Source organism: Rhodococcus (subgen. Prescottella) equi, assembly GCF_003013675.1.
In the GTDB taxonomy this organism is placed as follows: domain Bacteria; phylum Actinomycetota; class Actinomycetes; order Mycobacteriales; family Mycobacteriaceae; genus Prescottella; species Prescottella equi.
Genome location: NZ_CP027793.1, coordinates 3,027,424 through 3,085,094 on the forward strand (window position 1 = coordinate 3,027,424; position 57,671 = coordinate 3,085,094).

Sequence of the window (57,671 nt, forward strand, 5' to 3'; positions counted from 1 at the left end):
ATGCGCGCGGGTACGAAGGCCGACGCGAGCAGCAGATCCCACGGACCACCGGGTAGACGCAGACGCACCGCGACACCGAGGATGTCGGGCAGTAAACCGGGGAGACCTATCCCGCGCGACAGGCGAGCATGGAGCGGCACCGGTTCGCCGGTCGGGAGCGGCCACCGCCCCCGACCGGCATCCCCGGTGTCGAACTCGGCGATACCCTCGAACAACACACCGTGCGGATGGAAGATCCGCGCACCGCGGACCGCCGAACCCACCTCGAACGGCACGGACACCGCCTTGCGCAACCCATCCATACGGACCGGATTACCCCGTGGCCGCAGTTTCGAATCGCACGCCGGCACCTTCCGTCGAGGCAGCTAGCGCTGCCAGACCCTGTGGGATCGCATCAGTTCGACTACCTGGTCGGTCACCTGCCGCAGGTCGTCGCCCACGTGCACGCCCGGCTTCTCGCGCGCGCCGGACGCCAGGCCTTCCGCGCCGTTCGAGTCGGCACCCACAGCCTTGCCGTGGCGGAAGGCCTCGTCGAGCAACCGGACCACCCGCGCGTCCCTTTCGGTGGTCAGGGACAGGACGGCATCGAACTCGATCGAGCGGGCCGTGTCGTACGTTCGGGACACCGTGACAGCGCTGTCCCCGAGCGTCAGTCGTCCCCCGTGCGGAGCGGTGACCAACGGGACCACTCCGTGGCCGGAAAGCACATCGAGAACCGCCTCGACGGAATCCGCGGCGGATCCCTCGTCCACGAGGACCGCCACGTTTCGGCCCTCGACCGGCCACTCGCCACCGATCTGGGACAGGGCCGCGCTCGGGCTCGACGGCAGATCCGGTTCGCTGTCGGCGACCTCGGGAACCGGCAGGCCCAGCGACCCAGCGACCCGCTCGCACAGGGTCTTGTCGACGCGTGCGAGCACCTCGAGGGCACGTTCCTTGATGGGCTGTTCGAAGCACTTCCCGAGCTCGAACGAGTAGGCATCGGCGAGATGACGCTGCTCCACCTCGGACAGGCTCGTGTAGAACAGTCGCGGCTGGCTGAAGTGGTCGTCGAACGAGCTCGGCTTGGTCCGCTGCTTGGTCGTCGCCTCGATCGGCACCGGCACGTCCACGAAACCCGTGCCCGGCGCGGCGGTGAACGGGCACCCACCGTCGAGGCTGTTCGGCTTGTAGGGCGCGACCCCGTCGTGGACGGCCGTCTGGTGCATGCCGTCCCGCAGCATGTCGTTGACCGGCGCGTGCGGGCGATTGATCGGGAGCTGCCCGAAGTTGGGTCCACCGAGTCGGCTGATCTGGGTGTCGAGGTAGGAGAAGAGGCGGCCCTGCAGCAGGGGGTCGTCGGTGACGTCGATGCCCGGCACCAGGTGGCCGGGATGGAAGGCCACCTGCTCGGTCTCGGCGAAGTAGTTGGTGGGGTTGGCGTTGAGCGTCATGACACCGATCGGCTGCACCGGCGCCAACTCCTCGGGCACGAACTTGGTGGGATCGAGCAGGTCGATACCCTCGAATTCCTGTTCCGGGGTGTCCGGGAAGACCTGGACGCCCAGCGTCCACTCCGGGTAGGCACCGCTCTCGATCGCGTCGGCCAGGTCCCGGCGGTGGAAATCCGGATCGACGCCGGCCGCGATCTGCGCCTCCTCCCACACGAGGGAGTGCACACCGAGTCGCGGCTTCCAATGGAACTTCACCAGGCTGGTCTTGCCGTCCGCATCGACCATCCGGAAGGTGTGGACGCCGAAGCCCTCCATCATCCGGTACGAACGTGGGATTCCACGATCCGACATGTTCCACATCGTGTGTGCGGTGGCCTCAGTGTGGAGGGTGACGAAATCCCAGAATGTGTCGTGCGCACTCTGCGCCTGGGGAATCTCCCTGTCCGGGTGCGGTTTACCGGCATGGATGATGTCCGGGAACTTGATCGCATCCTGGATGAAGAAGACCGGGATGTTGTTGCCGACGAGGTCGAACGTGCCGTCTTCGGTGTAGAACTTGGTCGCGAATCCACGGGTGTCGCGGACGGTGTCCGCCGACCCCCGAGAACCCAGCACGGTGGAGAACCGCACGAAGACCGGTGTCTCGACGTCCTTCCGCAGGAACGCTGCGGACGTGATGTTCTCCGCCGCTCCGTTCGCCCGGAAGACGCCGTGCGCTGCGGCACCGCGCGCGTGCACCACTCGCTCCGGGATGCGCTCGTGATCGAAATGGGTGATCTTCTCGCGGAAATGATGGTCCTGCAGCAGAATCGGCCCCCGCGGCCCCGCCTTGAGGGAGTGATCGGTGTCGGTCAGCCGGGCACCCTGCGCGGTCGTCAGCGTTTCACCCTGTTGCCGCCGATCGCCGTCGGCGGCGCCGGTCGGCGAGATCCGGTCCGGTCCCGACTGGTCGTCCTTCGTGAGCCGGGGAACCGGCCCGCTCGTCGGCTCGGCCTTCTCGGGGGTGAGTGCGCTCGGCGCACCGGGAACATCGAATTCGTTGATGGACAACGACATCATTCCTTCCTGTTCGTCGGATGTGATCGAAATTCGGGTCACTCATGGAGGGCCGGCAGGACCGGCACCCACGGGCGCGGCGTTCGGCCGGCTCCAGGCCTTCGACTGCTCGTCGAAGCGGATGAGACCTCGCGACTCGAAAGCGTCGAGCCATCCCCGCATCGGCCACCAGCCCCAGCGGCGCTCGAAGATTGCGGCGTTGCGGAGGATGTCGTCCAGATGCTCGACGGGAGGGTCGGAGACGCGGTGGTGGAGGTGGAATGCGTCCGCTCCCCCGACCCAGGCGAGCCCCACCCCGGCTGCCGCAGCAACCTGGGCGAAGTCGGTGTCCTCTCCGCCATACCCCGTGTAGTCCTCGCAGAAACCACCGAGGCGTTGCCACACCCGCGGGCGAACGGCGAACGAGAGCGACCAGAACAGCTCGTACCGGTCGTCGACCAGGACGGTCCCGTCCGGTGGCGCCGGGCGTGCCGGATGCGGGGCTACCGGTGGTACGCCCGCCCCGGGATGCTCCCGGATTCGGGTCGACGCCTCGGCATCGAGATAGGTCACGGGCCCGCACAGCACCGTGTCCCGATGCTGTGCCGTCGCGGCGCCCCGCTCGTAACGATCGAGCATCCGCGGGTGTGGGACGCAGTCCACGTCCAGGAACACCAGCAGATCCGCCCCTCGGTCGATGGCTGCCTCCGCTCCGAGGTTGCGTGCCCGCGCCAGTGGAAGCTCGTCGGTCGAGGCCGGGATCCACACGCTGCGAGTGGCGTCGGAATGCTCGGCGACGATGTCGGTGACGGCCCGGTCGCCCATCGCGACGACGACGTGGTCGTACGCGGCCACGGTCGATCCGCGCAGCCGACGCAATTGCGTGCGCAAGTGGTCGTGTCGGCCCGACACCACGGTCACCACAGAGGTCCTCATCCGGCTCCACCTCCGTCCAGGACGCGTTCGACGGCAGCCGCGGCACGGTCCACGGCTCCGCGGGTGTTCCACCGTTCCCAATCCGCCCCCCCGCCCTGTCGAGCTCGCTCGATCAGGCCGGGCCACTCGGCCGGTGACGGCCAGGACGGTTGTACGACCGCCAAGCGCGCGGCGTGCAGCACGCCGGCCGTCGTGACCTGTTCGGCGAAGGGGCGCTCCTGCGGGATCACGATCGACGCGGCACCGGCGGCGGCGACGTCCGCGACGGCGTTCTGTCCGGCATGCGTGATTACCACCGAACTCGCACACAGATCCGGCCAGGGATCGTCCTTCCATTCCCCCGGGCCGCCGAGCGTGACCCACTCGACGCCCGGTACGGCGGTGTTCCACTGTTCGAGGCGTTGCCGGGTCAGCGACGTTCCGCCCGCGCCACTGAGCACCGTGACCCGGACGGTGCCGGAGTCGCCCGTGACGGCCCGGGCACGTTCCCCGAAACGGCTGAGGCCACCCACATAGGTCGTCTTGGCGGCGTGTCGCTCCAGCCAGGCCGGTGCATACAGCTCGCGCGGCCACGCGGCGATGATGTGGTCCGCCACGTCGTACGCAACCCGGTGCACCGCGTCGTCGCGCTCGCCCGGCATCGCGATCACGACCGTGGGAACACCCATCAGGCGCACGAACGTGGCGACCTCGACCGATACGTCGACAATCATCGCCCGAGGGCGCGCGGTGCGAATCCAGTCGGCGAGCGTCGCCATCCGCGACCGGAGTCCCGGGTCCTGCAGCGGCGCCCAGTGCAGTGCACCGCCGGCGGTGGGATTTCGCGGTGCGGTCGAGGCGTCGTCCCGGTCGAGATGAACGACCTCGCGAAACGGGTGCGGGTGTTCGAGGGCGAGCGAAGTGAGCGCGACGACCGGTGTATCGAGCCGACCGGCGAGAGTCCGTGCACGGGTCAGGTGCCCGCGACCGTGGTGGTGCACGTAGTACCCGATCATGCGACCGACACCCCTTGCAATCGACGGGCCGCGCTGCGGCTGACGGCCGATCGGTAGCACCGCTCGTATGCGGAGACCATCGCCGTTTCCGAGCATGCCGCGAGCGCCCGGGCGCGCACCCGGGCCCGTGGGAGCATCGCCGCGTCGTCGATGGCAGAAGCCATTGCTCCGATGTCCCCGGGAGGGACCAGTCGCCCGCTTTCCCGGTCGACGATCTCGGGAATTCCGCCGCGCGCGAACGCGACGACGGGCGTCCCGCACGACAGAGATTCGGCTACCACCAGCCCGTACGGCTCGTCCCAGTCCGGAGTCACGAGCGACACGGCGCAATCGCCCACGAGCCGGGCCAGTTCGGCACACGGCAGATGCCCGAGATAGTCGACGACGCCGGCCCGCAGACGGGGTTCGACCGCGGTGCGAAAGTAGGCCGGATCGCTCACCGGCCCCGCGATCCGCAGCGATATGCCCGCTCGCTCGGCAGCGTCGATCGCCAGGTGGGTGCCCTTCTCCTCGGTGATGCGGCCGAACCATACGGCGCCGTCGCCGCCCCCTCCGAGCGGCCACGCATCGGTGTCGACTCCGTTCGGAACGACTCGGATCGGGGTTTTCACAACGGATTCCCAGGCCGCGGCGGTATGCCCGCTCACCGCAACGAAATCCACGCCGACGCCGCCGGTGAGCGCGGTGGCCGACTCCAGCCACGGCGTCGGCGGGGTATGCAGGGTACTGACCATCGGAACCGTGAGCGTCGGTGCCATTGCCAGCGGCAGATAGTGCAGGCTGTGGTTGTGCACGACGTCGAAGCGATCGGCACCGTGTTCCGCGAGTTCCAGCATGAGCCCGAGGTAGGCGTGATGGTCCGCGAGGAACTCCGGATGCGGCATCGACGGATCACCGCTGGCGAGGCGACTCGGCCGGAACGACCTGACCCTCAGGTTTCCGCTCGCGACGTCGGCGTCGGAACCGTCCGCGGCGAACAGGGTTACCTGGTGGCCGACGCGCTCCAACGCTCGCGCCAGGTGCCACACGTGCGATTCGAGGCCCCCGGCGAACGGCTGACGGATGGGGTGGCGAGACGACGCGATGATTGCAATCCGTAGGGTCGCCGTCATCCCAGCGCCCGCTCGTAGATTGCTCGGTGTGCGCGAGCGAGGAAGCGTCGCTCCGACATCCGCTCCTCCCAGGTGGCGCGCGGTGACGTCCACCGTTTCCGGTACGCGCGCTGCACACACTCCTCCAGTGAAGCCGTATCGAAGCGTTCTTCGTCGAATGTGTACGTCTCACAAGGGTTCTGCTGATGATAGAAGCCGCAGGATGGTGCGATCACCTGCGTGCCCAGGTCGTGGCAGGCCTCCAGCCATCCGGAGTGGGTGCCGAACCGATACGGCAGTACGGACACCGACAGAGACGACAGATAGGAGAAGAGCTGCTCGTCCGAGTAGTAGGGGTGCACGTCGACGGTGACTCGTTCACGATCGCCGTACTTGAGGAGCAGTTCTCCCGTTTCGGGCGCGTACCAGTGGTTGTCGGGATCGAAGACCTCGTCGTGGAGGTCGACTCTCAGTTCGGCGCCGGGAAGGTCCGAGACTGCCCGCGTGAGCGCCTCGACGACCGGAAGGACGTCCATGTTGGCGCGGAAACTCTTGGCGTGCAGGCCCACCGTGAACGTCTCGGCGGCGGAGGCACCGCGGTGTGCGAACCATTCCTTCTCGACTACGTGCGGATGTGGCAGGACCGTCGCCGAGCGCTGCCATCGGTCCTCGATCACCCGAGCCGCTCCGGGCGTCAAGGTGATCAGTTCATCGGCCAGGGGGATCAACACGTCGAGTTGCTCGTCGTGCATCGACGGGTCCGGATGGTGGGGGTTGCGCAGATCGTGCACGGTGTAGACGAGGGGCTTTCCCTGATCAAGCAGTTCGCTCACGATGTCCTGCAACGTCTTCGGATTCACCGCGTCGAAGCCGAAGTGGATGTGGAAGAGGTCGAAGTTCGACGCGTTCGTACGAATCCACACGGGGTCGAGCATGAGAGGAGGCCACCAACCGCCGGGGACCCTCCGGCCGTCCTCCGGCACCGGGTCGGGCAGTCGGGTCACCTCGTCGTCGAACTCCGGCGACCCCAGATGTCGCACGTAGACATGGGAAGCCGGGACGGAAGCGACACGAATCGGCCTCATCGAGCTCCTCGGGATTCAGGGCACGGCATCACCTGTCGGGTGACACCGTGGACATATTGGTATGGGCAGTGCTTCGGACCGGACGAGTCAGCGGCTCGGCGGGCGCTGAGCGATCACACGCGCCCACCATCCGTCGAGCGGGCTCGGGTCCGGGTATCGGACGACATCGGGACCCGCGAACACCTCCCGGCGATCTGCTCCCAGAAAGTTCTTGTCGGCATTCCTCATGGCACTCATCCCTTCACCTCGGATGCAACGGGCCCGTACCCGAACGTCGGACGAAGATCCGGCAGGTGGGCTGCTGCTTCCGAACCCGTCCACAGGACGCCGTCCGGACACACAGAGAATCTATACCCCCCACACCAAATTTTCTCTGGAAGGTCCACATTGCCTGGCCGAAGCATCGCCACAGCACGTCCGACGGGAATACCGCCCTCCATGATCCACTGCCCCGACATATCCACGCCTCACCATCACCATGCATATGCCGGGAAGCGTGTTGTACCAGCGTCCAGGTGCACCGATGACGCACCGGCAGCATCGGCGATGACCCGCGCCAGACTGGCGACTCGTCCGACACGCCGGACCCGCGTCTTCGAACCGCGCTGCAAATCTCACGCAACAGGTATAGATTTTGTCCTACAGCCGACCGATCAATCCTCAACCGACGGGGGTTCGGATGAGCATCCCGATACCCCCCGCACGCCCGACCTGCCCCTCACCGAGAACAGGATGTGCGATGAGCGACTTCCTCACCGATTACGACGACTCCCGCGAGGCCTGCGACGAGCAGGTTCGCCGCTGCATAGAAGAACTCCGCGACCATTGCGCGTCCGGAGAGACCGACCCCGAGGAACTCCATCGCTGCGTGGACCGACTGTGCGTCGCCGCTCTTCCCATGGCTTACCGCGTCGCCGGCCGGTACCGCAACCGAGGGGTTCCGACAGCCGAGCTCCGCCAGGTGGCGGCCCTCGCCCTGGTCGGAGCGGCCCGCCGGTTCGACCCGAGCAGGGGCACGGACTTCATCCCCTACGCCGTCACATCGGTTCGTGGCGAGATCCGCAAGTACTTCCGCGATTTCACCTGGTCCACCCATGTTCCTCGGCGCCTGCAGGAGAGCCACCTGGCCGTGCGGAACCGGATGGAATCGCTGTCGACCGAACTGGGCCGAACGGTCCGACTGGACGAGGTGGCGCATTCGCTGGGGATGCCGGTGGAGGAAGCCGAGGAAGCTGAGCGCGTGGGCGAGTTGTACTCGTGCGAGTCGCTCGACGCGACGCCGGTGGACGGTTCCGTTCCACGCCTGCACACCACCGGCGATGTCGATGCCGACCTCTCGCGGGTCGAACACCGGCACCTGCTGCGTCGGCTCATGGCCACGCTCGACGAACGCCAGCGCACCCTGTTGTGGCTCCGCTATTTTCACCAGATGTCGCAGTCCGAGATAGCCGAACAGGTGGGGTTGTCCCAGATGCACGTCTCCCGGCTACTGCGGCAGTCGCTCGAGCACCTACGCAGGCAAGCGGACGAGACGGTGGCAGCAGCGTGAGCCGCACCGAACGTGTCCTGGTTGCAGGAGGAGGGCCACGCCTCAGAGAAGCCCGCGCCGCGTGGCCGTCTCCACCGCCTCGGCGCGGCTGGCGACGTCGAGTTTCCGGTAGAGGTTCCGTGTATGCGTGCGAACGGTGTTGAGTGACACGTGCAGCTCGCGGGCGATCTCGCGTAACTGTCTCCCGGTGGCCAGTTCGCCCAGCACGACCTTCTCGGTGCGTGTCAGCCCCGGATTGCGCCCCGCATTGGCATCGAGCAGCTTCGCCCTGACGTGCACGACGAACTCGTGGGTGTGCTCACCGCCGGGTGGGAGCGCTGCGAGCAGTTCGGCGGCGTCGGCAGCGCAGTCGAGGAACGGCATCACGATCCGAGCCGGTTCCGCCAGTTCGAGCGCACGTGAGAGCGCGACGGACGCGTCGTCCGAACGGTGCTCCCGGTTCGCCACCACGGCGTCCAGAAGCCAGGCCCGGACAGCGAGCGCCGGATGCAGCGGCCTGTCGCGGACGGTGGCCAGCAGCTCACCCGCAGCCCCAGTCCGGCCCACGTGCAACTCGACCATCGCCCGCGCCACCACCACGTCGGGGATCTCACCGAAGGCGTCCGCTGCCTTCTCGATCACCTGCGCGGCCGTGTTCGTTCGGCCCGCGTCCAGAACGACTGCCATCGCCGGCGTCACGAGGGTATTGCTCAGCCCGGCCTGCGGACCGCGACTGAGCAATCCGATCAGGGCCCGGCTCACCGCGTCCGCTTCCGCCGTCGTCGGCCGCACCGTGCGCCGCGCCTGCAGGAGCGCGAACGCCACCTCCGCGTGGCCGCCGGAGACCGGCGCACTCGTCCCGTCCGGCCGCGTGCGCCGGGGCGACGTGAGGGCGAGTGCGTGGACCGGGCTGTCGTCGGGCAGCTGCTCGCTCCGAACGTAGGTGTCCATGCATACGGCGGCCGCGCATTGGAAGGCGTCGATCCGGTCGGTGAGACCGTGGGCGGCAGCATATTCGAGCGCGTGCCCGGCTCGCAGGCTCATCGTGGTGAGGTCACCGATCACCCCCGACAGGATCGACAGCCTCGCGAGGGTCCGCAGGATCAGGCGCGGGTGGGCACCGACGTCGCCGAGGGAGAGCGCCTCGCGGAGCAGTCGCTCACTCGACGCCGGGTCACCGAGGAACATGCGCGCGACCGAATGCTGTAGTGCGACGTAGCAGTCCAGATCGGCGCTGCCGCTCGGTCCGCACTCCTCGAACGCGGCGAGCGCATCCTTAGGCATGGCCGATCCACCGATCACGGCGATCTCGACCGACAGAGCCGCCGCGAACGCCGTTGCAGCGGAGGCGGCGCCGCCGGAGGTCGGCGCCGAATCCGGTGCCGCCAGAAAGGCGCGCGCGGCGTCCGGGTAGTTCTGTTCGACGGCGGCGAGCGCGCGCAGGTATCGCACAGCCGGCAGATCGGCGTACCGGGCGCCGAGGAGATTCCAGAGCTCCTCGGTCCGGCCGTCGAACACCACCGTGAGTCCGTGCAGGAGGGCGAGCTCGTCGATCGCCGCCTCATCCCCCAGCGCGACGAGGTGTTCGAGGGCGACGAGCGGCTCGCGCGCCTCGAGGAACCACCGCGCCGCGGTCCGGTGCAACCGGGCCACCCGTTGGGGGTCTCGATCGCGAATTCCTGCGCGGGCATGTGCGCGGATGAGGGGATGCCATCCATACCGGACCCCTGCGGCATCCGACGAACATCTGACGACCGGTACACCGAACTTCTCGCGATCCGACGCCACCCTGTCCACGCTCGCCTCGTCGAGCTGTTCCGCGAGATCGGCGTCGAAGAACTCGACGATGCTGGTGGCCTCGATGAAGCGCAGCAAGTACGCGGGCAGAGCATCGAGCGTTTCTGCCACGACGTACTCCGAGATCCGCTGCGGATAGCGGACGAGATCGGCAATGGCTCCACTCGGATCCGTGTGGTTGGAGAGTCTTATCGCGGCTAGTCGCAGCGGCGCCGCCCACCCACGTGTCAGCTCCAGCAGCGCGTCGAGATCGGACTCGCCGAGCGAGTGCCCGTACTCCTCGACGATCGCGGCGGCCTCGGGCCGGCCGAGCGCCAACTCCTCCCAGCCGATCCAGGTGAGCGTGCCGTCGAGCGCATAGCGGGAGAAGGGCAAGTCGGGGGTTCTCCGGCACGCGACCACCACCGTCGAATGCGCCGGCGCCGAGTCCACGAGGCTCGCCAGCACCCCGAGCGCCACGTCGTCCCGGACCTCGTGGGCGTCGTCGAGTACCAGTACGGTCGGACGTCCCGCCGAGGACAGCCTCTCCCACAGTCCGACAACCCTGCGCCGCAACTCTTCTGCATCGTTGTCGGCGGGTCCGAGTACCAGCCAGGCTATCTCGCGAGCCGCCGTCTCTCTCGCGAGCCAGTCGGCGACCAGCACCGTCTTCCCGGTTCCCGCGGCCGCACTGATCAGGATCTTGTCGGGCACGTCCCGCGCGGCGACCGCATCGAGCATCGCGTAGAGGTCCTCGCGCGGCTGAACCGTGACCGACAGCCGCGGCGGAGGCATCGCCTCGGGAGCGGGTCGATCAGCCGACCGCCCCGCAGGAGAGCCGCCACCGGAAACGTCTCCCGCCGAACTCTGCTGCGCCACATGACTCCTCCGCCGATCCCTGTATGGACTCCCCGACCCACTGAGTCTTATCAGACATTTCGACCAGCTAAGGAAGGTTCAAGATCAACTGTGAGCGAGGCCGCACCATATACCTGTAACTCCAGGTACTCAATAGAATTCAGCGCTCGAACAGAGTCCGAGTCGTCTCCGCGACATCGTCGAGCCAGACGGTCCGCTGCTTCGGTGTCGCATCGGTCACCGGCCTGAGGACGTGGCGTACGAAGGACGGGCCATCGAGATACGGGGCGAGACACCGTCCCCAGATCGCTTCGAGGGGATCCCCGAACACCGCCTCCTCACGTTCGGCGGTGGTGTCCGAGGTGTTCACCACGAGCATCCGCTCGATCGTGACGAGGCTCTCGGGCTCACCGGTCGCGTCGGGCAGACGGTAGGCGACGCCCGGGACCACGACGCGGTCCATCCAGCCGGCGAGTATCGCGGGCGGCTTGCCCCACCAATTCGGGTGGACGACGACGAGACCCCGGGCCTCCCGCAGTTCTGCGCGGTGCCGCCCTACGACGGTGTCGGACTCACGCGCCAGGTACGCCTCGACCGACTCGCCGGTGGTGTATGCCTCCTCGGCCGAGACGATCGGATCGAACTGCTCCGCGTACAGGTCGTGGAACCGGACGTCCGCCCCCGCGTCGGTCAACACCGTCCGGATCCGGTCCGCGATCGCATGGCAGTAGCTGTCTGGGCGTGGGTGCGCGAGCAGCAGCATCACGTGCGACACGGCGGGCTACATGTCCAGACCGAGGTCCAGCACGCTGACCGAGTGAGTCAACGCGCCGACCGCGAGATAGTCGACACCGGTCGCCGCGTAGTCCGAAGCGACGTCGATCGTGAGCCCGCCCGACGACTCGAGCTTCGTCGAGGGCGAGACGGTGTCCCGGCGCTGCACGGCCACCTGCGTCTGCCACAGCGGAAAGTTGTCCAGCAGAACGAGTTCGACACCCTCGGCCAGCACCTCGTCGAGCTGGGTGAGGTCGTCGACCTCCACCTCGCACTCGATGCCCGGTGCGACGGCGCGCACCGCCCGTAGAGCGGCGACCACCGAGCCTGCCGCGGCGACGTGGTTGTCCTTGATGAGCGCCGCGTCACCGAGACCCATCCGATGGTTCACACCTCCACCCACCCGCACCGCGTACTTCTGCAGCCCGCGCATGCCCGGCAGCGTCTTGCGGCTGTCCCGGATCTTGCACTCCGTACCGGCCACGGCGTCCACCCACGCGGACGTCGCGGTCGCGATGCCGGACAGGTGGCACATGAGGTTCAGCATCGTCCGCTCGGCGGTGAGCAGCCCTCGCGTGGGCGCGTTCACGGTGAGCACGGCGTCGCCGGGCTGCACCCGGGTGCCGTCGGCGACGCGGTCGAGTACCTCGTAGTTGCCGGCGCCGATCACCTCGTCGAGTACGAGCAGTCCCACGTCGACGCCCGCGACGGTGCCGACCGAACGCGTCACGACGGCAGCTTTCGCCACGGCACCCTCCGGCACCGTCGCGACCGACGTGATGTCGGGTCCGTAGCGCAGATCCTCGTCGAGCGCGGTGCGCACCAGCGCGAGCGTCTCCTGCGGATCGAGTCGGTCCAGCGTGCTCATCGTGCTCCTGTCGATTCCAGTTCGGGTACTTCGAGTTCACCGTCGCGACCGATTCGCACCTCGATGCTGCGTCGGAACGCGTCGGTCGTGTCCGGGTAGTCGGTGCGGGTGTGGCAGCCGCGGCTCTCCCGGCGAGCGAGGGCCGCCATCACGAGCGCCGACGCCGCGACCGTGAGCGAGGTGTCCTCGAGTGCCGCTCCACTGCCCGCGACCGCTACGCCGCTGCGACCCAATTCGGTTGCGGCGGAGGCGAGCCCATCTCCATCCCGGACCACCGAGGCATGCGCTGTCATGAGCGTCTGCACCGTTTCGCGGGGCGCCCGCCGCCGGAACGGCAGCAGCAGATCGGTCGCCTCGACCCTCAGGTCGGCACGTTCGGCGGCCGCGTGCCCGACGCGCTCGCCCACCACGAGCCCCTCGAGGAGACTGTTCGACGCCAGACGATTGGCGCCGTGCAGACCGGTACGGGCAACCTCACCCGCCGCGAACAGTCCGGGCACCTCCGTCCGCCCGTGCACATCGGTGACGACGCCGCCACACGAGTAGTGCGCGGCTGGGGCGACGGGGATCAACTGCCGGGTCGGATCGATGCCGGCCGCCAGGCACGACGCGGTCACGGTCGGGAACCGCGACGCGAAATTCGTCAGGTGTCGGGCATCGAGATAGACGTGGTCGGTTCCGGTGTCCCGCAAACGCTGCGCGATCGCACGCGAGACCACGTCGCGTGGCGCGAGGTCACCCTGCGTGTGCACGCCGTCGGTGACCGACCGGCCCTCCGCATCGACGAGCCGGGCACCCTCGCCGCGCACCGCCTCACTGATGAGGGGTCGCCGTCCCACCCCGCCGGGTGCGAACAGCACGGTGGGGTGGAACTGCACGAACTCGAGGTCGGCCACGGGCGCGCCGGCCTCGAGCGCCAGCGCGATACCGTCCCCGGTGGCGCCGGGCGGATTGGTACTGCACGAGTACAACTGCCCGAGTCCGCCGGTCGCCAGCACCACGGACGGCGTGTGGATGACGCCGAGCCCCTTGTCCGACAACACGATCAGGCCGGTCACCCCGTGCGGGTCGGTGGTCACGCGCGCGGCGGCCGCACCGAAGAGCACCGGCATCCCGGCCGCGTTCAGCGCACGCTGCACCTCGGCACCCGTTGCGTCGCCGCCGGCGTGCACGATGCGCCGCGTACTGTGCCCACCCTCGCGGGTGCGGGCCACGGTGCCGTCGGCTCCGACGTCGAAGACGGCGCCCAGCGCGGTCAGCGCGGCGAACGCCTCCCGGCCGGCGGACACGATCGACCGGACGGCGGCCTCGTCGCACAGTCCGACGCCCGCGACGCAGGTGTCGCCGGTGTGCGAGTCGACCGAGTCGGTCCGCGGATCGCCGACCACGGCGATGCCACCTTGCGCGTACTGCGTCGCGGTGTCGGTAGGCCCGCCCTTGCTCACCACGAGAACCTGCAGACCGCGTTCTGCGGCCACCCGCGCGGCCGTCAGCCCCGCGACCCCTCCCCCGACGACCACGACATCGGCGCGCGCCTCCCACACGACGCCGTCACCCCCGGGACCGGCGACCATTACTCCCCGCCGCCGGGGTTCCCGATCTCGATCATGCGCTGCACGGACTTTCGCGCCCGCTCGGCCACATCGGGGGCGACGTGGACCTCGTCCTTACCCTCGACGAGGCAGCGCAGCAACGCGGCCGGGGTGATCATCTTCATGTACGGGCACGAAGCACGGTCATTGACGGCCTGGAAGTCCACGCCCGGCGCGGCCTTGCGCAGCTGGTGCAGCATGCCGACCTCGGTGGCGACGAGAACCTGCTTGGCACCGGTCTCACGGGCAGCGTCGAGCATGCCGCCGGTCGAGAGGATCTTGACCTTGTCCTCGGGCACGAAGCCCTCGCCCGCGAGGTAGAGCGCGGACGTGGCGCAGCCGCACTCGGGATGCACGAACAGCTCGGCGTCCGGGTGACTCTTGGACTTCGCGGTGAGCTCGTCACCGTTGATGCCGGCGTGGACGTGGCACTCCCCCGCCCAGATGTGCATGTTCTCGCGGCCGGTCACCCGCTTGACGTGGGCGCCGAGGAACTGGTCCGGCAGGAACAGCACCTCGCGGTCGGGATCGATCGAGGCGACGACGTCGACGGCGTTGGACGACGTGCAGCAGATGTCGGTCAGGCCCTTCACCTCTGCGGTGGTATTGACGTAGGACACCACCAGTGCGTCGGGGTGCTCGGCCTTCCACTCCCGGAGCTGCTCGGCGGTGATCGAGTCGGCGAGCGAGCAGCCGGCCCGCTCGTCCGGGATCAGCACGGTCTTCTCCGGGCTCAGGATCTTGGCGGTCTCGGCCATGAAGTGGACGCCGCAGAAGACGATCGTGCCCTCTTCCGCTTCGGCGGCGATCCGCGAGAGCGCCAGCGAGTCACCGACGTGGTCGGCCACGTCCTGGATCTCGGGCAGCTGGTAGTTGTGCGCCAGGATCGTGGCGTTGCGCGCCTTCGCCAGACGGCGCACCTCGGCAGCCCACTCGGGCCCGCCCTCGACACCGGTGTACCCACCGGGGCCGTCCACGATCTGTCCCGCACCCGCCCACATCGTCGAGGTCATGGCCACTCCTTCTTTCGAAGCCTGTTCGACGGCTCCGTCACTACAACCCGGGCGGGCTGGCCCGAATTTCCGAAATCGAGGTTTTCGACTTAGGATCGAAAACATGCCACATAGTAGCACCGTCCACGAAGTGCTCACCGCGGTGTTCCAGGTTCGGCCCGCTACCGAGACCATCTCCGCAGGTGACGGCCATCACGGCCCCAACGGGTGCCGCGGCGACGAACTGATGGTGCTGCTGTGGCAGCGCGCCCTCGATCCCCAGAAAGGCACGTGGTCGCTACCCGGCGGGACACTGCGCATCGACGAGGACCTGAAAACCTCGGCCCGTAGACAGTTGGCCGAGAAGGTCGACGTCCGCGAGGTGGCCCACCTCGAGCAATTGTCGGTCTTCAGCGATCCCCACCGCGTCCCCGGCGACCGCCGAATCGCCTCCACCTACCTGGGCCTGGTCCCCCTCCCCGCCGATCCACAACTCCCGGCGGACACGGCCTGGCACCCGGTCTCCGCGCTTCCGGAGATGTCCTTCGACCACGGGACGGTGGTCGAGCACGCGCGCACGCGGTTGGCCGCGAAACTGTCGTACACCAACATCGCGTTCGCCCTGGCGCCCGACGAGTTCACGATGTCGACCCTGCGCGAAATCTATTGCGCCGCTCTCGGTTACCAGGTGGACACGACGAACCTGCAGCGAGTCCTGACCCGACGCGGCGTCATCACCGCCACCGGCAACACCGCCCGATCGGGGCGCACCGGCGGCAGACCCGCAGCGCTCTACCGCTTCACCGAGTCGCAACTGCGGGTGACCGACGAATTCGCGGCGCTTCGTCCCCCGGTCTGAGTTCGCCCCACTTTGTCGGCACGTCCGATTACACTCGAAACTATGTTCGAAGCGGGTGGTGCGAGTGGAGGCGTGGAAGCGGCTGACGCCGCCGAGCTGCTCACCGCCCGGCATGCCCGGATCGCACGGGAGCAGTGCCTCGAGATCGAGTCGGTGACCGATCTGTTCATCGTCCGGTGCGAGGAGGACGCCCGGGCGGGCCGGAACGAAGCACGTCACGGCGAGTTCGCTCACGTCGAAGTCGCCGGGATTCTCGGGCTGACGGAGTCGGCGGCGCAGCGGATGATCGGCCTCGGCTGCGATCTGCGGTGGCGGCTGAGCCGGGTCCGGGCGGCGTTCGCTGCCGGGCGGATCGACCTCGCGAAAGCACATGCCCTAGCCGAAATCCTCGCGAAGGTCTCCGACGAGGTGCTCGCCGAGATCGAGGAACGACTACTCGACGGTGCCGACCGGACGAGTACCACCCGGCTGAGGAATCGGGGACGACGCCTGATCGCCCGCCTGGATCCGGAGGGTGCACGCGAACGCCGGAGGCGCGCCACCGCGGATCGCGACGCGCGCGTCATCGCCCGTGACGATGGGATGGCCGAGGTCGACGGTCTGCTGCCCGCCGCGGGTGGCCGGATCCTGGCCGGTCGGCTCCGGGCGATGTGTTTCGACGTGTGCGCCAAGGATCCGCGCACCGATGCGCAGCGCCGCGCCGACGCATTGGTCGCGCTCGCTTCGGGGCACACACACCTCGACTGCACTTGCGGGCGCGACGACTGCGCCACCCACGCGCGCTTTCCCACGCGTGACGATCGCCCCACCCGTTCGGGCGTCTCGGTGCAGGTCCTGGTCGGCGTCGACGCGTCGACACTGCTCGGGCTCGACGACGCCCCCGGCTACCTGTTCGGCCACGGCCCCATCGACGCCGATCTGGCGCGGGATCTCGCTGCGGACGGCACGTGGAAACGGGTGCTCACCCTCACCGATCGCGATCGCGATCGGCTCGCATCAGCGACAGCCTGTTCGACAGGCCCGGTCGTCGGTGTCGGCTCCCCACTTCCGCCGCCGCGACAGGCACCCGCCGATGTCGCGGTGCGCCTTCGCGAACGCACATACCGACCTAGCCGCCAGCTTGCGGAGACCGTGCGGATCCGGGACGGCGGGTGTCGTTTCCCGAACTGCACCGTCCAAGCCAGTGCGTGCGATATCGACCACACGGTCGCGTTCGATCACGACGAACCCGCACGCGGTGGACCCACTACCGAAGCGAACCTCGCGTGCTTGTGTCGCAAACACCATCGGCTGAAAACGCTCGGCCACTGGGCCGTCCGGCAGATCGGCGGCGGAAGGTTGGAGTGGTCGGGTCCCTCGGGGCGGCCCGTCGTCACCGAACCCTATGGGCCGTTCACCGATACAGGCCTGCGCGAGATCTCTGCAGGAATCAGCGCCGAACTCCTGGACAGAGTCACCGACAGTGCCACTGTGGCGGCGTTGAACTACTCACGCGCCGAACTCGATCTCGACTACCTCCTCGACGTCCACATCCCGCCTCGACAACGCCGGCGCCGCGGGCACACCCCGCGCCACGGCGGTTCACGGACGACGATCGAGCCCGAAACATCGCTGTCCGCAACTGCTGACGATTCGCCGCCGTTCTGATCGAAATCAATTCGACGACAAACTATTTCAAACGACGAGTGCGATCGGCTGCCGCCCGTCGACACCGTTGGAGGCGAGTTCGAGCGCCTCGGTCGCCGCAAGCACCGCGATGCACGAAGCGTCACGGGCGAGCCCGACGGTCGTGAACACGGTCAGCGGTCGGCATCCGCGTAGCGGAAAGCGGCGACCGACAGCAGCGCGATTGCACGTGCAGATCGACGTCCGGAAAGGTGTTCCCGAGCCACGGCCATCATCAGCGCCGTGAGTCCGAGTCCCACCCCCTGCGCCGCGCGCCCGATCAACAGGACCGGGAACGGCACCGGAAGCGCCGTCAGCGCGCCGCCCGCGGCGACAATCGTCAGCGTCCAGATCACCACCGCACGACGACGCGGGCCCGACCCGAGCCGACTGAGGATCGGCGTGCTCACGGCACCCGAGAGCAGCCGGACGGTCAACGTCCACTGCGCCGCAGCGAGAGGCACGTGATAGTCGCGCTCCGCGTCGACATCACGGTCGGAGCCTACGACCGTCGAATCCCGCGTGCTCGGCGCCGCGACTTGTCGGGCTGCGGCACTACATTCGTTCCATGACGACGCCCCGGGAGCTCGCCCTGATGCGCCTCGTGGCGCAGCGGATCTCCGGTCCTGCCTGCCCTTCGGCCGCGGAGGCCGTGCGCTGGCTCACCGCGGCGCAGGCGCAGGATTTCCCCGGAGCAATCACCTCGATCGCCGCCAGGGCCGGGGGCGGTGGCCGGAAGTCGATGCTCGACGCCCTGAACAGCGCAGAGGTGGTGCGCTCGTGGCCGATGCGGGGCACGCTGCATTTCGTCGCCGCGGAGGATCTGCGGTGGATGCTCGCACTCACCGGCGCGCGGACGCTGTCGAGTGCACGAGCCCGCCACCGGGCCCTCGACATCGACGACGCCGCGGTCGACCACGCCGGCACCATCGCACGAGAGGCGCTCGCCGACGGCAGCCTCGGGCGATCAGAACTGATGCAGTCCTGGGAGCGGGCCGGGATTCCGACGGCGAATCAGCGCGGACAGCACCTGTTGTGGACGCTGGCACTAACCGCAGTGGTGTGTCTGGGCCCGGTCGACGGCGGCACACAACAGGTGGTGTCGTTCGACGACTGGATCGGCAGCTCACGCGAACTCGACGGTGACGAGGCACTCGGCGAGTGGGCGTTACGGTACTTCCGCAGCCACGGACCGGCGACGGTGGACGACTTCGTGTGGTGGACGAAACTGACCGTCCGGCAGGCACGTGCAGGTCTGGCGTCGGCGGCCGAGCGTCTCGAACGGATCGTGGTCGACGGGGTCGACTACTACCTCGACCCGGCGACGCCCGATCTGCTCGCGGCGCATCGTCGACAGGCGCGCGGGGTCTTCCTGCTACCCGGATTCGACGAGTTCATCCTCGGTTACCGTGATCGCGGAGCCGCCGTGGATCCCGCGTTCCAGCCGCGGCTGCAACCGGGAAACAACGGCATGTTCAGCCCCACCGTCGTCGCGAACGGCCGGGTGGTGGGCACGTGGAAACGGCGTCGCGGTGCGGCCGGCGGCATCGACGCCACGCCGTTCACCGCGTTCGACGCACGCACGGAAAAGGCGATCCCCCGGGCGTATTCGGCACTGGCGTGACGCACCCCTACGGGCTCTCGGCCACGTCCGCCCGTTCGGGATCGGTCGCCGCGGATGTCTCCGCCGTGCCCCCGGCACCGAGGTCGTCGTCGGGGCTGAGTGACACCAACAGCAGATAGACCAGAGCCGCCGCGAGTGGCTGGACGATGAGCACCAACGGCGTCGACACGCCCGGGGCCGCCGCGATCACCGAGTCCACGGCGGGACCGGTGACCTCCGGGTAACGCAGTCGCGCAACGCCCATCCCTACCAGTGCAGCCACACCCGAACCCGCCACGGAACCGCAAACCAGAGCAGCCATCGCTCCCGGCCCACGGGAGCGCCGCATGCCCCACACCACGACCGCCGACAGCACCCCCACGACGATCGTGGTGCCGACGAAGATCGCGAGGGCATCGAACCGGTGCAGATTCTCGGTGGTGAGCACGACCCCGCGGTCCTCGGCGACGACGAGCATGTGCACCGCCGGTGCGAGCAGCGCCCAGATCATCCCGGCCGGCACACCGAGCAGCACCGACACGACGACGATCCTTACCAAGGCTCGCGATCGGCGGTGTCGGGGTGGAGTCACACCACGCGACGTTACCTGCGACCGAGCAGGGTCGAGTCGAGGACACCGTGCCGGGAGCACTTCGCCCACCAGCCGTCGGGGCTGACCTGGACGATCATGCGTCGACCGCACTGCTCGCAGAAACGTGGCGGCTCGAGGCCGAGTTGCGCCGCGGTGGGCGTGGCGTCGTCGACGCCCGGGACGACCCGGCGCCCTGTGAACGGGTTGTAGCGCTCGCCCGCGGGCACGATCTCCGCCGCGGCGTCAGAGGGTGGCATTGAGCGCCTTGATGGGCATCTCGAGATCCACCAGTAGATCCAGGTCGCTCTCGGCGGGACGTCCGAGGGTCGTCAGGTAGTTGCCGACGATGACCGCGTTGATTCCGCCGAGCATGCCCTGCTTGGCGCCGAGGTCGCCGAGGGTGATCTCGCGGCCGCCGGCGAAACGCAGGATCGTGCGGGGAAGTGCGAGCCGGAAAGCGGCCACCGACTTGAGGGCCTCGCCAGCGGGCAGCACGTCGAGGTCACCGAACGGGGTGCCCGGGCGCGGGTTGAAGAAGTTCAGCGGGACCTCGTCGGGCTCGAGCGCGGCGAGGTTCGCAGCGAATTCGGCCCGCTGCTCGACGCTCTCCCCCATGCCGAGGATGCCGCCGCAGCACACCTCCATGCCCGCCTCGCGGACCATGCGCAGCGTGTCCCACCGCTCCTCCCACGTGTGGGTGGTGACCACGTTGGGGAAGTACGACTCGGCCGTCTCGAGGTTGTGGTTGTAGCGATGCACACCCATCGCCGCGAGCTGGTTCACCTGCTCCTGCGTGAGCATGCCGAGCGAACAGGCGATCTGGATGTCGACCTCATTGCGGATCGCCTCGATCCCCGCCGCGACCTGGGCGAGCAGCTTTTCGTCCGGACCTCGGACGGCGGCGACGATGCAGAACTCGGTGGCACCGGTCTTGGCGGTCTGCTTCGCCGCCTCGACCAGACTCGGGATGTCGAGCCACGCGGCGCGGACGGGCGACTGGAAGAGGCCGGACTGCGAGCAGAAGTGGCAGTCCTCGGGGCAACCACCGGTCTTGAGGCTGATGATGCCCTCGACCTCCACCTCGGGTCCGCACCACTTCATGCGCACGTCGTGCGCGAGGGCGAGCAGTTCTTCGAGGCGGTCGTCGCCGAGGCGCAGCACCTCGAGCACCTGTTCCTGATTCAGCGCTTCACCACGCTCGAGTACCTGTTCACGGGCGGCCGCGAGAATGTCGAGATCGAGAACGTCGGGGGCGCTGGTCACTGCAAACTCCTCGGGTGCGGCCAGTCCCGACACCCGGGACCTGACGACTACAGCAGCTGTATCGATGCCGGACTTGAACACCGTACAAGTTGAACGACGTTCACGTTAGAGCCGCGGTGGATTAGTGTCAAAGGAACAGGCCGAACGCGACAACCCGCGGCCCGACCCGATGCGGAGGAGTGAGGCAGTGCAGCTGCGACGCGGCGACGTCCTCGACGGCGCGATGGCGATCCTCGACGAGTACGGTCTCGCCGATCTCACGATGCGCCGGCTCGCGACCTCGCTGGGCGTCCAGCCGGGCGCGCTGTACTGGCATTTCCCGAACAAGCAGACCCTGCTCGGTGCTATGGCCGACCGGATTCTCGAGGGCGTCGACGCCCCGGTGTCGTCGGAGCGGTGGGACGACGGGATCGCCGAGCTCGCTCATCGTCTGCGCACGGCGCTGCTGGCGCACCGCGACGGGGCCGAACTGGTCGCGGCGACGTACGCGTCGCGGATGACGTCGACCCTGGCCCGGGAGAGTTTCGTGGGCGCGGGCGTGCGCGCCGGTCTCCCCCGACCGTATGCCGAGCTGGCCGCGTACACGCTGCTCTACTTCGTCCTCGGGCACACCGTCGACGAACAGTCCCGGGCCCAGATGGAGGCGGTCGGCGCCCTCACTCGGGCGCCCGCGTCACCCGACACCGAAACGGCCGCCGACGTCGGTTCCGACGACGACTTGCTCGACGGCGACCCGCAGGTCCGGTTCGACTTCGGACTGGCCCTGTTCATCGACGGCGTGCGCGCCCGGTTGGCGACCGGTTCCCCGGCCGCCCGCTGAGAAATCCGTCGGGCGCCTCTGCCGTCGGCAGCTAGGCGGTGGGGCGGCCGATCGCGAACGCGGCGATCGCGGTACACACTGCCGTGAATCCGCCGACCACCAACCCGTCGGTCGTCGACCGCGAGCACCACCACGTCAGCCCGCCGGGGAACACCCCCGACGCGACGACGACGGCGTCGACCAGACGGACCGCTCCGGCGCGTGCGCGGCGGGCAGAGGTGTCGGAATCCGCCGGCGGGTGCCCGGGACGAGCAGAGGGCGGCAGATCGGCGGTCAGAAAGTCCGGTCCGCGGAACTCGGGAGGAACTTCGGTACGAGGAGGATTCCGATACGGCATCGCATACTCACCGTCCATGGTGGAGGGCTGGCACGGAGCTACGGTTCGAACTCGCTCGCCGGGTCCGCCCACAGAATAGTCCGCCGCGGCGCCGCTTCGACAGGACTCGAGACGGAAACCACAGCAACGCTGCGGCTTCGGGGCGAATCGGGAAGTGCGCCAGTCAGTGAGCGTCCGCGCGACGTTCGCTGACGGCAACGCAGATGTCGCGATCGACGGCGACCGCCCGAGCGGTGTCGACGTCCCCCACCGCGAGCAGTTCACGTTCGCGGTCGGTCAGCGCCTGGATGGCACGCCCGAGTTCGTCGTCGTCCATCGCCCACGCCGCGGCATGCACCGGGGACGTTCGGGTGCGACTCCGCGTGCGCCATTCGTGCCACCCGAACCACCCGAGCAGTACCACCATCGCGAGGAGGGGCACCATCGCCAACAGCACGAGCCACGTCGGCGGCGTCGTCATCTCACCCGAATACACACCCGGATACTCGCCAGGCCCCATGAACACCCCCCGAAACGAAACTGCGCCCAGAGCTTTCGATGGTAGCGCCGGCGAATCCCGAGCGAAGATCGCGTCCCAGCCAGCAGAATGGGTGGTGTAGCGCACAACAGAGCACCGTCCCGGCGACGTCTGCGAGGTGACGCGATGACCGGAGCGCTCGCCCACCGGGCCGCGGTTGCGATGGTGACCACGGCGGCAGCCGTCGTGCTCGCGGGTTCTCCCCCGGCGCAGGCGCAAACTCCGGACGTCGCGTCGACGCCGGGGGCCGTCACCGCGGTGGAAATGCTTCCGGCATCGTCGTGGATCCCGGGGGCAGTCACCGGCACCAAGGTCACCTACACCACCACCGGACCGCTGGGCCGATCGGCGACCAGCACCGGTGCCGTCTTCCTCCCTCCCGGAGAGCCGCCGCCCGGCGGCTGGCCGGTCGTCTCGTGGGCGCACGGAACCGTGGGGATCGCCGACCGGTGCTCCCCCACCGTCACCGGGAAGATCGGTGGACCGTATCTCGCGCACTGGCTTTCGCAGGGTTACGCGGTCGTCGCCACCGACTACGTCGGTCTCGGAACGCCCGGGCTGCACCCGTACCTCGACGGGCCCACCGAAGCGAACAGCGTGATCGACATGGTGCGGGCGGCGCGGGCGGTAGAACCCGCCCTGTCTCCGCGGTGGATCGTGCTCGGACAGTCCCAGGGCGGCCAGGCCGCGCTGTTCACCGCGGCGCGTGCAACGGGTCGTGCACCGGAGCTCGACTTCCGGGGGACCGTCGCGACCGGCGCTCCGTCGAATCTCGAGAACTTGACGACGCTCGTCACGCCGGGATTTCCCCGGCTCCCGCTCGAGGGCAGCACGGTGTTCGTGTCGTACATTCTCGCCGGGCTGCGGGCGGCCCGGCCGGACATCGACGTCGATCGGTTCCTCACGCCGGTCGGCCGCGATGCCCTCGCGGCCGCCGAGACCGAGTGCTACGAGACGATGGCCCCGAAGCTGGCGGGCGTCTCGATCGGCAGCCTCGTGTCGCGTCCGCTCGACGATCCTGCGCTGCTCGCCGCGGTCCGCGACATGCTCGAGGTCCCCACTACCGGGTACGACAGGCCGGTGTTCCTGGGACAGGGACTGACCGACGACATCGTGCCCGCACCGCTCGTGCTCAAGCTGGCCGCGGAGCTGACCGCCAATCGGCAGCCGGTGACGTTCCGGACCTACCCGACCGGCCACCTCGAGACCATGCGCGCCTCTCTGCCCGAGACGACCGCGTTCGTGCGTGACCTCTTCACGCGGTGATCTCGGCGTGAACAGGTCAGAACCACACTCCGATCTCCGCCAACCGGGCCCGCAGCCGCGCCAGATGGCCACCCGGCCAGTACACCTGGCCGCAGTCCCCACACCGGCTGAACCGGCGCTGCTCGCGCAGCACACCTCCGGGCACCCGGCCGCGGGCCATGGCGGGCGTCGACGGCGCGATGAGCCCGTTGCAGCGCGCACACCGAGTGAGCGGCGCGATACGCGAGTGCAGCCGGAACCGATCGAGGACCTCCCGCAGTTGCAGCCGCGAGTCCGTCTCGTGCAGAAAGCCTCCGTAGACGAGCGCGGCACGTTCGAGCAGTCCGACGTCCCTGGTGAGCAGCACGCGGTCCTGGCCGCGGGACACTGCGAGCAATTCGTCGTCCGAGCGATCGTTCGAGTACACGCTGTCGAACCCGAGCAGGCGCAGATAGCGGGCGAGGCGACCGAGGTGCACGTCGAGCACGAACCGCGGCTCCCCCAGCGGCGGGCGCAGTGGCGCGATGTCGCCCAGGTCCAGGGACTGGAACGGCGGGTACACGGCGACCCGTTCGCCGCCGGTCAGCAGCCCGTCGAAGCCGACCGGCACGCCGTCCACGACGATCAGATCTACCTCGGTGTGGGGAACGCCCAGCGATTCGATCCGGTCCTTGACCGACGGTGTTCCGGCGAACACGTGGGGAACGGTTCGCCGGCGCGCCGGTGGTCGCAGGAAGTCGTTCAGCTCCCCGTAGAACCGGAACTCGCAGTGCTGCATCGTCATCGCCGTATCGCCCCGACCGAGCGCCGACCGGCCGACTGTCCCGGCGTCGCCCGGCGTGTGGTCATCCTCCGGAACCGTAAGGCCGGGTGATGATCTCGAGATTGTGGCCGTCCGGGTCGTGGAAGTAGACGCCGCGGCCGCCGTCGTTGTGGTTGATCTCGCCGGGTCGTGTCTTGCGCGGATCGGCCCAGTGCTCCATTCCCCGCGCACGGATCCGGCCGTAGATGCTGTCGAAATCCGCTTCCGAGACGAGGAATGCGTAATGCTGCGCAAGCACGTCGACCGGCGACGTCGCGAAGTCGAGCGTAACCCCGTTGTCGAGAGCTACCGCCAGGAACGGACCGGCCGCCACGGGGTCGGGAAGACCGAACAGCTCGGTGAAGAAGTGCGCGGACACGGCTCTGTCCCGCGAGAACACGATGGTGTGGTTGAACGAGATCGTCATGGAAGACCCCTCGAGATTCGACGCCTCCATGCCTGACGCAGTCCGCCATCGACACGCGACGCTGCCCACCATGAAAGCACCGGATCGGCGCCCGCCGCAAGATCATCACGCGTGCCCGTCCAGGCACCGACCGACGAGCGGGCCGATCACCTCGAGCGCCTCCGGCGTGGTGAGCCGATTGTGGGTCCAGGACACCGATTGGATCCGTACCGTCCCGGAAACGTAAGGATCCCACGGTGTTTGCGAGGACGCCGAGGTCCCGTCGGCGGCTGCCACGTAGACCAGATCGCCGTCGAACACCTCCGGACGGTAAGCGCCACCGAGGTCGATCGTGTGCAGGTAGTCGTCGTAGAGGCGGCGCACGTCGGCGGCGGTGAGCGCCCCGTACGGTCCGTCTCCCTCAGCCAGCAACCGCGCCGCCTCCTCGGCGGTGAGGTCGCCGTCGACCGGGGCTTCGTCGACGCCCGCGAACTCGGCGAACAGCATGCCGAGGCTGGGGGCGGGTGCCGACCGCGGAACCGACTCCGCCGTCTGGGTGTCGAGCATGACGAGGGTGCCCACCTCCTCGCCGAGACGCCGGAGCCGCACCGCCATCGCGTGCGCGATCGCACCGCCCACCGAGTAGCCGAGCAGGTGGTAGGGGCCGTGCGGCTGGACCTCGCGGAGCCGGTCGACGTAGTTCCGCGCCAGCTCGTGCATCGTCGCCGGCGCATCCGCCCCGTCTGTCAGGCCGGGCGACTGGATGCCGTACACGGCCCGGCCGGCCGGCAGATACGGCAGCAGGCCCGTGTAACACCATGTCGACCCGATGGCCGGGTGCACACACACCAGAGGTTCCGTTCCGTCGCCCGGCCGCATCCGGACCAGGATGTCCTCCGGCGCGGGCTCGCCGCTGCCGTCCAGCCGGGCGGCGATCGCCGCCGGCGTGGGGTCGGTGACGACCCACTGCATGGGCAGCGGCCGGCCGAGCCTCGACTGCACCTCGGCGACGACCCGCACGGCACTGAGCGAGTTGCCTCCCAATTCGAAGAAGCTGTCGTCGACCCCGACCCGGTCGGCACCGAGGACGTCGGCGAACACGTCGGCGAGGGCCGCCTCCGTCTCTGTCTCCGGCGGCCGGTAGTCGACGGTCCCGAACACCGGATCCGGCAGCGCGCCTCGGTCGAGTTTGCCGTTGGAGTTCAGCGGCACGTGGTCGAGGATCGTGATCGCCGACGGCACCATGTAGGCAGGCAACGACGCCGCGGCGAGCTTCTTGAGCGCCGCGGCGTCCAGGGCACTGTCGGCTGCGAGGCGCACGTACGACACCAGCACGGTCTCTCCGGTGGGCGCCGTGTGCCCGAGCGACGCCGCGAACTCGACGTCGGGGTGTGCGGTCAGCGCAGCGTCGACGTCCCCGATCTCGATGCGCAGTCCCCGTATCTTGATCTGGAAGTCGGTGCGCCCCACGTATTGGAATCCACACGAGCCGGCACGCCGCACCAGGTCGCCGGTGCGGTACAGACGCGACCCTGCCGGGCCGAAGGGGTTGGCCACGAACCGCTCCGACGTCCGCGCCGACTGGCCGCGATAGCCGCGCGCGAGGCACGGCCCGGACAGGTAGAGCTCGCCTTCGCCGCCGTCGGGCACCGGTCGCATCCAGCCGTCGAGCACGACGGCGCGCACCGCCGAACCCGGCACCGGACCGCCCAACGTGATGGGTTCGCCGGGTGCCAGGGTGTCGCTGGTGGTGACGCACACCGTGCACTCGGTGGGCCCGTACGCGTTGAGCAGGCGGGTGCGGGGGGCCCATTCGTCGACCAGTTCGGCGCCGAACAGCTCGCCGCCGACCTCGACCACTTCGACGTCCGGCAGCGCCGCCGGGTCCAGGGTGCCGCAGACGGCGGGGGTGACCAGCAGGTGCGTGACGTGTTCCTGTCGCGCGTACCGCTCGAGTTCGGGGCCGGCGTACACGTCGGGCGGCGCGACGACGAGGGTGGCTCCGGCGGCGAGCGCGAGCGTGAGTTCGAGGACCGACACGTCGAAACTGGGCGAACACACGTGCATGACGCGGGATCTCGGCGTGACGCCCTGATGTTCGATCTGTGCGGCCGCCAGATACGGCAGACCGGTGTGCGTGACGACCACGCCTTTGGGCGCGCCCGTGGACCCGGACGTGTAGATCAGATAAGCGGGGTCGGACACCCGGACCGGGTGTGTGCGCTCGTCGTCCCGAATCGGCAACGGGGAGAAGCGGTCCAGTTCCAGTTCGTCGAGCGGGAGCCACTCCGGGCCGCCCGGGAGCCCGTGGTGGGCAGAGGCGACGAGACCGACCGCGGCCGCACAGTCGTCGAGCATGTAGCCGATCCGCCCGGGCGGCAGATTCGGGTCGATCGGGACGGGCGCCGCACCCGACTTCGCGACGGCCCAGGTCGCGGTCACCGAATCGGCGGACCGCGGGATCGCGACGGGAACGAAGTCCTCCGGTCCCACCCCTCGCTCGACGAGGGCCCGCGCGATGCGGGACGAGCGCTCGTCCAGTTCCCGGTACGTCGTGTCGACGCCGTGCCAGCGCAGCGCTGTCGCATCCGGATCGACGGCTGCTCCCGCCGCGAGTGTCTCGCCCCAGGTGCGGGGGGTCACCGGGTGCTGCGACGCCACCTCCACGAGTTCCTCTCGGCGTTCGGCCCCCAGCACGTCGATGCGCCCGACCAGCGTGTCGGGCCGGTGCGCGACGGTCGCGACGATCCGGGACAGCCGGGCCGCGAGATCCGTAACGGTCTCCGCGGGGACGGCCTGCGGTGCGTACCGCAGCCGCAGCCGCATCCCCGCGTCGTCGAACGCCATCAGCGAGAGCGGGTAGTGGGTGGAGTCGAATCCCTCGACAGCTGTGACGCGGACACCCGTCGCGTCCGCGAGCCGACTCAGTGCCGTCACGTCCTGCGGATACGACTCGAGCACCATCGCGGTGTCGAAGAGTCCACCGAAGCCCGCCGCGTCCTGGATCGCGGTGAGCCCCAAGTGCTCGTGCGGCATCAGTGCGGCGCGCTCGGACTGCAACCGGGCCAGCAGATCGAGCGTCGTCTCGTGCGGGTCGAGCCGGACCCGGACCGGGACGGTGTTGATGAACAGCCCCACCATCGACTCCACTGCATCGACGGCGGGCGGGCGTCCGGACACCGTGGTGCCGAACACGACGTCGGTTCCGGTGGTCATCTCCCCGAGCAGGATTCCCCACGCCGCCTGCAGCACGGTGTTGACCGTGACGCCGGCCCGCTCGGCCGTCCGCGTCAACGCCACCACAGTCGCATCGTCCACCGGAACGGCCTCGCTCGCAGTCGCCGACAGCCGCTGCCCGGCGGCGTGCGGCGCGACGAGGGTGGGTCCGGGCAGCCCGGTCAGTGCCCCGGCCCACGCCTGCTGCGCGGCCTTGGTGTCGCGGGCGACGAGCCAGGTCAGGTAGTCCCGGTACGGCGCCGCCGGGCGGGCCAGCGGCCGACCGCCGGTGACGTACAACTCGAACAGGTCGGAGACGAGCAGCGGCATCGACCAGCCGTCGAGCAGGATGTGATGGTTGGTGACAACGAGCCGGCGGTGGCCGGCGCCGAGTTCGACGAGCAGGAACCGGATCAGCGGCGCCGTCCGCATGTCGAAGTGGTTCTCTCGTTCGCGGTCGATCAGCGCCTGATCGTGGCCGTCGGCGACGACGGCCACCGACCAGTCGACGTCCACGTGGTCGAGTACCACCTGCACGATCGTCCCGTCGGCGCGGTTGTCGAACGCGGTCCGCAGGCTCGGGTGCCGGTCCATCAACGCCTGCGCCGCCACCGCCAACCGGACCGGATCGAGATCGCCGTCGAGGTCGAGCACCAGTTGCACGTGGTAGGCGTCGACGTCGTGTCCGGCGAGCAACGCGTGGAAGAGCAGGCCCTCCTGCAGCGGCGTCGACGGCCACACGTCCACCAACGTGGGATGCGCGCTCTCCCAGCGGACGATGTCCTGCTGCGTCGCCGTCACGAGGTCGAGATCGGACGGTGTCAGCCCCCCACTGCCCGGGCGGTCCGCGTACTCCGCGAGGGCGTGGACGGCACTGCGCCACAGCGTCGCGAACTCCTCGGCGCCGTCCGCGTCGAGGACACCCGGCGCGTACCGGACGGCGGCACACAGATGCGGCCCGTCGGCGAGGTCGACGACGTAGGCGTCGATCGCGAGCGTGCTCGGGACCGGCCCCTGGCTCGCGGCGTCGACCATCGTATCCGGGCCGTCCGCGTCGAGTGACCACCCGGCCGCACCCTGTCCCGCCAGCCGCCCGAGGTAGTTGATCGACACCTGCGGGTCCTCGAGGTCGTCGAAAGCCGTTGCCGTGTCGGGATTGAGGTAACGGAGCAGGCCGTAGCCGATGCCGTGGTCGGGCACCGCGCGCCATTGCTCCTTGACCGCCGCGAGCGCCGCTCCGGCACTGTCGCCCGCAGCGTATGCGTCGCCGAGGTCGATGCCCGTGAGGTCGATGCGGACGGGGAAGCTCGTGGTGAACCAGCCCACGGTTCGCGAGAGGTCGGCACCGGGGAGAATGCGCTCCTCGCGTCCGTGTCCCTCCGCGGACACGACGACACTCGCACGGCCACCGGCCCAGCGATCCCACCCGGCGACAGCCATCGCCGTCGCACACAGCACCGCGTCCGCCGGGGTCGCCCGGTACAGCTCCGGAAGCCGGCCCAGCAGTCGATGCGTCACGCTCGCGGGGATGCGCACCGACAGCTGCTCGGCGGTCATGTCCCGGTCCGGGTCGAACCGCCGGGCGCCGAGAATCGGGTCGGCGGGTGTCAAAGCTTCTCGCCACCAGCGCAGTTCCGCGACCCGTTCCGGTGCGGCGGCGAGCCTGGCCAGCTCGTGCGCCCACGTCCGCATCGAGGTCCCCACCCGCGGCAGTTCGGGTGCCGCGCCGGCCCGGGCCTGCTCGCACGCGGAGACGAGGTCGGCGAGCAGGATGCGCCACGACACCCCGTCGACGGCGAGGTGGTGGATGGAGACCGCGAGCCGTCCCGCCCGTCCCGAGCCGGTGTCACACCACACCACCTGCACCATCACCCCGGCCGCGGGGTCGAGACGGGCAACGGCGGCGGCCCGTTCCCACGACGCGACGGCATCGACGTCCGCGTCGTCGCGGACGTGCGAGCAGTCCACGCGCCGTAGGCAGGTCCCGGCATCGACCGAGCCGGGTTCGGCCACGACCAGGTGCAGGTCGGCGCCGGAACCGAGGCGGGTGGCGCGCAGCATGTCGTGGCGGTCGAGCAGCGACTGCAGCGCCACGCGCAGCTGTGCCCCCGTGATGCCCGCGGGAATCCGGACGGTGACCGACTGCGAGAAGTGGTCCCATTCGCCGTGCCGGCCGCCGAGCCAACGGAGGACGGGTGTCGGCTCCACGGCACCCACACCGCCGCCGGCGATCTCCGCGAGCCTGGCGGCCCGGTCGGAGGCATCGCCGGCGCCCGCGGCGCCGACGACCGCGGCGAGACGCTCGACGGTCGGACGTTCGAACACGTCCTGCGGGGTGAGCACGATGCCCGCCTCGCGGCCGCGGGACACCAACTGGATCACGGTGATCGAGTCCCCGCCCAAGGTGAAGAACGAGTCGTCGGCGGCAACCGCGGGAACGCCGAGCGTCTCGGCGAACAGACCGGCGAGGAGCAGTTCCGCGGGTCCGGTGGGCGCGCGGCCGTGCCCGGTGAACGCTGCGAAGTCGGGCTCCGGGAGCGCGCGTCGGTCGACCTTCCCGTTGGCCGTGACGGGCAGCGAGTCGAGCACGACGACGGCCGCCGGCACCATGTACGGCGGCAGGATCCGGTCGACGGCGTCACGGACACCGACGGGGTCCAGGTGCTGATCGGGCGTGGGGACGACGTAGCCGACGAGACGGTCGTCGCCGCAGCGCTCGCCCCGCCTGGACACGACCACTGCGCGCCCCACGCCCCCGACGCGCAGCAGCGCCGACTCGATCTCGCCCAGCTCGATCCGGAAGCCACGGACCTGGACCTGGAAGTCGGTGCGGCCCAGGAACTCCAGTGCCCCGTCTGGTCCACGGCGGCCGAGGTCGCCGGTGCGGTACATCCGGCCGCCGGCGCCGCCGGGTGCTGCGACGAAGCGCGCCGCGGTGAGGCCGGGCCGGCCGACGTACCCGCGGGCCACGGCGTCGCCGGAGATGTAGATCTCGCCCTGCACCCCCGTGGGCACGGGGTGCAGCCGCGCGTCGAGCACGTCGACCCGGACACCCGGCAGGGGGCGGCCGATCACGGAGGCCGGGATGCCCGCGAGCACGTCCCGGTCGAGGTCCTCGGTGGTGTCGATCACGGTGGCCTCGGTGACGCCGTACATCTCCGCCACCCGGGCCCCACCCTGCGGAGACTGCGCGTACCAGTGTTCCACCTGCGCGGGGGCCAGTTCCTCCCCGCCGACGAACACGTACCGCAGCGCAAGCTCGACACCGGCGGCGTGGTCGACCAGTTGGTAGAAGGACGCGGGCGTCTGGTTGAGCACGGTCACCGACTCCCGGCGCAGCAACTCGACGAACCGGTCCGGCGAGCGTGCGACCACCGGGTCGACCAGCACCGCGGTCGCGCCGATCGACAGCGGCCCCCACGTCTCCCACACCGAGACGTCGAAGGCGAAGGAGTGGAACAGCGTCCAGGTGTCGGTCGGCCGCAGGTCGAAGGCTGCGTGGCCGCCGGCCAACAACGCCACCGCGCTGCGGTGCGGCACCTGAACGCCCTTCGGCCGTCCGGTCGATCCGGACGTGTAAATCACGTACGCGGCGTTGTCGGGGTGCAGCGGGGCGGTGCGGTCGGCGTCGGTCACCGGCTGCGGCGACGCCGCGGCACAGGCCGCCCGCACCTCACCCGAGTCGACGAGGACGACGGGCGCCGGGAGGCTGCCCAGAGAGTGGGCCGTATCCGTGGTGGTGAGCACGCACGTCGGCCGGGCCTCCCCGACGACGAAAGCGATTCGCTCCGCGGGGGATCCGACATCGACCGGCAGGTACGCCGCCCCCGCGAGCGTGGTGGCGATCATCGCGATCACCAGGTCGGCCGACCGGGGCAGCGCCAGCACCACCACGGTGTCCGGTCCCGCGCCGCGGGCGGTGAGCACCCGCGCCAGGCGGCTCGCGTCGGCGAGCAGTTCCTCGTACGTCGTGCGTGTCTCACCCGCGACGAGTGCCACGGTGTGCGGGTGCGTGGCGGCCGCCCGCGTGAACAGGGTGTCGAGCGTCGCCCCCGGCGCGCTCGCGGCAGCGACGTGTCCGGCCTCGATCGCCGACAGTTCGGCCTCGGTGAGTAGATCCACCTCCCCGACCGGGGCGTGTGGATCCGTCACGGCAGCAGCGAGGATCCGGCGCAGCCGTTCGGCGAACGTCTGCGCGGTCGATGCGTCCCACAGGTCGGTGGCGTAGGTTAGGTCCAGCCGCAGGCCCGCGGGTTCGCCGCGCCGCGTGAACGATTCGGAGACGCCGAGTTGCAGGTCGAACTTGGAGACCGCCGGCTCGCAGTCCACGGGTTCCACCTCGAGACCGGGCAGCCGCAGGTACCCGGACATGTCGGTCCGGTACTCGACGAGCACCTGGAACAGCGGCGCGTACGACGTCGACCGCTCCGGTGCCAGTTCGTCGACCAGGCGCTCGAACGGCAGGTCGGTACGGGAGAACGCGGTGAGATCGATGTCGCGGACCACGGCGAGGAGGTCGCCGAATCCGGCGCCGGTGTCGACAGGGGTGCGCAGCGGCAGCATGCCGACGAACATGCCGACGATGTCGTCGAGTCCCGCCTCACCGCGTCCGGACACCGGGGTGCCGATCACGATGTCGCGGGTGCCCGACAGCCGCGCGGCCAGCACCGCGAGCGCGGTGTGCGCGACCATGAACATCGTGGCGTTGCCGTGGCGGGCGACCTCCGCGAGCCGGGCGTGGTCGGCCGCGTCGATGTCGAAGCCGACGACGGCGCCCCGGAACGACTGGCGCGACGGCCGAGGACGGTCGGTCGGCAGCGGGATCAGCTCGGGAATGCCGTCGAGTGTGGAGCGCCACTGCGCGAGCTGGCGCCGGTACAGCGACTCCGGGTCGTCGGGGTCGCCGAGAAGGTCGCGTTGCCACAACGCGAAGTCGACGTAGTCGAGTGCCGGTGGCGCCCAGTCCGGTGGGCTTCCGCGACGGCGGGATTCGTACGCGCGCATCACATCCCGTGCCAGGGTCGTCATCGAGAACCCGTCCGCCGCGATGTGGTGGGCCACGACCGCCAGCACGTGTTCGGTGCGCGACATCCGGAGCAGCTGCGCACGCAGCGGCACCTCGCGGCTCACGTCGAAACCCCTACCGATCAGGCGCAGCAGGTGCGCGGGCAGGTCGGCGCCGAGCACCGACACCAGCTCGGGACCCGGCGCGGCGTCGGGTTCGACGATCCGCTGCACGGGGCCGCCGTCCACGAGCGGGTACATCGTCCGCAGGGTCGGGTGCCGGACCACGACGTCGCCCACCGCGGCGACGAGCGCGCGTTCGTCGAGGTCACCGTGCAGGCGGACGGCCATCACGATGTTGTAGGCGTCCGACGCGGTGTCGAGCTGGTTGATCGACCACATGCGCGACTGCGCCGACGACAGCGGCACGACCGCCGGCCGGGGGTACGGACGCAGCGCCGGACGGCTCTCGGACCGTCCGCCGTGGCGGATCCGCGCGGCCAGGCCGCGGACGGTGGGCGACTCGAACAGCGCACGCACGTCCAGGTCGGCGTCGAGGGCCGCGCCGAGCCGGCGCGTGACGCGGGTCGCCATCAGTGAGTTGCCGCCGAGGTCGAAGAAGCTGTCGTCCGGTCCGATCCGGTCGATACCGAGCACCGCCCGCAGGTGCCCGGCGACGATCTCCTCGATCGGGGTGAAGGGCGCGGTGCCCGTGGCGTCGACAGCGGCGGGGAAGTCCGGTTCCGGCAGCGCCTTCTGGTCGAGCTTCCCGGACGGCGTCAGCGGGACCTCGGGTATCGGGACGATCAGCGCCGGGACCATGTGCGACGGCAACCGTCGCGCCACGTGCGCCAGCAGTTCGTCCGGCTCGACTGCCGGATCGTCCCCGGACCGCACGTACGCGACGAGGACGGTCTCGCCCGACGGCGCGGTCCGCCCGAGCGTGGCCGCGAAGTCCACCGCCGGGTGATCGGTGAGCGCCGCGTCGATCTCGCCGAGTTCGATCCGGAATCCACGCACCTTGACCTGGAAGTCGCTGCGGCCCAGATACTCGAGGGTGAGATCCTCCCGCCAGCGCACGATGTCGCCGGTCCGGTAGAGGCGGTCGCCCGGCAGGGTGCCCTCGTCCTCCGCGGTGGGCCGATCGGCGGGGGCGACAAAGGGACTCGCGACGAAACGTTGCGCGGTCAGCCCCGGCCGGTGGTGATACCCGCGCGCGATCGCGGGACCGCCCAGATACAGCTCGCCGGGCATGCCGATCGGCACCGGCTGCAGGTGCACGTCGAGCACCAACTCGACGAACCCCAGCGTCGGACCGCCGATCGTGACGGGCTCGTCGGGCGCCAGAGGTCCGGCGATGTTGGACATGATCGTGGTCTCGGTGGGCCCGTACGCGTTGAACATGAGCCGCCCCGGCGCCCAGCGCCCCACCAGTTCCGGTGGGCACGCCTCCCCCGCGACGGCCAGCGAGGACAGCGCGTCGAGGTCGTCCGGTGGCAGCGAACCCAGGACGCTCGGAGTGAAGAACGCGTGCGTCGCGCCGCCGGTCGCCAGGCCGCGCGCCAGCTCCTCCCCGCCGTACACCTCGGGCGGCGCGATCATCAGGTGAGCACCGGAACCGAACGCCATGAGCAGCTCGAACACCGACGCGTCGAAGCTCGGCGACGTGAACTGGGACACGCGGGCGTCCGCGGTGACGGCAAGGCTCTCCCGCTCGGCGGCAACGAGGTTCGCCAGACCGCGGTGCGTCAGTGCGACACCCTTCGGGATTCCTGTCGAGCCCGACGTGTAGATCAGGTACGCGGGGTTGTCGACGCGCACCGGCGCACACCGGTCGGCGTCGGAGAGCGGTTCGCAGGAAAGCTCGGCGACCTCGTGCCGGTAGCCGGCGGAGTCGATCGTGTGCCACGACACCGCGCCGGGCAACGTGTCGCGCCAGCGGTCGACCGTGAGCCCCACGCGCGCCCCGGAGTCGCCGAGCATGTGGTCGATACGCTCCCGCGGATACGTCGGGTCGACGGGGGCGAACGCCGCGCCGGTCTTCGCGACCGACCACACGCCCAGCACGAACTCGATCGACCGCGTCACCCCGAGCGCCACGACGTCTTCCGGCCCGACACCGGCCGCGACGAGGTGCCTGGCCATCCGCGAGGACCGCTCGTCGAGTTCCCGATAGGTGAGGACGCGGTCGGCGCACGACAAGGCCGCCGCGTCCGGGTCGATCCGGGCGGCGTCGGCGAGGATGTCGGGCAGTGTGCGGGGCCGGCGTCCGGCGCGGCCGTGGACAGGGACGAGCCGGGCGTAGTCGGTGTCGGAGATCAGCCGCAGGCGCGCCAGTGTCCGGTCGGGCTCGGACGCGATCGCGTGGAGCACCCGCTCGAGACGGTCGGCGACGGTGTCGATCTCGTGCTCGTCGAACAGCGCAGGTGCGTAGTCGATACGGATCTCCAGCCCACCGTCGACGGATGCGGCCAACGCGAACGGGTAGTGCGTGGCGTCGTGGACGGCGACGTCCGCGACCCGCATCCCGGCGATGTCGGTGTCGGCGGTGAGCCCGCCCCGATCGATCGGGTAGGACTCGAAGACGGTGATCGTGTCGAACAGCGCCGCCGCCCCGGTCGCGCGCTCGATGTCGGCGAGACCGACGTGCTCGTGGTCGAGCAGGGCAGCCTGGTCGGCGTGGCAGCGAACGAGCAGTTCGCCGAGCGTCTCCGCCGGGTGCAGGGTCACCCGGACCGGGATCGTGTTGATGAACAGACCGACCATGTCCTCGATACCGTCCACCTCCGGGGGCCGGCCGGAGACGATCGCCCCGAACACCACGTCGTCGCGTCGGGTCCACGCGCCCAGCACGATCGCCCACGCCACCCGCACGATCGTGCTGAGCGTGACCCCGCGCGCCCGGGCGAGCTCCTCGAGTCGCGCGGTCTCGCCTTCGGTGAGCAGCAGCCGATCGGCGCGCGGCACCGTCGGCAGCTGCCGGCCGCGCTCGAACGCGCCGACGAGCGTGGGTTCGTCGACCCCGGCGAGCTCCTCCACCCATCGCTCGATCGACGCCGCTCGGTCGACCGTGGCCAACCATGCGAGGTAGTCCGCGAACGATGCGGACACCGGGACGTCGCGGGGGTCCGGTGTCGCGTACAGCGCGAGGAGTTCGCGGATCAACAACGGTACGGACCAGCCGTCGAGCAGGATGTGATGGTAGGTGAGCGCGAGTACGTACCGGTCGTCGGCGCCGCGAATCAGCAACGCCCGCAGGAGCGGTGGGATCGCCATATCGAAGCGCCGGCGCCGGTCCTCGGCGAGCACCCGGTCGACGGAGGCGGGATCCGGCAGGTCGGCCACCGACCACGGCAACTCGACTCGACGCGGAACCGGTTGCAGCGGATCGCCGTCCGGCCCCGTGGTGAACGCGACCCGCAGGATCTCGTGCCGGTCGAGCAGCATCTGGACCGCGCGGTGCATCCGGTCGCCGTCCACCCGCCCGCGCAGCTCGATCGTCAACTGGACGAGGTAGGGATCGGTATCCGTGCCGGCGAGTTCGGTCTGGAATAGCAGCCCGGCCTGCAACGGCGACAGGGGCCACACCGCAGCGAGATCCGGGTACGTGTCCTCGAGCTCCTCGATGGTCTCCTGGTCGAGGTCCACCAGCGGCACGTCCGACGGGGTCAGACCGCCGGCGTCCGGGGTGCGAGCCGCGCTCGCGAGCTCCCGGCACGCCGAACGCCACAGGTCGGCGAGATCCTGAACCTCCGCGGCGTCGAACAGGCTCTGCGGGTACGCGATCGAGGCGCGCAGCGTCGGGCCGGTCGCCGTGTCGACAGTGAGGAGGTTGATGTCGAGGGCCGCCGCGACGGGCATCTCGGGATCCGCGGACGCCCCCAGGTCGCCCAGTTCGTCGACCGGCAGCCAGGCTCCGTCGTCGCCGTCGGTCAACGTCGTACGCCCCAGATAGTTGATGCTGATCTGCGGTACGGGAGCATCGGCGAGGTCTGCGCCGTCCCGGAGGTAGCGGAGCGCACCGTAGCCGATGCCGTGGTCGGGGGCCGCCCGCAACTGTTCCTTGACGACTTTCAGTGCCTCCAAGACGCCGCCGCCCGTGGCCCCGGTGGCGGCGGCGCCGGATGTCACGGCCTCGAGGTCGATCCCGGTGAGGTCCAGCCGCACCGGATGGACGGTGGTGAACCAGCCCACGGTCCGGGAGAGGTCGGCGCCGGGAATCACGTGTTCCTCGCGGCCGTGCCCCTCGAGCAGGACGAGGCACGACGCGGTCGCGACACCGCGGCGATGCCGCCATCGCGCCAGCGCGATCGCCAGCGCTGTCACGACGGCGTCGTCGACGCCGCCGTGCACGGTTTCCGGGACCGTGGTCGACAGCGCGGCCGAGACGCTCTGCGGCAGCTCGACGAGTCGGGTCGCGACGGCGGCGACGACGTCCCGGTTCGGGTCTAGGTCGCGACGGCCGGGCGGCGGATCGGATTCGCCGAGCACTCCACGCCAGTACCCGGTTTCGGCCGCTCGTTCCGGCGCCGTGGCCCACTCGGTCAACGCGTGCGCCCACGTCCGCATCGAGGTGCCGACGTCCGGCAGAGTCGGCGGCCGGCCGTCCCGCACCTGCTCCCACGCGGATGCGAGGTCCGGCAACAGGATTCGCCACGACACCCCGTCCACGACGAGGTGGTGGATCACGAGCAGGAGCCGTCCGGGCCGATCCGGCCCGACATCACACCACACGGCCTGCACCATCCGGCCCGACGTCGGGTCGAGCCGGATGGTGGCGTCCTCGCGGGCAGCGGCGAGCACACCGGTGAGATTCTTCTCCGGGTCGACCGCGATCCGGCGCAGCACATCCGGTGCCGCGACGTTGCCCGGCGGCGGCACCTCGAACCCCGCGGTTTCGGTCCGGAACCGTGCCCGGAGCATGTCGTGGTGGTCGATCACGGCCTGCAGCGCACCGCGCAGATCGGCTGCCGAGATCCCCACCGGCAACGCCACACACACGGACTGCGCCAGGCGCGACCACGGTCCGCCGCGTTCGACCAACCAGCGCACGATGGGCGTCGGCGGCACGTCGCCCACCCCGCCGCCCGGCAGCTCGGCGAGCACCTCCACCGGGTGGTCGAGGGATGTGGCGACCGCGGCGAGGCCGGACACCGAGAGTCGGTCGAACACGTCGCGGGGCGTCAGGGACAGACCGGCCTCGCGGGCCCTCGACACCAGCTGGATCGCCATGATCGAGTCGCCGCCCAACGCGAAGAACGAGTCGTCGGCTCGTACCGTCTCGACCCCGAGGACCTGCGTGAACAGACGCGCCAGCGCCTCCTCGACCGGACCGGCGGGCGCCCGACCCGCACCGGCCGCAGTTCCGAAATCCGGTTCCGGCAACGACTTCCGATCGACCTTCCCGTTGATCGTGAGCGGCAGCCGCTCGACGACGGTGACGACAGCGGGAACCATGTACGGCGGCAGGATCGCACCGATCCGCTCACGCACGGCGAGCGGATCGAGGACCGCACCCGCATCGGGCACCACGTACGCGGCCAGGCGCACCGCGCCGGCGTCCGACCAGCGCGGTACCACCGCGGCGTCGGCCACCCCCGGGCATTCGGCAAGCGTCGCCTCGATCTCCCCCGGCTCCACCCGGAACCCGCGCACCTGCACCTGGGAATCGCTGCGCCCGAGGAAGACCAGCCGCCCGTCCGCGTCCCACCGCGCGAGATCGCCCGAGCGGTAGAGCCGGTCGCCGGCGGAGAAGGGGTCGGCGACGAACCGTGCTGCGGTCAGTCCGGGCCGGCCACCGTACCCGCGGGCCACCTGGCTCCCGCCGGCGTAGATCTCGCCGACCACACCGACCGGCACCGGGCGCAGCCGGCGATCCAGCAGGTGCAACCGCACCCCCGGCAGCCCGCGTCCCACCAGGTTGCCCGGCTGCTGCGCGCCGTCCGCGTCCATGACCACTTCGGTGAGGAAGACGGTGGTCTCGGTGATCCCGTAGACGCTCACGAGTACCGATGCCTCGTCGCCGTGGCGCTGCAACCAGGGCAGCATGCGGCGCTGGTCGTAGTCGTCGCCGCCGACACAGACCCGGCGCAGATCGGCCGGTGGCCGCGCCGCCGACTTCTCGGCCTCCGCGAACTGCAGGAACGCGGCCGGAGTCTGCCCCAGTACGTTCACGTGCTCGCGCCGCAGCAGGTCGACGAACGTGTCGGGAGATCGGGCGGTGTCCTGGTCGACCACGACGAGAGTTCCCCCGGAGGCGAGCGGCCCCCATATCTCCCACACCGAGAAGTCGAACGAGAAGGCATGGAACATCGCCCACACCGAGCCGTCCGCGGTGTCCAGCGCCTTCCGTGCGTTCGCCAGGAGCGTGCTCACGCTGGTGTGGGCGACCTGCACGCCTTTGGGTCGCCCGGTCGAGCCCGACGTGTAGATCACGTACGCGAGGTGCGCCGGGCGCAGGGGTCGTATCCGGTCGGCGTCGGCCACCGGCGCCCCGGAAAGTGTGCCGAGTCGCTCGGTGGTCGCGGCGTCGTCGAGCAGGACCACCGGGCCGACGACGGTCGACTCGGCGGCGACGTCGACGGTGGTCACCACGCAACCCACCGCGGCGTCGCGCAGCACGTAGTCACGACGCGAGGCCGGGGTGCGGGCATCGACGGGAACGTAGCTGCCGCCTGCGGTGACGACGGCCAGCAGTGTGACGATCAGATCGTCGGAGCGGTCCAGGACGACGCCCACCGGAACCTCCGGCCCCACCCCCAGGGCGATCAGCCGGCGCGCGAGCCGGTTCGCGCGAGAGGTCAACTCCGCGTATGTGAGCCGAAGGCTCCGCCAGACCACTGCGACCCGATCGGGGGACTCCGCGGCTCGGCGCGCCACCAGCGCGGGCAAGGTCTCCTCGACGTCGGCCCCCGGCCTCTGCCACGACGCCAGCCGGGCCGCGAGCGCCGCGGTGTCCACGAGCGGCAGTTCGCCGACGGGAGCCTCGGCGGGCGCGTTCAGCAAGGCGTGCAGCAGACGGGCGAACCGGTCGTGATGGGTGCGGAGGGTCGCGTCGTCGTAGAGTTCCGGATTGGCCTTGAAGTCGAGGCGAATCGGCCCGGCAGGCCCATAGCGGTAGACGTTGACGAGCAGATCCTCGATCGGCCCGGAGGAGAGGACGTCGAGCGCGGTGCGGGTGTCGCCGAGGCGCAGTTCCTCCGGGAACAGCATGAGGTTCAGCAGCGGTCCCGCGAAGCCGCGGCCGGCGCCGTGCGCGCCGCGATCCCGGCGCAGGTCCTCGTGCCGGTACCGCTGATGACGCAACGCACCGGACAGGGCCGCGGCCACCTCGGTCACCAGCTCCGCGACCGTCGTAGCGACGCCGACGGACACCCGCAGCGGCACGACGTTCGCAAGCGTGCCGCCGGAGCGGCGCAGTACCGCCGTCGTGCGCGAGGAGACCGGCAGACTCAGCACTACGTCCTCGGCGCCGGTGTGCCGCGCCGTGTACGCAGCGATCGCCGATGCGACGAGAACCGCGATGCTCACGCCGTACCGGTCCTGGGCCTCGTGGAGAGCCGCTGCGGTGTCGGGCGCGACGACACCACCGACATCACGCCCGAGTGCCCGTGCCGGCGCGGACCTCTCCGCGAGACTGCACCTTTCGGGCATCCCCGACATCCGCTCCGCCCAGTAGTCGCGGTCGGTCCGCCAGCGCTCGGAACCGACGTACGCCGTATCCGCGGCATTGACGGCATCGAGATCGGCGGCCCGGGCGGAGGGCGGCTCCCGGCCCTCGACGGCCGCGTTGTACAGATCTGCGACCCGGTAGAGCATGGTCGCCGCACCCACCCCGTCGAGCGCGATGTGATGGGCCCGGGTGTACCAGAACCAGCGATCGTCGGCGATGCGGAGGAGTACCGATACCGAGAGCCGGTCACGCAGCAGGTCCAGAGGAGCCGTCACATCGGTCCGCATCCAGGTGTGCGCCGCCGCCTCCGGATCCGGCTCGCCGCGCAGATCGATGATCCGGGTGCCCGTATCGAGCCGGGGATCCAGGATCTGGTGCGGCCGAGAATCGATCAGTACCAGACGAATCAGACCCGAACCGAACTCGCGGGCCGCTCGAGAACCGGCCCGCGAGAGAAGGTCGACGTCGAGCCGGCCCGGCCCCTCGCCGATGTCCACGTACTGGGCCACGGACATCGGTACGGCCGGATCGAGCTGCTGCGCCAGCCACTGTCCGGTCTGCGCGGGCGAGAGCGGCATCGGCTCGGAGCACCCACCGCAACCGCTCTCGGGTTCCGGCAAGGCTCCGTCGGCGTCCGTCGTGCCGGGCGCTGCGGCGACTCGGAAGGGCAGTTCCATCAGCTCGGTACGCGGCGTTGCGTGGACTGGATGGTCCGACGCCCGCCGTCGCCTCAGTCCTGACCGGGAGAGTCGATCCTCGTCGCGCGAGCGCCGGAGGCGTTCGACGCGGAAGGAATTGCGTCGATGTTCGTCATTGCCCCAACGATACGACGGACGGTCACCGCCGAGCGAGTGACGATTTCGTGTAGATCACCACTGAGGTGCGGCGACGAGTACGAATATCAGTCCGGCGACGACGCCGAGGGCGCCGCTGAGAATGCCGAAGAGGGCCTCGAGCGACTTGGGTTCACTCTCCTCCGAACGCGACGCGACGACGCCCGCCGCGATGGCACCGAGCCCGAGCACGATGCCGAGACCGAACGTCCAGAAAGTGATGACGGACAGCGCGCCGAGCGCGATCGAGGTGTCGCTGCCGGACCGGCGCAGCCAGTCCGTGACGGCTGCGAGAGGCCGGGAACTGTCGGTGGTGGGGTCTGGATCCGGAACGGGACGATCGGCGACGACGGACATCACGGTGCTTTCTCGAACGAACTACTGGTTGACGCGTGGCATCGGTGGGCGCACCCTCCGATGGGTCTTTCGGTTCGAACCGGGCGAGCGTTTCCCTCGGCGGCCGCTGCCCGACCGGCGACCGATCGACCGTGACACGAAATTAGCACTCTTCAGCCGTGAGTGCCAATCTTGCGTGAACCCGTGCAGTCCGGGCGATCACGCCGAAAGCGACTGGCGCGCAAGTGCACCGATCCCGAACCGGCAATCAGTGTCGATCTCGACGGAAGAGCTTGTTGCCCAACCAGACGACCGGGTCGTAGCGCCGGTCCGCGACCCGCTCCTTCATCGGAATCAGAGCGTTGTCGGTGATGTGGATGTCTTCCGGACAGACGTCGGTGCAGCACTTCGTGATGTTGCACAGACCGAGGCCGAAGTCGTCCTGCGCGGCGTCTCTCCGGTCCGCGACGTCGAGCGGATGCATCTCCAGCTCGGCGACCCGCATGAGGTAACGCGGTCCCGCGAAGGCCTCCTTGTTCTCGTCGTGGTCCCGCACCACGTGACACGTGTTCTGGCAGAGGAAGCACTCGATGCACTTACGGAACTCCTGCGAGCGCTGCACGTCGACCTGCTTCATCCGGTACTCCCCCGGCGCCAATCCGGGCGGCGGGGTGAACGACGGGATCTCCCGCGCCTTGGTGTAGTTGAACGAAACGTCGGTCACGAGGTCGCGAATGACAGGGAACGTCCGCATCGGCGTCACCGTGACGACCTCGTCCTCGGCGAACGTCGACATCCGCGTCATGCACATCAACCGGGGCCGGCCGTTGATCTCCGCGGAACACGATCCGCACTTGCCCGCCTTGCAGTTCCACCGCACCGCCAGGTCCGCGGCCTGCGTCGCCTGGATCCGGTGGATGATGTCGAGCACCACCTCGCCCTCGTTGACCTCCACCGCATAGTCCTGCAGGCCGCCGCCCGACGCGTCCCCACGCCAGATCCGGAACTTCGCGTCGTATCCCATGTCAGGTCGCCCTCCCAGGATGAGCGTCGAGTTCGGCGTCGGTGTAGTACTTGCCGAGCTCGTCGATGTCGAACAGCGCCAGCAGGTCCGGGCGCATCGGCAGCTGCTGTTCGCGGGTGACGATCACGTCGGGAACGGACGTGCCGTCCTCCGCGGCCCGGTCGTCGGCGACCGTGCTGCACACCAGCAGCGTCGACCGCCACTGCGGATCCATCGACGGGAAGTCGTCGCGGGTGTGCCCGCCGCGGCTCTCGGTCCGCATCAGCGCCGCGCGTGCCACGCACTCGCTGACGAGAATCATGTTCCGCAGATCCAGTGCGAGATGCCATCCGGGGTTGAACTGTCGATGCCCCTCGACCGTCACCCCGGGCAGGCGGGACTTGACGTCGGCGAGAGTGGCGATGGCCCGTTCGATCTCCGACTCGGTGCGAATGATCCCGACCAGGTCGTTCATCGTCTGCTGCAGTTGCGTGTGCAGTGTGTACGGGTTCTCCCCCGCCCCCGACACCGGCGGATCGAACGGCAGCAGCGCAGCCCGTGCAGCCGTCGCGACGTCTGCCTCCGCCACCGTCGGGCGCGCCTCCAAGGACTGGACGTAGTCGGCCGCGCCGAGGCCGGCCCGGCGCCCGAACACCAGCAGATCGGACAGCGAGTTGCCGCCGAGCCGGTTCGAGCCGTGCATCCCGCCCGAGCACTCACCTGCGGCGAACAGCCCTGGCACCGTGGAGGATCCGGTGTCGGGATCGACCTCGATGCCCCCCATCACGTAGTGGCAGGTGGGGCCGACCTCCATCTGTTCCTTGGTGATGTCGACGTCGGCGAGTTCCTTGAACTGGTGGTGCATCGACGGCAGCCGCCGCACGATCTCCTCGGCGGGCATGCGCGACGCGATGTCGAGATAGACGCCGCCGTGCGGTGTGGAGCGACCGGCCTTGACCTCGGAGTTGATGGCGCGCGCCACCTCGTCCCGCGGCAACAGGTCCGGGGTGCGACGGTTGTTGTCGGGGTCGTCGTACCACTTGTCGGCCTCTTCCGCCGTCTCCGCGTACTGGCCTTTGAACACCGCCGGGATGTACGAGAACATGAAGCGCTCGCCGTCGGAGTTCTTGAGCACGCCGCCGTCCCCGCGGACGCCCTCGGTGACGAGGATGCCCTTGACGCTCGGCGGCCACACCATCCCGGTCGGATGGAACTGCACGAACTCCATGTTGATCAGGTTCGCGCCGGCGCGCAGCGCCAGCGCGTGCCCGTCGCCGGTGTACTCCCACGAGTTGGAGGTGACCTTGAACGACTTGCCGATGCCACCCGTCGCCATCACCACCGCCGGCGCCTCCAACAGCACGAACCGGCCGGACTCGCGCCAGTACCCGAAGGCCCCGGCGATCCGGTCGCCCTCCTTGAGCAGTTCGGTGACGGTGCACTCGGCGAACACCTTGACCCGGGCCTCGTAGTCCCCGGTCGCCGCGAAGTCCTCCTGCTGGAGGGCGACGATCTTCTGTTGCATCGTGCGGATCAACTCGAGGCCGGTGCGGTCGCCGACGTGGGCGAGCCGCGGGTAGGTGTGGCCGCCGAAGTTGCGCTGGCTGATGCGGCCGTCCTCGGTGCGGTCGAACAACGCCCCGTACGTCTCGAGCTCCCACACCCGGTCGGGCGCCTCGCGCGCGTGCAGTTCGGCCATGCGCCAGTTGTTGAGAAACTTGCCACCGCGCATCGTGTCACCGAAATGGACCTGCCAGCTGTCCTTCGAGTTGGCATTGCCCATCGCGGCCGCGCAGCCCCCCTCGGCCATCACGGTGTGGGCCTTGCCGAACAGCGACTTGCACACGACCGCGACCGACAGCCCCCGCTCCCGGGCCTCGATGACGGCACGCAGCCCGGCACCACCGGCGCCGATCACCACCACGTCGTACCTGTGCCGCTCGACTTCGGCCATGCGCACTCCCCCATTCGGTACATCCGTCCGGCGAGCGTCTCGGTGCCGACGCCGGAATCGGTGGAACTCAGTTGATCAATCGCAGGTCGGAGATCGTGCCGCTCGCCACCAGCATGATGTAGAAGTCGGTGACGATCAGCGTGCCGAGCGTGGTCCACGCCAGCTGCATGTGCCGGGTGTTGAGCCTGCTCACCCACGTCCACAGCCGGTAGCGGAGCGGGTGCGCCGAGAAGTGTTTGAGCCGTCCGCCGGTGACGTGGCGGCACGAATGGCACGACAACGTGTACGCCCAGAGCAGGATCACGTTGCCGGTGATGATCAGACTCCCCACGCCGAGCCCGAAGCTGCCGTTCGGCCCCTCGTAGGCGCGAACCGCGTCGTACGTGTTGACGAGCGAGACCACCAGCGCGACATAGAAGAAGTACCGGTGGACGTTCTGCACGATCAGCGGAAAGCGGGTCTCACCCGAATACGTGGAGTGCGGTTCCGCCACCGCGCACGCGGGCGGCGCCAGCCAGATCGACCGGTAATAGGCCTTGCGGTAGTAGTAGCAGGTGAGCCGAAAGCCGAGCAGGAACGGCAGGACGAGGAATCCCAGCGGAATCCACATCGGCAGCTCGCCCACCCACGTCCCGAAGTGGCTGGCTCCCGGCACGCACGACTCGCTGATGCACGGCGAGTAGAACGGCGTCAGGTAATGGTAGTCGTCGACCCAGTACGCGGTCCGCACGAACGAACGGACGGTCGCATACACGACGAAGACCGCGAGGCCGAGGGTGGTGAGCAGCGGTGCCAGCCACCACCGGTCGGTGCGCAGGGTGCGCGCACGGATGTCCGCCCGAGCCGGCGGCGGCGCGCCGATCTCGGCCACCCGCGGCGCCCTCACGTGTTCTCGTGGGGGTTGCCGCCGAGTCCCTCGTCGTCCGCGCCCTGCCACAGCGAGCGGTCGTACGGGGTGTCCGGCACCTGAACTCGCTCGGCGGTGGCGCCGGACGTCGGACGCGGCGGCGATTCGCTCAGATCGTGAGCGTCGATGTCGAGTCGATCGACGTCGTTGGCCAGTCGCCGCACGGCGGACGCGTCGCCGTACCTCTCTCGCAACGATCCGACGCACTGACGCAGATGCCCGATCGTGCGCTGCAAATCCATCACTTCGGTGGTGGTCATCCGTACCTCCGCACAAACGTCGGTCGGATCGGGTGGCGGCAGGGCTGCCTGTCGCGCCCGATCTGCCTACACGGTGTGATGCCACTCACAGTACGTCAGCCTCCGCGTCGACGCCGTCGATCGATCGAGATCCGCCGACGAGGTACCGCGAACACCTTCCCACGCAGCGGGAGGAGCGCTGACATGTGATGCAGACCACTCCAGGATGGGGCGTCGGGGCGAACCCCGCCCCGGCACTCGATCGAAGGAGCCCGTCCGTGCGATTCACCTATGCCGAGTCCATGACCGATCCCGACTTCTACGTTCCGCTCGCGCAGGCGGCCGAGCGCGTCGGCTTCGACTCCATGACCATCGCGGACAGCATCTGCTACCCGGAGGAATCGGACTCGGTCTACCCGTACACCCCGGACGGCAGCCGTGAGTTCCTCGAGAACAAGCCGTTCATCGAGGCGATGATTCTCGCGATGGCGCTGGGTGCGGCGACCAGCACGCTGCGATTCACGACCTTCGTACTCAAGCTCCCCGTCCGCCCGCCGGTGCTGGTCGCCAAGCAGGCCGCATCCGTGGCGTACCTGACCGGCAACCGCCTGCGCCTGGGCGTGGGCGTGAGCCCCTGGCCCGACGATTTCCAGATCATGGATGTGCCGTGGGAGCGCCGCGGGCGCCGGACCGACGAGGCGATCGACATCGTGCGAGGACTGACCGGTGGCGGATACTTCGAGTATCACGGCGAGATCTTCGACGTACCGTCGATCAAGATCAATCCCGTTCCGACGCAGCCGATTCCGATCCTGATCGGCGGCCACAGTGACGCAGCACTGCGCCGGGCCGTGGTGCGTGGCGACGGCTGGACCCACGCTGGCGGCGATCCCGAGGAACTCGACCGGATGCTGGACCGGCTGCAGAAGATCCGGGCCGCCGAGGGCAAGTCGGACACTCCGTTCGAGATCCACGTCGCCTCCGCCGAGGCCTACACGGTGGACGGGATCAAGCGCCTCGAAGACAAAGGCGTCACCGATGTGATCGTCGGCTTCCGCAACTCCTACGACGTCGCCCCGGACGCCGAACCGCTCGCGCAGAAGATCGCGAACCTGGAGAACTACGCGGAATCGGTGATCGCCAACGTGCCCTGACGAGGCAGGACCGTCGACTCTCGCCGCCCGGGCGCCGGGCGGCGAGGATCGACGTCGACGCGCCGGTTTTGCCCGAAACCCTGCCTTCAGCATTGATAGGTAAAGCGTATCTATGAAATAGACCTCATAGATTGGAACTATCTATGATTCTTGGCTAACCTCTAGAACGTCTGGTATTCAACTTCGACCGAACAGAGGTTCAAATGGCCCTGATCAACAAGCAGATCAAGCCCTTCTCCGCGACCGCGTACAAGAACGGCGCATTCGTCGACGTGTCCGACGAGGACATCAAGGGCAAGTGGGCGATCTTCTTCTTCTACCCGGCCGACTTCACCTTCGTCTGCCCGACGGAGCTCGGTGACCTCGCCGATCACTACGAGGAGCTGCAGCGCCTCGGCGTCGAGGTCTTCTCGGTGTCCACCGACACCCACTTCACGCACAAGGCGTGGCACGACTCCTCCGAGACCATCGGCAAGATCCAGTACGCGATGATCGGCGACCCGACCCTCGAGATCAGCACCAACTTCGAGGTGCTCCGCGAGAACCAGGGCCTGGCCGACCGCGGTACCTTCCTCGTCGATCCCGACGGTGTCGTCCAGTTCATGGAGATCACCGCGGAGGGCATCGGCCGCAACGCTGCCGAGCTGCTGCGCAAGGTCAAGGCCGCTCAGTACGTCCGCTCGCACCCGGGCGAGGTCTGCCCGGCCAAGTGGGAAGAGGGCGAAGAGACCCTCGCTCCGTCGCTGGATCTCGTCGGCAAGATCTGACGTAAGTCGAATCAGCTGACGTAAGTCGCCACGGGCGGCGCGGGCCCGGACGCCACGGGCCCGCGCCCCACCCCGCTTCCGTCTCGACCAGCACCACCCCGCACCTGTCCGGACCGCAGGAGTAACAAGGTCCACTTCCCCGATCACAGCCTTCCCCACGGATGGAGTAGATCCGCATGCTCGACGCCCCCCTCGCCGCCCAACTGAAGTCCCTCCTCGAGCGGTTGACCCTGCCGATCGAGCTCGTGTCCTCCCTCGACGACGGAGCCAAGTCGGCCGAACTCGCCGAACTGCTCACCGAGATCGCCGCGATGTCGGACAAGATCACCTATGAGCGTCTCGACGACGACGCCCGGCGCCCGTCGTTCGCCATCCGCCGCGTCGGCACCGACATCGAGGTCCGCTTCGCCGGCATCCCCCTCGGTCACGAATTCACCTCGCTCGCACTCGCATTGCTCCAGGTCGGCGGCTACCCGTCGAAGGAAGCCCCCGAGGTGCTCGAGCAGGTCCAGGGACTCGAAGGCAAGTACCACTTCGAGACCTACTTCTCGCTGTCCTGCCAGAACTGCCCCGACGTCGTCCAGGCACTGAACCTGATGGCCGTGCTCAACCCCGGTGTCAGCCACGTCGCGATCGATGGTGCGCTCTACCAGGACGAGGTCGACGGCCGGCAGATCATGGCGGTGCCCACCGTGTACCTCAACGGTGAACTCTTCGGCTCCGGTCGGATGAGCCTCGCCGAGATCGTCAACAAGCTCGACGACGGCGCCGCCGATCGCGCGGCAGCCGCGATCGCGGAGAAGGACCCGTTCGACGTGCTCGTCGTGGGTGGCGGCCCGGCCGGAGCTGCGGCCGCGATCTACGCTGCCCGCAAGGGGATTCGCACCGGCATCGCCGCCGAGCGCTTCGGCGGTCAGGTCCTCGACACGATGGCGATCGAGAACTACATCTCGGTCCCCTACACCGAGGGCCCGAAGTTCGGCGCTGCACTCGAGAACCACGTGCGCCAGTACGACGTCGACCTCATGAACACCCAGCGTGCCGCGAAGCTCGTGCCGGCGGCCACCGAGAACGGCCTCGTCGAGGTCGAACTGGAGAGCGGCGCTTCGCTTCTCGCCCGCACGGTGATCCTGTCGACGGGTGCGCGCTGGCGCTCGATGAACGTGCCCGGCGAGACCGAGTACCGGAACAAGGGCGTCACCTACTGCCCGCACTGCGACGGTCCGCTGTTCAAGGGCAAGCGCGTCGCGGTCATCGGCGGCGGCAACTCGGGTGTCGAGGCGGCCATCGACCTCGCGGGCATCGTCTCGCACGTCACGCTCGTCGAGTTCGACTCGGTGCTGCGCGCCGACGAGGTGCTGCAGCGCAAGCTGCGCAGCCTCCCGAACGTGACCATCCTGCTCAGCACCCTCACCACCGAGGTTCTCGGCGACGGCAGCAAGGTCACCGGCCTCACCTACACCGACCGCACCACCGACGAGTCGCACACCGTCGACCTCGAGGGCGTGTTCGTGCAGATCGGCCTGCTCCCCAACACCGAGTGGCTGGACGGCAGCGTCGACCTGTCGCCGCGCGGAGAGATCGTCGTCGACGACCGCGGTCAGACGTCGGTGCCGGGCGTGTTCGCCGCGGGTGACTGCACGACGGTTCCGTTCAAGCAGATCGTGATCGCTGCCGGCGCTGGAGCGACGGCTGCCCTGTCCGCGTTCGATCATCTGATCCGCACCAGCGCTCCGGAAGAGGAGTCGGCGGCAGCGGTCGGCTGACGCTCTCCCATGCCCCCGGGTCCGGTGCCGTTTCGGTGCCGGACCCGGGGGTCGTTCAGGCCGACGGGGGTAACCCTGTTCGGATAATCCATAGCTTCCGTCCCGTCCGAAGTTCCGTGTCGAGCTGCCGGCCCGACCAGTCGGTCGGCTGTGCGACGATGCCGACATGTCCGCTATCACCGACTATTTCTCCGCGCCGTCCGACGAGGCCGCGACGGCGGCTCTCGACGATCTGCTCGACCTCGATCCGGACGACATCGCCGCGACCGAGGAGCTCTACCGCACCTCGCCGGACGAAGCCACCCGCCCCCGGGTACGGACCGCCGCGAGCGGAACGCCGGTTCTGCAGGCGAAGGGGATCGACCCGAAGGTCTCGCTCGGGCAGCTCGAGGCGGTGCTCACCGGCCGCAGCTATGACGACGTCAAGACCGGCCCGAGGCGCGGATCCATGGTGGCGGACAGCGAGGACGGTGACGCGTTCGTACTGTCCGTCGCCGACGAATTGCGCACTGCACTGGCCGCTTCCGATCCGAGCGCACTGATCGCCGCGGCGCGCCAGTGGATCTTCGACGAAGATGCGGAGCCGTCGGAGGAGTCAGTCCCGTTCGTCGTCGCGCTGGCCGAACTGGCCAGCACTGCGGCATCCCGCGGCGAGCGGCTCTACTGCCGCATCATCGTCTGATCAACAGCGAGTCGAGCCAGCCGGGCTCGAACCACGTGGGCGCGGTCGCGGCGAATCCGGCGGCGTCCGAGCCCGCGACGCCCTCGGGCACGCGCCCGACCACCGCGGACCCGGTGACGGCGGGCAGATCGTGGAGGTTGCAGCGGGCCGCGAGATCCGGACGCCGAGGCCAGGATCCGACGACGAACCCGCTGCACTTCACGCCCGCAGCGGCAAGCGCTTCGGCCGTGAGCGCGCAGTGATTGAGAGTGCCCAGACCGGCAGCGGCCACCACGACGACGGGGGCACCGAGTTCGGCTGCCACGTCGCGCACGGTGAACCCGTCGACGCCGAGGCGCACCAACAGCCCGCCCGCGCCCTCCACCAGCGTCACGTCGTGTCGGGCGTCGAGATCGCGTGTCGCGGCGACCACCTCGGGTTGCGTCAGCATCGGCAGCGCAGCGCGACGCGCGGCGGTGTCGGGAGCCAGCGGTTCCGGGTATCGCGCCAACTCGACGGTCGCGGTCACGCCGCTGAGCCTGGTCACCTCCGCCAGATCACCGGGTTCGTCGACCGTGACGCCGGTCTGTGCGGGCTTGCACACCGCAACCGACTGACCTGCGGCGCGCAACGCGGCGGCGAGCGCGGCGGTGACGACGGTCTTGCCGACGTCGGTGGACGTTCCGGAGATCACGAGAACACTCATGCCGGCACCCCTGCGCGACGCTCCGAGAGAACTTCTGCCAGAACGGATTCGATGACTGCCATCTCGGCGACATCGATCGTCGCCCGCGCCGTCAGACGCAGGCGCGACGTGCCCTCCGGGACGGATGGTGGGCGGAAACAGCCCACGTGCAGGCCGCGATTCCGGCAGGCCGCCGCGGCCGCGACCGCCACCTCCGGATCGCCCAGCACCACCGACACCACGGCCGACTCGGGGGCGGCGGCACCGGTGATGCGGGCGAGGTCGCGGGCGCGGTCCAGGACGGCGGTCGCCCGCTGCGGCTCTCGCCTGAGCACCGACAGCGCCGCCCGGGCAGCGCCCACCGCGGCGGGCGCCAGGCCGGTGTCGAAGATGAACGTGCGTGCCGCGTCGATCAGGTGTGCACGGACTTTCCGCGACGCGAGTACCGCACCACCCTGGCTCGCGAGAGACTTCGACAGTGTCGCGGTGACGACGACGTCCGGTTCCCCGGCCAGGCCCATCTCGTGGACGAGTCCGCGACCACCGCGGCCGCGCACGCCGATGCCGTGCGCCTCGTCGACGAGCAGGACGGCGCCGTGGTCCCGGCACACCCGGTGCATGTCGGCCAGCGGAGCGAGGTCGCCGTCGGCGCTGAACACCGAGTCGGTGAGGACGAGGGCACGCTCCTCGGCTCGCTCGGCGAGTGCGCGGCGCAGGAAGTCGACGTCGGCGTGCGGCGCCACGACGACGCGGGCCCGTGACAGCCGGCACGCATCGACGAGTGAGGCGTGACAACCGGCGTCCGACACGATCAGCGCATCCTGGCCCGAAAGTGCGGTCACTGCACCGAGATTGGCGGCGTATCCGCTTGCGAACACCAGCCCGGACTCGGCTCCCACGAAGGCGGCGAGCTCGCGTTCGAGGAGTTCGTGGTCGGACGTCGTGCCGGTGACCAGGCGCGATCCGGTCGCTCCCCCACCCCAGCGCCGGACGGCGTCGACAGCTCCGTCGACCACCTCGGGGTGCCGGACGAGACCCAGATAATCGTTGGACGCGAGGTCGACCACCCGATCGATCTCGCTGCGGGCCCGCAGCTCGCGGCGCAGTCCTGCCGCCCGCCGCGCCCTTTCGACGTCGTCGAGCCAACCCAGAGCCGCGTTATCGGTACCCACCCGCAGCACCATACAAGCTCACTTGAACGGTGTTCAAGTGAGCTTGTATCGGAACTCGTCGTCCGCGTTCGACCGCCCACCGCACCACCCGGATTCCGCCGCCGAGTGCGCCGACGGAGCCAACCGATGCCGTCACAGTGCACACCCGGACTGGAGCGACGAAGATCACATTTCGGCGCGACTCCGGGACTGGCTGCGCGCCGCCGCGACCATTCCGGCGGCGATGCGGTCGATCTCCTCGGCGGTGCACACGTAGGGCGGCATCGCGTAGATCAGATTCCGGAACGGACGCAACCAGACGCCCGCGGCGACCGCCGCCGCAGTCACCGTCGGCATGTCGACGGGTTCGGCGAGTTCGATCACGCCGATTCCCCCGAGGACCCGCACGTCCACCACGCCGGGCACGTCCCACGCGGGAGCGAGGCCGCGCCCCAGTCCCGTGTTCAGCGCCCCGACCTCCGCACGCCAATCGCGCGAGAGCAGCAACTCCACCGCGGCGACCGCCACCGCGCACGCCATCGGGTTCCCCATGAAGGTGGGCCCGTGCATGATGCCGCCGCCCTCGCCGGCGCTGATCACCTCGGCGACCGCGGTCGTGCACAGCGTCGCGGCGAGCGTGAGGTAGCCGCCGGTGAGCGCCTTGCCCACACACATGACGTCCGGCGCCACCCCGGCGTGGTCCGCGGCGAACAGTTCTCCGGTGCGGCCGAAGCCCGTGGCGATCTCGTCGAACACCAGCAGCAGACCGTGCTCGTCGCACATGCGGCGCAGTTCGCGCAGGTAGTCGGGGTGATGGAACCGCATGCCGCCGGCGCCCTGGACGACGGGTTCGACGATGATCGCGGCGAGTTCGTCACGATGCGCCACCACCAGGGCCTCGAAATCGGCGACGTACCCGGGATCGAAGTCGCGCGGCGGGGCGGGCGCGAACAGTTGCCGGGCGAGCACGTCGGTCCACATCGCGTGCATGCCGCCGTCGGGGTCGCAGACGCTCATCGGCGCGAACGTGTCGCCGTGGTATCCGCCGCGCCACGTGAGCAACCGGTGCTTCTCGGGACGTCCGCGGCTGCGCCAGTACTGCAGGCACATCTTCACCGCGACCTCCACCGACACCGAGCCGGAGTCGGCGAGGAACACCTTGTCGAGTCCGGCGGGGGTGATCTCGACCAAGAGTTCGGCGAGGCGCGCGGCGGGCGCGTGGGTGAGGCCGCCGAACATCACGTGACTCATCCGTCCGAGTTGGTCGGTGACGGCGGCGTCGAGCATCGGATTGCGATACCCGTGCACGGCCGACCACCACGAGCTCATCCCGTCCACCAGTTCCGTGCCGTCGGCGAGCGTGAGCCGTGCCCCTTCGGCGGACTCGACGACGAGCGACGCCGTCGACGCAGGAAACGCGCCGTAGGGGTGCCACAGATGGGTGGTGTCGATTTCGACGATGCGGTCGGCCGTCAGATGCAGGGAGTTCACGGCGCTCGACTGTAGGTGTCAAGCATCACGGGCGGGTCGGCAGGTACGTTGGACAGGTCCCCGCCGGCGGAATCCGCCGCGGTCGACCCCCTGTCGTCTGCCCGGGAAGATTCGCGTGTCCGTCCGCTCCACCGACCGAACCCTCTTCGGCGGGCCGTCGGCGTCGGCAACTCGTGGCCGCGCCGCGCACCGCCACGATCTCGACGGACTCCGCGGTCTCGCGATCGGTCTCGTCGTCGTCTACCACGTCTGGTTCGGTCGGGTGTCCGGCGGCGTCGACATCTTCCTCACGCTGTCGGGGTTCTTCTTCGTCGCCTCGCTGCTGCGGGCCGCGGAATCCGGCGGCCGGCTCGATCCGGTTCCGGTGGTCCGGCGGGTCCTGCGGAGGCTGCTGCCGCCGCTCGTTCTCGTGCTGGCGGCGGTGGTGGCGTTCACCGTCACGATGCATCCGGCCACCCAATGGTTCGACACCGCGCGGCAGGTGACGGCGTCGTTGACGTTCCTACAGAACTGGCACCTCGCCGACAGCGCGAGCGACTATCTCGCCGCCGACCCGTCGGTCAGCCCGCTGCAGCATCTGTGGTCGATATCCGTCCAGGGGCAGTTCTATCTGGCTGCGCTCGTCCTCGTGTTCGGGCTCGCGTGGCTGCTCCGCGCACGTGGCCTCACGGTTCGCGGACCGCTCGCGATGCTGCTCGGTGTTCTCGCGATCGCCTCGCTGACCTACGCGACGACCAGCGACCTGCCTCAGACGTGGCTGTACTACGACACCGCTGCCCGGATGTGGGAACTGCTCGTCGGCGGTCTGCTGGCCTGCGCGGCCCCGTATCTGCGGGTGCCACGGGTGTGGCGGGTGCTCCTCGCGGTCGCCGGGCTCGCGATCGTCGTCGCGTGCGGCATGGTGCTCGACGGACGAAGCCAGTTCCCGGGACCGTGGGCGCTCGTCCCCGTCGGTGCCGCACTCGCGATCATCGTCGCCGGGGCGCGGGGAGACGACGTCGATCTCTCCCCCACCCGACTGCTCGCGTCACCTCCCCTGGTTCGGCTGGGGTCGATCGCGTACGCGCTGTACCTGTGGCACTGGCCGGTCCTCATCGCGTACCTGGTCTGGCGCGAGGAGCCGGATGTCGGTTTCGCCGGCGGCGTCGTCGTCATCGGCCTCTCCCTTGTGCTCGCCGAACTCACCACCCGCCTGATCGAGACGCCGATCCGGCAGACGTCGGGCCCGCGCGCAGTGCGTGGCACGCTGATCGGCGTCATCTCGCTGATCACGGTCGCGCTCGCCGCGGCCTCGGTGACGTGGACCGGGTTCGTCGACCGCCGCACCGAGGAGTGGGCGCAGCAGACATCACTCGACTCCGCGGCGTACCCCGGCGCCGCCGCGCTGCTGTCCGGCGCCGACGTCGAGTTCGCGCGCGAGCAGCCGTCACGCTTCGTGGCGCACGCGGACCTGCCCGCGACCACCCTCGACGGATGCATGTCCCAGGACGGTCAGACCGAAGCTCTCAACTGCACGTACGGCGACACGGAGGCAGACCGCAGCATCGCGTTGATCGGCGGCTCACACGCCGAGCACTGGCTACCGGCGCTCGACGAGCTGGGCCACAAGCACCGTTTCCGGGTGGAAACGTACGTGAAGGTGGGATGCCCGGCAGTGCTCCCGCCGGGACCGGACGCCCCCGTCGGCGAATGCGAGGAGTGGACGTTCGACGTTCTCGACGCGGTGGCCGCCTCGCGCCCCGACATCGTGTTCAGCACCTCCACCCGTCCCCGCCCGGGTGCGGCCGGCGACTACACCCCCGACACCTACCTCGCGTTGTGGCAGGCCCTGACGGACCTCGACCTGCCGACGATCGTCGTGCGCGACACCCCGTGGCTGGAATCCGACGGCGTCGCCTACCGAGCATCGGACTGCCTGGCCCGACGCGGCGGCAACGCCGACACGTGCGGTATCGACCGGGCGCAGGCCCTCGACCCGATCGATCCCGCGCTGGACGCCTCGGCCCCGTTCCCCACAGTCTTCCCTCTCGACCTCTCCGATGCCGTGTGCCGGGAGGATCGTTGCCGGGTGATCGAGGGCAACGTGCAGATCTACCGGGACTCGAACCACCTCACCGCGTCGTATGTGAGGACCCTGACGCCGGTGATGGAGGACCGACTCGGCCCTCTGACGGGATGGTGGTCGGACGCGCCGGCGGACTACTGACTCCGGTTGTCAGTGCGCCACCGGGCACTTGCCGGCGTAGTCGACCTGTAGTTCCTTGATCCCGTTGATCCACCCGGACCGCAGTCGGCGCGGGTCGCCGAGCTTGGTGATGTCGGGCATGTGGTCCGCGATTGCGTTGAACATCAGCTCGATCTCCATCCGCGCGAGGTTCGCACCGATGCAGAAGTGCGCACCGGTGCCCCCGAAGGCGAGGTGGTCGTTGTCGGTGCGGGTGATGTCGAACCGCATCGGATCCTCGAAGACGTCCTCGTCGAAGTTGGCCGACGAGTAGAACATCACGACACGGTCGCCCTTGCGGATGGTCTGCCCGCCGAGTTCGTTGTCCACCAACGCCGTTCGCTGGAATCCGACGACCGGCGTGGCCCAACGGATGATCTCGTCCACTGCTGTCGCCGGACGCTCACGCTTGTAGAGCTCCCACTGGTCGGGGTTGTCCATGAACGCCATGATGCCGTGCGTAATGGCGTTGCGAGTCGTCTCGTTCCCGGCGACCGCGAGCAGAAGCACGAAGAACCCGAACTCCTCGGACGCCAGCCCGTCGCCGTCGACGTCGGCCTCCACGAGCGTGGTGACGATGTCCTGCGCCGGGCACTTGCGTCGCTCCTCGGCCATCGCGTACGAGTACGCGAGAATCTCGGCGGACGCAGTGGCGGACTCCTCCGCGAACTCGGGATCGTCGTAGCCCATCATCTGGTTCGACCAGTCGAAGATCTTGTGCCGATCCTCCTGCGGCACACCGATGAGTTCGGCGATGGCCTGCAGCGGCAGCTCACACGCCACCTGCTCGACGAAGTCGCCGGAACCCGCGGCCACGGCGTCCTGCACGATCTTCTCCGCCCGCGCCTTCAGCGCCGGACGCAGACCCTGGACAGCGCGCGGCGTGAAGCCACGGGCGATCACTTTCCGGAGCTTGGTGTGCTCGGGGGCGTCCTTGTTGATCAGCAGGTGCCGCATCAGCTCGACCGTCTCCCGCGGCATGTCGTCCGAGAACCGCGCGATCGCAGTGTTCTCCCAGGTCGAGTAGACCTCGCTGTTGCGGGAGACCTCCTTGACGTCCTCGTGCCGGGACACCGCCCAGTAGCCCTCGTCCGCGAACCCGCCCTTGGTCGGCGGCTGTGCCACCCAGTGCACCGGCGCCGATTTGCGCAGCGCCGCGAACTCGCTGATCGGCAACCGCCGCTCGTACACGTCAGGGTCGGTGAAATCGAAACCTTCGGGGACACCGGGAACTGTCACGCCGCACACCTTCTCTCGGGATCGAGGCGGACCGTTCGGCGATCCGCGTGACCATGATCACACGATCGCGCAGACCGCCGCTTGGGCATTCGGCACAGCACGGCGGTTGCGAATTGTGCTGTCGGCACAAACGCCACGCACGTCGATCGCGGCGAGCACCGATGGAGAGCACCTACCGGATTTCGCCGACCGGATCCTCGGGTGCGAGGCTGGGACGCATGGCGCCAGATACCCGCTCAGAGACTCTCCCGGCCGGGCGATCGGACTCCGGCGCACTGCTCGCGCAGTGGCAGGAGA

At 69.4% G+C, this 57,671-nt stretch carries 43 protein-coding genes (2 of these 43 only partly in view); 12 read left to right on the forward strand and 31 right to left on the reverse strand.

Annotation, left to right across the window (positions count from 1 at the left end):
* The 7 genes from C7H75_RS14235 to C7H75_RS25745 form a co-directional block, all read right to left on the reverse strand.
* A protein-coding gene (locus C7H75_RS14235; RefSeq protein ID WP_106851485.1) for a phosphodiesterase crosses the window boundary here: on the reverse strand, positions 1 to 302 show its 5' end (the start). It extends 409 nt beyond the left edge of the window; the window shows 302 of its 711 coding nt (coding positions 1-302); the start codon lies at positions 300 to 302; its stop codon lies beyond the left edge, outside the window.
* A 63-nt stretch (positions 303 to 365) separates the two neighbouring features.
* Complete coding sequence (locus C7H75_RS14240; RefSeq protein WP_106851486.1) at positions 366 to 2,492, reverse strand: catalase; 2,127 nt, start codon at positions 2,490 to 2,492, stop codon at positions 366 to 368.
* A 39-nt stretch (positions 2,493 to 2,531) separates the two neighbouring features.
* Positions 2,532 to 3,404 carry a glycosyltransferase family 2 protein gene (locus tag C7H75_RS14245; RefSeq protein ID WP_106851487.1) on the reverse strand — a complete coding sequence of 291 codons (873 nt, stop codon included), beginning with the start codon at positions 3,402 to 3,404 and terminating at the stop codon, positions 2,532 to 2,534.
* Positions 3,401 to 4,399, reverse strand: coding sequence for a glycosyltransferase (locus tag C7H75_RS14250; RefSeq protein WP_106851488.1), 999 nt, complete (start codon positions 4,397 to 4,399; stop codon positions 3,401 to 3,403). Before C7H75_RS14250 ends, C7H75_RS14245 begins: the two co-directional genes overlap by 4 nt.
* Positions 4,396 to 5,511, reverse strand: coding sequence for a glycosyltransferase (locus C7H75_RS14255; protein WP_013416297.1), 1,116 nt, complete (start codon positions 5,509 to 5,511; stop codon positions 4,396 to 4,398). The genes C7H75_RS14250 and C7H75_RS14255 overlap by 4 nt, the downstream gene beginning before the upstream one ends.
* Positions 5,508 to 6,575: a hypothetical protein gene (locus C7H75_RS14260; RefSeq protein WP_106851489.1), complete on the reverse strand. Its 1,068-nt coding sequence runs from the start codon at positions 6,573 to 6,575 to the stop codon at positions 5,508 to 5,510. The genes C7H75_RS14255 and C7H75_RS14260 overlap by 4 nt, the downstream gene beginning before the upstream one ends.
* Positions 6,576 to 6,662: 87 nt before the next feature.
* Complete coding sequence (locus C7H75_RS25745) at positions 6,663 to 6,812, reverse strand: hypothetical protein (protein ID WP_157383603.1); 150 nt, start codon at positions 6,810 to 6,812, stop codon at positions 6,663 to 6,665.
* 502 nt (positions 6,813 to 7,314) lie between these two features.
* Here C7H75_RS25745 and C7H75_RS14265 point away from each other — a divergent pair.
* Positions 7,315 to 8,124: a sigma-70 family RNA polymerase sigma factor gene (locus C7H75_RS14265; RefSeq protein ID WP_022596423.1), complete on the forward strand. Its 810-nt coding sequence runs from the start codon at positions 7,315 to 7,317 to the stop codon at positions 8,122 to 8,124.
* A 42-nt stretch (positions 8,125 to 8,166) separates the two neighbouring features.
* Here the strand turns inward: C7H75_RS14265 and C7H75_RS14270 are convergent, their stop codons facing one another.
* The 5 genes from C7H75_RS14270 to nadA all read right to left on the reverse strand — a co-directional run bounded on the left by C7H75_RS14270 (position 8,167) and on the right by nadA (position 14,984).
* Positions 8,167 to 10,758, reverse strand: a complete 2,592-nt coding sequence (locus tag C7H75_RS14270; RefSeq protein ID WP_081122159.1) for a LuxR C-terminal-related transcriptional regulator — start codon at positions 10,756 to 10,758, stop codon at positions 8,167 to 8,169.
* Positions 10,759 to 10,897: 139 nt separating this feature from the next.
* Entirely contained in the window at positions 10,898 to 11,512 is a 615-nt protein-coding gene (locus C7H75_RS14275) for an NAD(P)H-dependent oxidoreductase (RefSeq protein WP_084847144.1), read from the reverse strand.
* A gap of 6 nt (positions 11,513 to 11,518) precedes the next feature.
* Positions 11,519 to 12,379, reverse strand: a complete 861-nt coding sequence (gene nadC, locus C7H75_RS14280; RefSeq protein WP_081122161.1) for a carboxylating nicotinate-nucleotide diphosphorylase — start codon at positions 12,377 to 12,379, stop codon at positions 11,519 to 11,521.
* Positions 12,376 to 13,953, reverse strand: coding sequence for an L-aspartate oxidase (locus tag C7H75_RS14285; RefSeq protein ID WP_013416302.1), 1,578 nt, complete (start codon positions 13,951 to 13,953; stop codon positions 12,376 to 12,378). The genes nadC and C7H75_RS14285 overlap by 4 nt, the downstream gene beginning before the upstream one ends.
* Positions 13,953 to 14,984 carry a quinolinate synthase NadA gene (gene nadA / locus C7H75_RS14290; protein WP_005512645.1) on the reverse strand — a complete coding sequence of 344 codons (1,032 nt, stop codon included), beginning with the start codon at positions 14,982 to 14,984 and terminating at the stop codon, positions 13,953 to 13,955. The genes C7H75_RS14285 and nadA overlap by 1 nt, the downstream gene beginning before the upstream one ends.
* A gap of 103 nt (positions 14,985 to 15,087) precedes the next feature.
* Here nadA and C7H75_RS14295 point away from each other — a divergent pair, with 103 nt between their 5' ends.
* Positions 15,088 to 15,822: an NUDIX hydrolase gene (locus C7H75_RS14295; RefSeq protein WP_005512644.1), complete on the forward strand. Its 735-nt coding sequence runs from the start codon at positions 15,088 to 15,090 to the stop codon at positions 15,820 to 15,822.
* 12 nt (positions 15,823 to 15,834) lie between these two features.
* Positions 15,835 to 17,469: an HNH endonuclease signature motif containing protein gene (locus C7H75_RS14300; protein ID WP_232286095.1), complete on the forward strand. Its 1,635-nt coding sequence runs from the start codon at positions 15,835 to 15,837 to the stop codon at positions 17,467 to 17,469.
* A gap of 27 nt (positions 17,470 to 17,496) precedes the next feature.
* Here C7H75_RS14300 and C7H75_RS26340 read toward each other — a convergent pair whose 3' ends face one another.
* Both C7H75_RS26340 and C7H75_RS14305 read right to left on the reverse strand, forming a co-directional pair.
* Positions 17,497 to 17,619: a hypothetical protein gene (locus C7H75_RS26340; RefSeq protein ID WP_262510122.1), complete on the reverse strand. Its 123-nt coding sequence runs from the start codon at positions 17,617 to 17,619 to the stop codon at positions 17,497 to 17,499.
* 2 nt (positions 17,620 to 17,621) lie between these two features.
* Complete coding sequence (locus C7H75_RS14305) at positions 17,622 to 17,951, reverse strand: MFS transporter (RefSeq protein ID WP_106851490.1); 330 nt, start codon at positions 17,949 to 17,951, stop codon at positions 17,622 to 17,624.
* Positions 17,952 to 18,055: 104 nt separating this feature from the next.
* Here C7H75_RS14305 and C7H75_RS14310 point away from each other — a divergent pair, with 104 nt between their 5' ends.
* Entirely contained in the window at positions 18,056 to 19,111 is a 1,056-nt protein-coding gene (locus C7H75_RS14310) for a winged helix DNA-binding domain-containing protein (protein ID WP_005512640.1), read from the forward strand.
* 7 nt (positions 19,112 to 19,118) lie between these two features.
* Here the strand turns inward: C7H75_RS14310 and C7H75_RS14315 are convergent, their stop codons facing one another.
* From C7H75_RS14315 to bioB, 3 genes are all read right to left on the reverse strand, one after another.
* Positions 19,119 to 19,631: a DUF2567 domain-containing protein gene (locus C7H75_RS14315; protein WP_084924646.1), complete on the reverse strand. Its 513-nt coding sequence runs from the start codon at positions 19,629 to 19,631 to the stop codon at positions 19,119 to 19,121.
* 62 nt (positions 19,632 to 19,693) lie between these two features.
* Positions 19,694 to 19,939, reverse strand: coding sequence for a biotin synthase auxiliary protein BsaP (bsaP, locus tag C7H75_RS14320; RefSeq protein ID WP_005512638.1), 246 nt, complete (start codon positions 19,937 to 19,939; stop codon positions 19,694 to 19,696).
* Positions 19,926 to 20,945, reverse strand: coding sequence for a biotin synthase BioB (bioB, locus tag C7H75_RS14325; protein WP_013416308.1), 1,020 nt, complete (start codon positions 20,943 to 20,945; stop codon positions 19,926 to 19,928). The genes bsaP and bioB overlap by 14 nt, the downstream gene beginning before the upstream one ends.
* A 187-nt stretch (positions 20,946 to 21,132) precedes the next feature.
* Between bioB and C7H75_RS14330 the strand changes: the two genes are divergently transcribed.
* A complete protein-coding gene (locus tag C7H75_RS14330; RefSeq protein ID WP_013416309.1) occupies positions 21,133 to 21,765 on the forward strand; it encodes a TetR/AcrR family transcriptional regulator C-terminal domain-containing protein in 633 nt (210 codons plus the stop codon).
* A 31-nt stretch (positions 21,766 to 21,796) separates the two neighbouring features.
* Here C7H75_RS14330 and C7H75_RS14335 read toward each other — a convergent pair whose 3' ends face one another.
* Both C7H75_RS14335 and C7H75_RS14340 read right to left on the reverse strand, forming a co-directional pair.
* Positions 21,797 to 22,120, reverse strand: coding sequence for a hypothetical protein (locus C7H75_RS14335; protein ID WP_064078008.1), 324 nt, complete (start codon positions 22,118 to 22,120; stop codon positions 21,797 to 21,799).
* Positions 22,121 to 22,265: 145 nt separating this feature from the next.
* Entirely contained in the window at positions 22,266 to 22,601 is a 336-nt protein-coding gene (locus tag C7H75_RS14340) for a hypothetical protein (protein WP_233281765.1), read from the reverse strand.
* Positions 22,602 to 22,745: 144 nt separating this feature from the next.
* On the opposite strand from C7H75_RS14340, the gene C7H75_RS14345 reads away from it, so the two are divergent.
* Positions 22,746 to 23,885 carry a lipase family protein gene (locus C7H75_RS14345; RefSeq protein WP_106851491.1) on the forward strand — a complete coding sequence of 380 codons (1,140 nt, stop codon included), beginning with the start codon at positions 22,746 to 22,748 and terminating at the stop codon, positions 23,883 to 23,885.
* 16 nt (positions 23,886 to 23,901) lie between these two features.
* Here C7H75_RS14345 and C7H75_RS14350 read toward each other — a convergent pair whose 3' ends face one another.
* The 8 genes from C7H75_RS14350 to C7H75_RS14385 all read right to left on the reverse strand — a co-directional run bounded on the left by C7H75_RS14350 (position 23,902) and on the right by C7H75_RS14385 (position 46,257).
* On the reverse strand, positions 23,902 to 24,648 hold the full coding sequence (locus tag C7H75_RS14350) for a Mut7-C RNAse domain-containing protein (protein ID WP_106851492.1): 747 nt from the start codon (positions 24,646 to 24,648) through the stop codon (positions 23,902 to 23,904).
* Positions 24,649 to 24,709: 61 nt separating this feature from the next.
* Positions 24,710 to 25,093 carry a VOC family protein gene (locus tag C7H75_RS14355; protein WP_013416313.1) on the reverse strand — a complete coding sequence of 128 codons (384 nt, stop codon included), beginning with the start codon at positions 25,091 to 25,093 and terminating at the stop codon, positions 24,710 to 24,712.
* Between the two features lie 105 nt (positions 25,094 to 25,198).
* A complete protein-coding gene (locus C7H75_RS14360) occupies positions 25,199 to 41,641 on the reverse strand; it encodes a non-ribosomal peptide synthetase (protein ID WP_106851493.1) in 16,443 nt (5,480 codons plus the stop codon).
* A gap of 192 nt (positions 41,642 to 41,833) precedes the next feature.
* Positions 41,834 to 42,154, reverse strand: coding sequence for a hypothetical protein (locus C7H75_RS14365; protein ID WP_005512623.1), 321 nt, complete (start codon positions 42,152 to 42,154; stop codon positions 41,834 to 41,836).
* Positions 42,155 to 42,401: 247 nt separating this feature from the next.
* Positions 42,402 to 43,157 (reverse strand): succinate dehydrogenase/fumarate reductase iron-sulfur subunit, encoded by a 756-nt coding sequence (locus tag C7H75_RS14370; RefSeq protein WP_022596446.1) that lies wholly within the window; start codon positions 43,155 to 43,157, stop codon positions 42,402 to 42,404.
* A 1-nt stretch (position 43,158) separates the two neighbouring features.
* On the reverse strand, positions 43,159 to 45,090 hold the full coding sequence (locus tag C7H75_RS14375) for a fumarate reductase/succinate dehydrogenase flavoprotein subunit (protein WP_106851494.1): 1,932 nt from the start codon (positions 45,088 to 45,090) through the stop codon (positions 43,159 to 43,161).
* A gap of 67 nt (positions 45,091 to 45,157) precedes the next feature.
* Positions 45,158 to 45,976, reverse strand: a complete 819-nt coding sequence (gene sdhC, locus C7H75_RS14380; protein WP_084955169.1) for a succinate dehydrogenase subunit SdhC — start codon at positions 45,974 to 45,976, stop codon at positions 45,158 to 45,160.
* On the reverse strand, positions 45,973 to 46,257 hold the full coding sequence (locus C7H75_RS14385; protein ID WP_005512616.1) for an Rv0250c family protein: 285 nt from the start codon (positions 46,255 to 46,257) through the stop codon (positions 45,973 to 45,975). Before C7H75_RS14385 ends, sdhC begins: the two co-directional genes overlap by 4 nt.
* A gap of 257 nt (positions 46,258 to 46,514) precedes the next feature.
* Here C7H75_RS14385 and C7H75_RS14390 point away from each other — a divergent pair, with 257 nt between their 5' ends.
* The 4 genes from C7H75_RS14390 (at position 46,515) to C7H75_RS14405 (ending at position 50,605) form a co-directional block, all read left to right on the forward strand.
* Complete coding sequence (locus C7H75_RS14390) at positions 46,515 to 47,390, forward strand: TIGR03619 family F420-dependent LLM class oxidoreductase (RefSeq protein WP_013416319.1); 876 nt, start codon at positions 46,515 to 46,517, stop codon at positions 47,388 to 47,390.
* 203 nt (positions 47,391 to 47,593) lie between these two features.
* Positions 47,594 to 48,157: an alkyl hydroperoxide reductase subunit C gene (gene ahpC, locus C7H75_RS14395; RefSeq protein WP_005512614.1), complete on the forward strand. Its 564-nt coding sequence runs from the start codon at positions 47,594 to 47,596 to the stop codon at positions 48,155 to 48,157.
* 176 nt (positions 48,158 to 48,333) lie between these two features.
* A complete protein-coding gene (ahpF, locus tag C7H75_RS14400; RefSeq protein WP_005512612.1) occupies positions 48,334 to 49,923 on the forward strand; it encodes an alkyl hydroperoxide reductase subunit F in 1,590 nt (529 codons plus the stop codon).
* Positions 49,924 to 50,089: 166 nt separating this feature from the next.
* Positions 50,090 to 50,605 carry a hypothetical protein gene (locus C7H75_RS14405; RefSeq protein WP_005512611.1) on the forward strand — a complete coding sequence of 172 codons (516 nt, stop codon included), beginning with the start codon at positions 50,090 to 50,092 and terminating at the stop codon, positions 50,603 to 50,605.
* On the opposite strand, the gene bioD is transcribed toward C7H75_RS14405, so the two are convergent.
* The 3 genes from bioD to C7H75_RS14420 all read right to left on the reverse strand — a co-directional run bounded on the left by bioD (position 50,595) and on the right by C7H75_RS14420 (position 53,911).
* Positions 50,595 to 51,290, reverse strand: coding sequence for a dethiobiotin synthase (gene bioD, locus C7H75_RS14410; protein WP_084845876.1), 696 nt, complete (start codon positions 51,288 to 51,290; stop codon positions 50,595 to 50,597). The two genes, C7H75_RS14405 and bioD, sit on opposite strands and share 11 nt — an antisense overlap.
* On the reverse strand, positions 51,287 to 52,453 hold the full coding sequence (locus tag C7H75_RS14415; protein ID WP_106851495.1) for an 8-amino-7-oxononanoate synthase: 1,167 nt from the start codon (positions 52,451 to 52,453) through the stop codon (positions 51,287 to 51,289). Before C7H75_RS14415 ends, bioD begins: the two co-directional genes overlap by 4 nt.
* Positions 52,454 to 52,606: 153 nt before the next feature.
* Positions 52,607 to 53,911, reverse strand: coding sequence for an adenosylmethionine--8-amino-7-oxononanoate transaminase (locus tag C7H75_RS14420; RefSeq protein WP_084987144.1), 1,305 nt, complete (start codon positions 53,909 to 53,911; stop codon positions 52,607 to 52,609).
* Between the two features lie 115 nt (positions 53,912 to 54,026).
* Here C7H75_RS14420 and C7H75_RS14425 point away from each other — a divergent pair, with 115 nt between their 5' ends.
* Positions 54,027 to 56,117, forward strand: coding sequence for an acyltransferase family protein (locus C7H75_RS14425; RefSeq protein WP_106851496.1), 2,091 nt, complete (start codon positions 54,027 to 54,029; stop codon positions 56,115 to 56,117).
* Positions 56,118 to 56,126: 9 nt separating this feature from the next.
* Here C7H75_RS14425 and C7H75_RS14430 read toward each other — a convergent pair whose 3' ends face one another.
* The gene (locus C7H75_RS14430) at positions 56,127 to 57,374 is read right to left on the reverse strand and encodes a cytochrome P450 (RefSeq protein WP_106851497.1); all 1,248 of its coding nucleotides are present in this window, start codon (positions 57,372 to 57,374) and stop codon (positions 56,127 to 56,129) included.
* A 218-nt stretch (positions 57,375 to 57,592) separates the two neighbouring features.
* On the opposite strand from C7H75_RS14430, the gene C7H75_RS14435 reads away from it, so the two are divergent.
* On the forward strand, positions 57,593 to 57,671 hold the start of the coding sequence (locus C7H75_RS14435; RefSeq protein ID WP_064079444.1) for a GNAT family N-acetyltransferase. The gene runs 704 nt beyond the window's last position; the window shows 79 of its 783 coding nt (coding positions 1-79); the start codon lies at positions 57,593 to 57,595; its stop codon lies off the right edge, out of view.

Excerpts from the sequence above, each read along its gene's own strand:
- nadA (WP_005512645.1), bottom strand. The coding sequence starts at position 14,984 with ATGACCTCGACGATGTGGGCGGGTGCGGGACAGATCGTGGACGGCCCC.
- C7H75_RS14355 (WP_013416313.1), bottom strand. The coding sequence starts at position 25,093 with ATGACGATCTCGTTCAACCACACCATCGTGTTCTCGCGGGACAGAGCC.
- C7H75_RS14405 (WP_005512611.1), top strand. The coding sequence starts at position 50,090 with ATGTCCGCTATCACCGACTATTTCTCCGCGCCGTCCGACGAGGCCGCG.
- C7H75_RS14365 (WP_005512623.1), bottom strand. The coding sequence starts at position 42,154 with ATGTCCGTCGTCGCCGATCGTCCCGTTCCGGATCCAGACCCCACCACC.
- C7H75_RS25745 (WP_157383603.1), bottom strand. The coding sequence starts at position 6,812 with ATGAGTGCCATGAGGAATGCCGACAAGAACTTTCTGGGAGCAGATCGC.
- ahpF (WP_005512612.1), top strand. The coding sequence starts at position 48,334 with ATGCTCGACGCCCCCCTCGCCGCCCAACTGAAGTCCCTCCTCGAGCGG.
- C7H75_RS14345 (WP_106851491.1), top strand. The coding sequence starts at position 22,746 with ATGACCGGAGCGCTCGCCCACCGGGCCGCGGTTGCGATGGTGACCACG.
- C7H75_RS14375 (WP_106851494.1), bottom strand. The coding sequence starts at position 45,090 with ATGGCCGAAGTCGAGCGGCACAGGTACGACGTGGTGGTGATCGGCGCC.
- C7H75_RS14310 (WP_005512640.1), top strand. The coding sequence starts at position 18,056 with ATGACGACGCCCCGGGAGCTCGCCCTGATGCGCCTCGTGGCGCAGCGG.
- C7H75_RS14385 (WP_005512616.1), bottom strand. The coding sequence starts at position 46,257 with ATGACCACCACCGAAGTGATGGATTTGCAGCGCACGATCGGGCATCTG.
- C7H75_RS14250 (WP_106851488.1), bottom strand. The coding sequence starts at position 4,399 with ATGATCGGGTACTACGTGCACCACCACGGTCGCGGGCACCTGACCCGT.
- C7H75_RS14245 (WP_106851487.1), bottom strand. The coding sequence starts at position 3,404 with ATGAGGACCTCTGTGGTGACCGTGGTGTCGGGCCGACACGACCACTTG.
- C7H75_RS14340 (WP_233281765.1), bottom strand. The coding sequence starts at position 22,601 with ATGGGGCCTGGCGAGTATCCGGGTGTGTATTCGGGTGAGATGACGACG.
- nadC (WP_081122161.1), bottom strand. The coding sequence starts at position 12,379 with ATGAGCACGCTGGACCGACTCGATCCGCAGGAGACGCTCGCGCTGGTG.
- C7H75_RS14295 (WP_005512644.1), top strand. The coding sequence starts at position 15,088 with ATGCCACATAGTAGCACCGTCCACGAAGTGCTCACCGCGGTGTTCCAG.
- bsaP (WP_005512638.1), bottom strand. The coding sequence starts at position 19,939 with ATGCCACCCTCTGACGCCGCGGCGGAGATCGTGCCCGCGGGCGAGCGC.
- C7H75_RS14350 (WP_106851492.1), bottom strand. The coding sequence starts at position 24,648 with ATGACGATGCAGCACTGCGAGTTCCGGTTCTACGGGGAGCTGAACGAC.
- C7H75_RS14240 (WP_106851486.1), bottom strand. The coding sequence starts at position 2,492 with ATGATGTCGTTGTCCATCAACGAATTCGATGTTCCCGGTGCGCCGAGC.
- bioD (WP_084845876.1), bottom strand. The coding sequence starts at position 51,290 with ATGAGTGTTCTCGTGATCTCCGGAACGTCCACCGACGTCGGCAAGACC.
- C7H75_RS14285 (WP_013416302.1), bottom strand. The coding sequence starts at position 13,953 with ATGGTCGCCGGTCCCGGGGGTGACGGCGTCGTGTGGGAGGCGCGCGCC.
- C7H75_RS14360 (WP_106851493.1), bottom strand. The coding sequence starts at position 41,641 with ATGGAACTGCCCTTCCGAGTCGCCGCAGCGCCCGGCACGACGGACGCC.
- C7H75_RS14265 (WP_022596423.1), top strand. The coding sequence starts at position 7,315 with ATGAGCGACTTCCTCACCGATTACGACGACTCCCGCGAGGCCTGCGAC.
- C7H75_RS14370 (WP_022596446.1), bottom strand. The coding sequence starts at position 43,157 with ATGGGATACGACGCGAAGTTCCGGATCTGGCGTGGGGACGCGTCGGGC.
- ahpC (WP_005512614.1), top strand. The coding sequence starts at position 47,594 with ATGGCCCTGATCAACAAGCAGATCAAGCCCTTCTCCGCGACCGCGTAC.
- C7H75_RS14255 (WP_013416297.1), bottom strand. The coding sequence starts at position 5,511 with ATGACGGCGACCCTACGGATTGCAATCATCGCGTCGTCTCGCCACCCC.
- C7H75_RS14260 (WP_106851489.1), bottom strand. The coding sequence starts at position 6,575 with ATGAGGCCGATTCGTGTCGCTTCCGTCCCGGCTTCCCATGTCTACGTG.
- C7H75_RS14335 (WP_064078008.1), bottom strand. The coding sequence starts at position 22,120 with ATGGACGGTGAGTATGCGATGCCGTATCGGAATCCTCCTCGTACCGAA.
- C7H75_RS14415 (WP_106851495.1), bottom strand. The coding sequence starts at position 52,453 with ATGGTGCTGCGGGTGGGTACCGATAACGCGGCTCTGGGTTGGCTCGAC.